50 protein-coding genes (1 of these 50 cut by a window edge) are annotated in these 57,136 nt (G+C 62.8%); 34 read left to right on the top strand and 16 right to left on the bottom strand.

Annotated elements, in window-relative coordinates:
* The 10 genes from tssC to C1O66_RS03665 form a co-directional block, all read left to right on the top strand.
* Positions 1-765 carry the 3' portion of a type VI secretion system contractile sheath large subunit gene (tssC, locus tag C1O66_RS03710; protein WP_102766658.1) on the top strand. 726 nt of this gene lie to the left of the window's left edge, so 765 of the gene's 1,491 nt are visible here — the last part of the coding sequence; the start codon falls outside the window, past its left edge; it ends in the stop codon at positions 763-765.
* A 104-nt stretch (positions 766-869) separates the two neighbouring features.
* Positions 870-1,349 (top strand): Hcp family type VI secretion system effector, encoded by a 480-nt coding sequence (locus C1O66_RS03705; RefSeq protein WP_102766657.1) that lies wholly within the window; start codon positions 870-872, stop codon positions 1,347-1,349.
* 295 nt (positions 1,350-1,644) lie between these two features.
* The gene (locus tag C1O66_RS03700; protein ID WP_102766656.1) at positions 1,645-2,487 is read left to right on the top strand and encodes a type VI secretion system accessory protein TagJ; all 843 of its coding nucleotides are present in this window, start codon (positions 1,645-1,647) and stop codon (positions 2,485-2,487) included.
* A gap of 23 nt (positions 2,488-2,510) precedes the next feature.
* Positions 2,511-3,017, top strand: coding sequence for a type VI secretion system baseplate subunit TssE (tssE, locus tag C1O66_RS03695; RefSeq protein WP_102766655.1), 507 nt, complete (start codon positions 2,511-2,513; stop codon positions 3,015-3,017).
* 12 nt (positions 3,018-3,029) lie between these two features.
* The gene (gene tssF / locus C1O66_RS03690) at positions 3,030-4,919 is read left to right on the top strand and encodes a type VI secretion system baseplate subunit TssF (protein ID WP_102766654.1); all 1,890 of its coding nucleotides are present in this window, start codon (positions 3,030-3,032) and stop codon (positions 4,917-4,919) included.
* Between the two features lie 8 nt (positions 4,920-4,927).
* Entirely contained in the window at positions 4,928-5,977 is a 1,050-nt protein-coding gene (gene tssG / locus C1O66_RS03685; RefSeq protein ID WP_102766653.1) for a type VI secretion system baseplate subunit TssG, read from the top strand.
* Between the two features lie 70 nt (positions 5,978-6,047).
* On the top strand, positions 6,048-8,777 hold the full coding sequence (tssH, locus tag C1O66_RS03680; RefSeq protein ID WP_102766652.1) for a type VI secretion system ATPase TssH: 2,730 nt from the start codon (positions 6,048-6,050) through the stop codon (positions 8,775-8,777).
* 63 nt (positions 8,778-8,840) lie between these two features.
* Positions 8,841-9,968, top strand: coding sequence for a PI-PLC domain-containing protein (locus tag C1O66_RS03675; RefSeq protein WP_133155090.1), 1,128 nt, complete (start codon positions 8,841-8,843; stop codon positions 9,966-9,968).
* Between the two features lie 118 nt (positions 9,969-10,086).
* Positions 10,087-10,587, top strand: coding sequence for a carboxypeptidase regulatory-like domain-containing protein (locus C1O66_RS03670; protein ID WP_207795896.1), 501 nt, complete (start codon positions 10,087-10,089; stop codon positions 10,585-10,587).
* Between the two features lie 39 nt (positions 10,588-10,626).
* Positions 10,627-11,826 carry a lipase family protein gene (locus C1O66_RS03665; protein WP_102766650.1) on the top strand — a complete coding sequence of 400 codons (1,200 nt, stop codon included), beginning with the start codon at positions 10,627-10,629 and terminating at the stop codon, positions 11,824-11,826.
* Between the two features lie 43 nt (positions 11,827-11,869).
* On the opposite strand, the gene C1O66_RS03660 is transcribed toward C1O66_RS03665, so the two are convergent.
* The 3 genes from C1O66_RS03660 to C1O66_RS03650 all read right to left on the bottom strand — a co-directional run bounded on the left by C1O66_RS03660 (position 11,870) and on the right by C1O66_RS03650 (position 15,507).
* On the bottom strand, positions 11,870-13,273 hold the full coding sequence (locus tag C1O66_RS03660) for a type VI secretion system contractile sheath domain-containing protein (RefSeq protein ID WP_165794456.1): 1,404 nt from the start codon (positions 13,271-13,273) through the stop codon (positions 11,870-11,872).
* 134 nt (positions 13,274-13,407) lie between these two features.
* On the bottom strand, positions 13,408-14,754 hold the full coding sequence (locus C1O66_RS03655) for a tetratricopeptide repeat protein (protein WP_102766648.1): 1,347 nt from the start codon (positions 14,752-14,754) through the stop codon (positions 13,408-13,410).
* Between the two features lie 126 nt (positions 14,755-14,880).
* Positions 14,881-15,507 (bottom strand): OmpA family protein, encoded by a 627-nt coding sequence (locus C1O66_RS03650; RefSeq protein WP_102766647.1) that lies wholly within the window; start codon positions 15,505-15,507, stop codon positions 14,881-14,883.
* Positions 15,508-15,835: 328 nt separating this feature from the next.
* Between C1O66_RS03650 and C1O66_RS03645 the strand changes: the two genes are divergently transcribed.
* From C1O66_RS03645 to C1O66_RS03635, 3 genes are all read left to right on the top strand, one after another.
* Positions 15,836-17,575, top strand: coding sequence for a ShlB/FhaC/HecB family hemolysin secretion/activation protein (locus tag C1O66_RS03645; protein ID WP_102766646.1), 1,740 nt, complete (start codon positions 15,836-15,838; stop codon positions 17,573-17,575).
* A gap of 78 nt (positions 17,576-17,653) precedes the next feature.
* Positions 17,654-30,511 (top strand): filamentous hemagglutinin N-terminal domain-containing protein, encoded by a 12,858-nt coding sequence (locus tag C1O66_RS03640; RefSeq protein WP_102766645.1) that lies wholly within the window; start codon positions 17,654-17,656, stop codon positions 30,509-30,511.
* A gap of 165 nt (positions 30,512-30,676) precedes the next feature.
* A complete protein-coding gene (locus tag C1O66_RS03635; protein WP_102766644.1) occupies positions 30,677-32,152 on the top strand; it encodes a caspase family protein in 1,476 nt (491 codons plus the stop codon).
* 26 nt (positions 32,153-32,178) lie between these two features.
* Here C1O66_RS03635 and C1O66_RS03630 read toward each other — a convergent pair whose 3' ends face one another.
* From C1O66_RS03630 to C1O66_RS03620, 3 genes are all read right to left on the bottom strand, one after another.
* Positions 32,179-32,388, bottom strand: a complete 210-nt coding sequence (locus C1O66_RS03630) for a YgaP family membrane protein (RefSeq protein WP_102766643.1) — start codon at positions 32,386-32,388, stop codon at positions 32,179-32,181.
* A gap of 74 nt (positions 32,389-32,462) precedes the next feature.
* Complete coding sequence (locus C1O66_RS03625; protein WP_102769443.1) at positions 32,463-35,729, bottom strand: efflux RND transporter permease subunit; 3,267 nt, start codon at positions 35,727-35,729, stop codon at positions 32,463-32,465.
* A gap of 56 nt (positions 35,730-35,785) precedes the next feature.
* Entirely contained in the window at positions 35,786-36,895 is a 1,110-nt protein-coding gene (locus tag C1O66_RS03620; RefSeq protein ID WP_102766642.1) for an efflux RND transporter periplasmic adaptor subunit, read from the bottom strand.
* Positions 36,896-37,039: 144 nt separating this feature from the next.
* Here C1O66_RS03620 and C1O66_RS03615 point away from each other — a divergent pair, with 144 nt between their 5' ends.
* Positions 37,040-37,444: an ArsR/SmtB family transcription factor gene (locus tag C1O66_RS03615; RefSeq protein ID WP_102766641.1), complete on the top strand. Its 405-nt coding sequence runs from the start codon at positions 37,040-37,042 to the stop codon at positions 37,442-37,444.
* Complete coding sequence (locus C1O66_RS03610; protein ID WP_102766640.1) at positions 37,422-37,838, top strand: rhodanese-like domain-containing protein; 417 nt, start codon at positions 37,422-37,424, stop codon at positions 37,836-37,838. Before C1O66_RS03615 ends, C1O66_RS03610 begins: the two co-directional genes overlap by 23 nt.
* Before the next feature lie 440 nt (positions 37,839-38,278).
* On the opposite strand, the gene C1O66_RS03605 is transcribed toward C1O66_RS03610, so the two are convergent.
* Entirely contained in the window at positions 38,279-38,755 is a 477-nt protein-coding gene (locus tag C1O66_RS03605) for a DUF2726 domain-containing protein (protein ID WP_243392696.1), read from the bottom strand.
* 24 nt (positions 38,756-38,779) lie between these two features.
* Between C1O66_RS03605 and C1O66_RS03600 the strand changes: the two genes are divergently transcribed.
* From C1O66_RS03600 to C1O66_RS03570, 7 genes are all read left to right on the top strand, one after another.
* Positions 38,780-39,073: a single-stranded DNA-binding protein gene (locus tag C1O66_RS03600; RefSeq protein ID WP_102766634.1), complete on the top strand. Its 294-nt coding sequence runs from the start codon at positions 38,780-38,782 to the stop codon at positions 39,071-39,073.
* 11 nt (positions 39,074-39,084) lie between these two features.
* Positions 39,085-39,291: a hypothetical protein gene (locus C1O66_RS03595; RefSeq protein WP_102766635.1), complete on the top strand. Its 207-nt coding sequence runs from the start codon at positions 39,085-39,087 to the stop codon at positions 39,289-39,291.
* Positions 39,292-39,305: 14 nt separating this feature from the next.
* The gene (locus tag C1O66_RS03590) at positions 39,306-40,331 is read left to right on the top strand and encodes a rolling circle replication-associated protein (RefSeq protein ID WP_133155088.1); all 1,026 of its coding nucleotides are present in this window, start codon (positions 39,306-39,308) and stop codon (positions 40,329-40,331) included.
* A gap of 381 nt (positions 40,332-40,712) precedes the next feature.
* Positions 40,713-40,937 (top strand): major capsid protein, encoded by a 225-nt coding sequence (locus tag C1O66_RS03585; RefSeq protein WP_102766639.1) that lies wholly within the window; start codon positions 40,713-40,715, stop codon positions 40,935-40,937.
* 105 nt (positions 40,938-41,042) lie between these two features.
* Positions 41,043-42,368 (top strand): virulence factor TspB C-terminal domain-related protein, encoded by a 1,326-nt coding sequence (locus C1O66_RS23555; RefSeq protein WP_133155089.1) that lies wholly within the window; start codon positions 41,043-41,045, stop codon positions 42,366-42,368.
* Between the two features lie 2 nt (positions 42,369-42,370).
* Positions 42,371-42,700 carry a DUF2523 domain-containing protein gene (locus C1O66_RS03575; RefSeq protein WP_207795895.1) on the top strand — a complete coding sequence of 110 codons (330 nt, stop codon included), beginning with the start codon at positions 42,371-42,373 and terminating at the stop codon, positions 42,698-42,700.
* Positions 42,701-43,753, top strand: coding sequence for a zonular occludens toxin domain-containing protein (locus C1O66_RS03570; protein WP_102766637.1), 1,053 nt, complete (start codon positions 42,701-42,703; stop codon positions 43,751-43,753).
* Positions 43,754-43,845: 92 nt separating this feature from the next.
* Here the strand turns inward: C1O66_RS03570 and C1O66_RS23415 are convergent, their stop codons facing one another.
* The 3 genes from C1O66_RS23415 to C1O66_RS03565 form a co-directional block, all read right to left on the bottom strand.
* On the bottom strand, positions 43,846-44,169 hold the full coding sequence (locus C1O66_RS23415) for a helix-turn-helix domain-containing protein (protein ID WP_165794455.1): 324 nt from the start codon (positions 44,167-44,169) through the stop codon (positions 43,846-43,848).
* A gap of 25 nt (positions 44,170-44,194) precedes the next feature.
* Positions 44,195-44,638, bottom strand: a complete 444-nt coding sequence (locus C1O66_RS23550) for a helix-turn-helix domain-containing protein (RefSeq protein ID WP_165794454.1) — start codon at positions 44,636-44,638, stop codon at positions 44,195-44,197.
* Positions 44,639-44,714: 76 nt separating this feature from the next.
* Positions 44,715-45,191 carry a DUF2726 domain-containing protein gene (locus tag C1O66_RS03565; protein WP_243392696.1) on the bottom strand — a complete coding sequence of 159 codons (477 nt, stop codon included), beginning with the start codon at positions 45,189-45,191 and terminating at the stop codon, positions 44,715-44,717.
* A gap of 24 nt (positions 45,192-45,215) precedes the next feature.
* Here C1O66_RS03565 and C1O66_RS03560 point away from each other — a divergent pair, with 24 nt between their 5' ends.
* The 7 genes from C1O66_RS03560 (at position 45,216) to C1O66_RS03530 (ending at position 50,189) form a co-directional block, all read left to right on the top strand.
* Entirely contained in the window at positions 45,216-45,509 is a 294-nt protein-coding gene (locus C1O66_RS03560; protein ID WP_102766634.1) for a single-stranded DNA-binding protein, read from the top strand.
* Positions 45,510-45,520: 11 nt separating this feature from the next.
* Entirely contained in the window at positions 45,521-45,727 is a 207-nt protein-coding gene (locus C1O66_RS03555; RefSeq protein WP_102766635.1) for a hypothetical protein, read from the top strand.
* Positions 45,728-45,741: 14 nt separating this feature from the next.
* Complete coding sequence (locus C1O66_RS03550; protein ID WP_133155088.1) at positions 45,742-46,767, top strand: rolling circle replication-associated protein; 1,026 nt, start codon at positions 45,742-45,744, stop codon at positions 46,765-46,767.
* Positions 46,768-47,148: 381 nt separating this feature from the next.
* A complete protein-coding gene (locus tag C1O66_RS03545) occupies positions 47,149-47,373 on the top strand; it encodes a major capsid protein (protein ID WP_102766639.1) in 225 nt (74 codons plus the stop codon).
* A gap of 105 nt (positions 47,374-47,478) precedes the next feature.
* Entirely contained in the window at positions 47,479-48,804 is a 1,326-nt protein-coding gene (locus tag C1O66_RS23545; RefSeq protein WP_133155089.1) for a virulence factor TspB C-terminal domain-related protein, read from the top strand.
* Between the two features lie 2 nt (positions 48,805-48,806).
* A complete protein-coding gene (locus C1O66_RS03535) occupies positions 48,807-49,136 on the top strand; it encodes a DUF2523 domain-containing protein (RefSeq protein WP_207795895.1) in 330 nt (109 codons plus the stop codon).
* The gene (locus tag C1O66_RS03530) at positions 49,137-50,189 is read left to right on the top strand and encodes a zonular occludens toxin domain-containing protein (protein WP_102766637.1); all 1,053 of its coding nucleotides are present in this window, start codon (positions 49,137-49,139) and stop codon (positions 50,187-50,189) included.
* 92 nt (positions 50,190-50,281) lie between these two features.
* Here the strand turns inward: C1O66_RS03530 and C1O66_RS23410 are convergent, their stop codons facing one another.
* From C1O66_RS23410 to C1O66_RS03525, 3 genes are all read right to left on the bottom strand, one after another.
* Complete coding sequence (locus C1O66_RS23410; protein ID WP_165794455.1) at positions 50,282-50,605, bottom strand: helix-turn-helix domain-containing protein; 324 nt, start codon at positions 50,603-50,605, stop codon at positions 50,282-50,284.
* 25 nt (positions 50,606-50,630) lie between these two features.
* Entirely contained in the window at positions 50,631-51,074 is a 444-nt protein-coding gene (locus C1O66_RS23540) for a helix-turn-helix domain-containing protein (RefSeq protein WP_165794454.1), read from the bottom strand.
* A gap of 76 nt (positions 51,075-51,150) precedes the next feature.
* Positions 51,151-51,627 carry a DUF2726 domain-containing protein gene (locus C1O66_RS03525; RefSeq protein WP_243392696.1) on the bottom strand — a complete coding sequence of 159 codons (477 nt, stop codon included), beginning with the start codon at positions 51,625-51,627 and terminating at the stop codon, positions 51,151-51,153.
* Positions 51,628-51,651: 24 nt separating this feature from the next.
* On the opposite strand from C1O66_RS03525, the gene C1O66_RS03520 reads away from it, so the two are divergent.
* Genes C1O66_RS03520 through C1O66_RS03510 form a run of 3 tightly spaced genes read left to right on the top strand, consistent with a single transcriptional unit; the run spans position 51,652 to position 53,203 of the window.
* A complete protein-coding gene (locus C1O66_RS03520; protein ID WP_102766634.1) occupies positions 51,652-51,945 on the top strand; it encodes a single-stranded DNA-binding protein in 294 nt (97 codons plus the stop codon).
* A gap of 11 nt (positions 51,946-51,956) precedes the next feature.
* Positions 51,957-52,163 (top strand): hypothetical protein, encoded by a 207-nt coding sequence (locus C1O66_RS03515; protein ID WP_102766635.1) that lies wholly within the window; start codon positions 51,957-51,959, stop codon positions 52,161-52,163.
* A 14-nt stretch (positions 52,164-52,177) separates the two neighbouring features.
* Entirely contained in the window at positions 52,178-53,203 is a 1,026-nt protein-coding gene (locus tag C1O66_RS03510; protein ID WP_133155088.1) for a rolling circle replication-associated protein, read from the top strand.
* 412 nt (positions 53,204-53,615) lie between these two features.
* Here the strand turns inward: C1O66_RS03510 and C1O66_RS03505 are convergent, their stop codons facing one another.
* The 3 genes from C1O66_RS03505 to C1O66_RS03495 are packed head-to-tail and all read right to left on the bottom strand — an operon-like array spanning position 53,616 to position 55,167.
* Complete coding sequence (locus tag C1O66_RS03505) at positions 53,616-54,641, bottom strand: rolling circle replication-associated protein (protein ID WP_133155088.1); 1,026 nt, start codon at positions 54,639-54,641, stop codon at positions 53,616-53,618.
* A 14-nt stretch (positions 54,642-54,655) separates the two neighbouring features.
* Positions 54,656-54,862, bottom strand: coding sequence for a hypothetical protein (locus tag C1O66_RS03500; RefSeq protein WP_102766635.1), 207 nt, complete (start codon positions 54,860-54,862; stop codon positions 54,656-54,658).
* Positions 54,863-54,873: 11 nt separating this feature from the next.
* Complete coding sequence (locus C1O66_RS03495; RefSeq protein WP_102766634.1) at positions 54,874-55,167, bottom strand: single-stranded DNA-binding protein; 294 nt, start codon at positions 55,165-55,167, stop codon at positions 54,874-54,876.
* 24 nt (positions 55,168-55,191) lie between these two features.
* On the opposite strand from C1O66_RS03495, the gene C1O66_RS03490 reads away from it, so the two are divergent.
* Positions 55,192-55,668: a DUF2726 domain-containing protein gene (locus C1O66_RS03490; RefSeq protein WP_243392696.1), complete on the top strand. Its 477-nt coding sequence runs from the start codon at positions 55,192-55,194 to the stop codon at positions 55,666-55,668.
* 75 nt (positions 55,669-55,743) lie between these two features.
* Positions 55,744-56,187 (top strand): helix-turn-helix domain-containing protein, encoded by a 444-nt coding sequence (locus tag C1O66_RS23535; protein ID WP_165794454.1) that lies wholly within the window; start codon positions 55,744-55,746, stop codon positions 56,185-56,187.
* Positions 56,188-57,136: the final 949 nt, after the last annotated feature.

Below are 57,136 nucleotides of genomic sequence, written 5' to 3'. Positions count from 1 at the left end.
CCGCGCTTCCTCTCGCGCCTGCCTTACGGTGCCAAGACCAACCCGGTCGAAGCCTTCGATTTCGAGGAAGACACCGGTTCGGCCGACCACGGCAAGTACACCTGGGCCAACGCCGCCTACGCCATGGCCACCAACATCAACCGCTCCTTCAAGGAAAGCGGCTGGTGCACACGCATCCGCGGCATTGAATCGGGCGGCGCCGTGCAGAACCTGCCCACCCACACCTTCCCGACCGATGACGGTGGTGTGGACATGAAGTGCCCGACCGAGATCGCGATCGAAGACCGCCGCGAGGCCGAGCTGGCCAAGAACGGCTTCATGCCCCTGGTGCACCGCAAGAACAGCGACTTCGCCGCCTTCATCGGCGCCCAGTCTCTGCACAAGCCGGCCGAGTACGACGACCCGGACGCCACCGCCAACGCCAACCTGGCTGCGCGCCTGCCTTACCTCTTTGCCACCTGCCGTTTCGCGCACTACCTGAAGTGCATCGTGCGCGACAAGATCGGCTCCTTCAAGGAACGCGAAGAAGTGCAGCGCTGGCTGTCGCAGTGGATCACCCAGTACGTCGACGGCGATCCGGCCCGTTCCTCGGAAGAGTACAAGGCCAGCCATCCGCTGTCGGCCGCCGAGGTGGTGGTGGAAGAAGACCCGAGCAACCCGGGCTATTACAGCTCGAAGTTCTATCTGCGTCCGCACTACCAGCTCGAAGGCCTGACCGTGTCGCTGCGGCTGGTGTCCAAGCTGCCTTCGGCCAAGGCCGGTTGAGCGGCTTGATCCATTGCCCGGCTCGGCGTCGGCGCTGAGCCTTCACTTCATCACTGGGTCACCCAGTTTTTAACCGCCCCCGAACGGGCACAAAGGAGATTCCCATGGCTGTTGACATGTTTCTGGTTCTTGACGGTATCAAGGGCGAGTCGAGGGACAAGAAGTATGCAGGTGAGATCGACATCCTGGCTTGGAGCTGGGGCGTTTCGAACAGCGGCACCGCCCACCAGGGTGGCGGCGCTGGCGCGGGCAAGGCCAACTTCCAGGACATCTCGATCACCAAGTACATCGACAAGGCTTCGCACGCCCTGCTCGATGGCTGCGCAACCGGCAAGCACATCAAGAAGGCCAAGTTGGTCGTTCGCAAGGCTGGCGACAAGCCGCTTGAGTACCTCATCATCGAGCTGGAAGAAATCCTGGTGACCTCGGTCAGCACCGGTGGTTCGGGCGGCGAGGACCGACTGACGGAGAACATCTCCCTGAACTTCGCCAAGGTGAAGTTCTCCTACGTCCCGCAGAAGGCGGACGGCACCGGCGACACACCGCTGCCCTTCACCTACAACATCGCCGAAAACTCCAAGTAATTGGAGCTCGCAGGGCCGGCGCCGCTGCACAGCAAGCGTCGGCCCGCTTCCCTCTCGGGTGGTGCGGCGCCAAGCGAGGGCTTTGTGCCTGGCAGGTGCAGGCATAAGCGCACAGCGAGCCGCGCCAGATTTCACCCGAAGGACACCCGACCCAGGCCCCGCGCCGCCGTGCTGAGGCGGTGTGCTGATCTCTCCCGAATGTTTGATTGCTGAGCCGTCGTCTCTGCATTGCTCGGCTCCAAATCTGACCCGAATTCCCCGCGCTGTCCTGCTCCAAGGCGAACGGAAACCTCATATGGCTCACCCATCTCCCGCCGAACAAGCCCTCAAAGACGGCGATGCCCTGGCGGCTCTCAAGCTATTGAGCGAGCAGATTCGCAGCCAGCCGCAAGACGCCAAGCTGCGTGTGTTTCTGTTCCAGCTCCTGTGTGTGAGCGGGCAGTGGCAGCGCGCCCTGAACCAGCTCAATGTGGCGCTGGAGCTGGATGCCGGCATGTTGCCCATGGTGCAGACCTACCGCGAGGCCATCGCCTGCGAGGCACTGCGCATGAAGGTGTTTGCCGGCGAAAAAGTGCCCATGCTCTTTGGTGAGCCGGAAACCTGGGTGGCTTTGCTGATCGAGGCCTTGCTGCGTGAAGGGCAGGGCGACGTGGCCGCCGGACAAGCACTGCGCGCTCAGGCCCTGGAGCAGGCTCCGGCCAGCGCTGGCAGCATCAATGAGCAGCCCTTCAGCTGGATCGCCGATGGCGACAGCCGCCTCGGCCCGGTGATCGAAGCCATCATCAACGGCAAGTACTACTGGCTGCCCTGGAACCGGCTGGCGCGTGTGGAGATCGATCCACCACAGGACTTGCGCGATGCCATCTGGATGCCCGCGCACTTCATGTTCACCAACGGCGGCGAAGTCGTGGGCCTGATCCCCACGCGCTACCCCGATACCGACCTGGCGGCCGGCGATGCCCTGGCCTTGTCGCGGGCCACGGAATGGCGCGAGCGAGGCCCGGACAGCTATATCGGCCTGGGTCAGCGACTCTGGTCCACCGACGGCGAAGAGTTCGCGCTGATGGATGTGCGGACCGTGGTCGTGCACGAATCCGCGGACGACAGCGCAGCGCCTCCGGCGCCGGCCAGCGCCTGACACACGCACACGAGCTTGTTGCCATGGCCCAGTTGCGCGCCCGAGACCGGCTCCAGCCCGCACTGCTGGACCGCCTGACTGACGACGAACCGCTGTCGCAGGTGGAAAGCTCTGAGTCGCGCGTGATCGGTCGCAGCCAGCTGCGCGAGATGGTCTTGCGTGACCTGGCCTGGTTGTTCAATGCAAGCTCACCCAGCGCGCACATCGACTGGCTGGGCGCCGAGCAAGCGCGCAAATCGGTGCTCAGTTTTGGCCTTCCGCCGCTCTCGGGCAGCAGCGTCTCCAATGTCGACCTGCTCCAGCTGCAGCAGAACGTGCGCCAGGCCATCCTTGACCATGAGCCGCGCATCCTGCCCGAGACCCTGGTCGTCGAAGCCGTGGTCTCGGCCCAGCAGCTGGACCACCACAACCAGATCGGCTTTCGCATCGCCGGCCAGCTCTGGGCTCAACCCGTGCCCCTGGAGCTGCTGCTGAAGACCGACATCGATCTCGAAACCGGCCGGGTCGCCGTGCGCGAACTGGACCGCTGAAGAAGCCTGGCCATGGATCCCCGCCTGCTCCGCTACTACAACGAAGAACTGCGCCATCTGCGCGAGATGGGCGGCGAGTTTGCCCAGCAGTTTCCCAAGATCGCCGCCCGCCTGGGCCTGGAAGGCCTGGAGGTCACCGACCCCTATGTCGAGCGACTGCTGGAGGGCTTCGCCTTCCTGGCCGGCCGCATCCAGCTCAAGCTCGACGCCGAGTTCCCGCGTTTCACCCAGGCCCTGCTGGAAATCATCTACCCGCAGTTCCTGGCGCCGACGCCGTCCATGCTGATCGCCAAGCTGACGCCCGACCTCAAGGACCCCAGCCTGGCCACCGGTCTGCGCCTGGAGCGCGGCAGCGTGATGCAAAGCCAGCCGGGCAAAAGCGGCCTCACGGCCTGCGAGTTCCGCACCGCCCATGCGCTGACGATGTGGCCGCTGGAGATCGGTCAGGTCGAGTATTTTCAGCAGGCGGCGGACTTGCCCCTGGCGTCTGTGCCCGAATGGCGCAAATACCGTTCGGGCTTGCGCATCCGTCTGCGCTGCACGGCAGAGACCGATTTTTCCAAGCTGAGCCTCGACAACCTGCGCCTGCATTGCGCAGGGCTGGATGACACGGCATTTCGCCTGCACGAGCTGATTTGCGGCCATGCGCTGGGCGTGTTTGTGCTGCCAACGCAGCGCTCCGCCGCCTGGTTCGAAACCCTGGATGCGGAGTGCCTGAGCCCGGCGGGCTTCGAGGACGACGAGGCCTTGCTGCCCCAGACCTTGCAAGGTTTCCAGGGCTACCGTTTGCTGCAGGAGTACTTTGCTCTGCCGCAGCGCTTCCTGTTCTTTGACATTCACGAGCTCGGCGATGCCTTGCGCTCGCACAGCGAGCAGGAGGTGGACATCGTCATCCTGTTCTCGCGCGCTGACAATGCCCTGCTGCAGTCCGTCGATGCCGAGAGTCTGGCCTTGCACTGCGTGCCGGCCGTCAATTTGCTGGAGCGCCGCTGCGATCGCATCCAGGCACAAGCCGGCGAGTTCGAGTACCACGTGGTGCCCGATCGAACCCGGCCGATGGACTACGAGGTGCATTCGATTCTCGAGGTCAATGGCTACGGCGAGAGCGGTGTGTCCAAAGGGGGCGCCTCGGACTGGCAGTTCCTGCCGCTTTACAACGCCTTCCACACCGAAAGCCGCAAGCACCCCGCCTACTACTCGGTGCAACGCCAGCCGCGCCTGCTCTCGCAGCACCAGACCCGCGAAGGCCCGCGCACAAGCTACATCGGCAGCGAGGTCTACATCTCGGTGGTGGACCCCAAGGAGGCGCCGTTTCCGGCCGAGCTGCGTCAGCTTTCAGTGCGGGCGCTTTGCACCAACCGCGATCTGCCCATCCTCATGCCCACCGGCCAGGCCAAGGGAGACCTGACCCTGCATCAGACCGCGCCGGTCAAGATGATCCAGGTGATCAAGGGGCCGTCGCGGCCACAGACCGCCATGCGTGAAGGCAATGTGGCCTGGAAGCTGATCAACCAGCTCTCGCTGAACCACCTGTCGCTGACCGACACCGATGCCCAGCAAGGCGCCGCCGCGCTGCGCCAGATCCTGCATCTGTATGCGGCCAGCGGCGATGCCGCCGCGCAGCGGCAGATCGAGGGCGTGCGCTCGGTGAGCTTGTCGTCCGTGGTGCGTCGTCTGCCCATGGCCGGCCCCATCACCTTCGGCCGCGGTGTCGATGTGAAGGTGGAGATCGACGACCACGCGTTCGAAGGCGGCAGCGCTTTCCTGCTGGGCCTGGTGTTGGAGCGTTATGTGGCGCGCCATGTCTCGCTCAACGGCTTCACCCAGCTGCGCCTGCACTCGCCGGCGCGCGGCGACATCTTGCAAGGCCGCCCCCGCGTGGGCGCCCGGGCCATTCTCTGAAGCCCGCCATGAACGCGCCACAAGCCCATCGCCGTGCCGACCCGATTGCGGACATTGCGGCGGCACCGCATCGCTATGACTTCTTCCAGGCGCTGCGCCTGATCGATGCCTACCATCAAGACCTGCCGGGTTTGGGCACAGCCAAGCGCCCCGTGGACGAGCCGCTGCGTCTCGGACAGAACACCAGCCTGGCGTTCTCGCCCAGCAGCCTTCATGCACTGAATTTGCAGGACCGCAGCGGCCGCCCGCGCCTGGAGGTGAACTTCTTTGGACTCTTCGGCCCCAACGGCCCCTTGCCCCTGCACCTGACGGCCTATGCGCATGAGCGCAAGCTGCACAAGGGCGACGAAACCTTCGCGCGCTTCGCCGATCTCTTCCATCACCGCCTGCTGCTGCTGTTCTACCGCGCCTGGGCCCAGGGCAAGCCCACCGTCAACCTCGATCGCCCCAAGGACGATCGTTTTGCCGGCTTTGTCGGCGCCTTGATGGGCGTGGGTGGCGAAGCCTGGCAGGGGCGCGACGCGGCGCCCGACCATGCCCGCCTGGCCCATGCCCAGGTGCAGGCGCGCCAGGCCCGCAATGCCGACGGCCTGAGCCAGCTGCTCAGTGCCTATCTGGGCATGCAGGCGCGCGTCGAGCAGTTCGTGGGGCGCTGGATGCCGCTGCAGGCGCAGGAGCGCACCCGCCTGCAACGCCAAAGCCGCAAGGGCGCCTCGCGCCGCCATTCGACCCACCAGCTTGGCGTCAGTGCCGTGCTGGGCCGCGCGGTGTATGACCGCCAGCATCATTTCCGCATCCACATCGGCCCGCTGGATCTGCCGGCCTTCGAGGCCTTGCTGCCTGTGGGATCGGCCCTGCCGGCGCTGCAGGCCCTGGTGCACCAGTACATCGGCCTGGAGTACGCCTGGGACCTGGCCCTGACCCTCAAGCCTGAGCAGGTGCCCGCATGCCGGTTGGGCCGCAACAGCCGGCTGGGCTGGACCAGTTGGTTGGGGCGCCCACTGGCGCGCGCCGAGCCGGCCGTGCTTCGTCTTCAACCCAGGTCGAGCCCGCTGTAGCGGCGCTGCTCGACTTGATTCATCCGACCACGTTTCGTCTTCTTCTTTCCTACCAGTCAAAGGATTCACCATGGCGGACATCAACCGCGTGACCCTCTTCGGCAAGTTGAACAGCACCGCCTACAAAGCGGTTGAGGGCGCCACCGTCTTCTGCAAGCTGCGCGGCAACCCCTATGTCGAGCTGGAGCACTGGATTGCGCAGATCCTGCAGCTCGCCGACTCGGACTGGCACCGCATCATCAAGTTCGGTGAGCTCGACACCGCCGCCCTGGCCAAAGACTTGACGGCCGCGCTCGACCGCCTGCCGCGTGGCGCCACCAGCATCTCGGACATTGCCGAAAACATCGCGGATTCCATCGAGCGCGGCTGGGTCTACGGCACCCTGCTGTACGGCGACAACACCGTGCGAACCGGCTATGTGCTGGTGGGCATGCTCAAGACCAAGACCCTGCGCAATGCGCTGATCGCCATCAGCCGCCAGTTCGAGAAGCTCAAGGTGGAAGACCTGAGCGACCGCCTGGCCCAGGTGCTGGCCGGTTCGCCCGAGGAAGGGCAGGGCGCCACCGACGGCTCCTCCGCCGCAGGCAGCAGCCCCGGCGAGGAGAGCGGTGCCATGGCGCCGGCGGCCATGGGCAAGCAGGAAGCCTTGAAGAAGTTCACCGTCGACCTGACCGAGCAAGCGCGCAACGGCAAGATGGACCCCATCGTCGGCCGCGATGACGAAATCCGCCAGGTGGTGGACATCCTGATGCGCCGCCGCCAGAACAACCCCATCCTGGTCGGCGAGGCCGGCGTGGGCAAGACGGCCGTGGTCGAAGGCTTTGCCCAGCGCATTGCCCGTGGCGATGTGCCGCCCAGCCTCAAGGAGGTGGAGCTGCGCGCGCTCGACGTGGGCCTGCTGCAGGCCGGCGCCAGCATGAAGGGCGAGTTCGAGCAGCGACTGCGCTCCGTCATCGACGAGGTGCAAGCCAGCCCCAAGCCCATCATCCTGTTCATCGACGAAACCCACACCCTGGTCGGCGCCGGCGGCGCGGCCGGCACGGGCGACGCGGCCAATCTGCTGAAGCCGGCCCTGGCGCGCGGCACCCTGCGCACCATCGGCGCCACCACCTTTGCCGAGTACAAAAAGCACATCGAAAAAGACCCGGCCCTGACCCGCCGCTTCCAGACCGTGCAGGTGGACGAACCCGACGAACCCAAGGCCATCCTGATGATGCGCGGCGTGGCCAGCACCATGGAAAAGCACCACCAGGTGCAGATCCTCGATGAAGCGCTGGAAGCCGCCGTCAAGCTCAGCCACCGCTACATCCCGGCCCGCCAGCTGCCCGACAAGAGCGTCAGCCTGCTGGACACCGCCTGCGCACGCGTGGCCGTGAGCTTGCATGCCACGCCCGCCGAGGTGGACGACAGCCGCAAGCGCATCGAAGCGCTGGAAGTGGAGCTGGGCATCATCGCCCGCGAGAAGGCCATTGGCATCGCCATCGGCAAGCGCGAGGAAGAGGCGTCGCTCGCCCTGGCCGAAGAGCGCGCTCGCCTGGCCGCGCTGGACCTGCGCTGGGGCGAAGAAAAAGCCCTGGTCGACCAGCTGCTGGATCTGCGCGCCAAGCTGCGCGCCGGCATCCGCCCGGTCGAGGGCACGGGCAGCAAGCTGGAGGCCGATGCCGCCGCGGAAGCCGCAGCCGAAGGCCTGACCGACAGCGACCGCGAAGCCGAGCGCCAAGGCCTGTTGACACAGCTAAACGCCGTGCAGGAAAAGCTGGCCGCGCTGCAAGGCGAGAACCCGCTGATCCTGCCCACGGTGGACTACCAGGCCGTGGCCGCGGTGGTGGGCGACTGGACCGGCATCCCGGTTGGCCGCATGGCCCGCAACGAGATCGAGACAATTCTCAAGGTGGCCGAGCATCTGGGCCAGCGCGTGATCGGCCAGGACCACGCGATGGAGATGATCGCCAAGCGCATCCAGACCAGCCGCGCCGGCCTGGACAACCCAAGCAAGCCGATTGGCGTCTTCATGCTGGCCGGCACCTCGGGCGTGGGCAAGACCGAGACGGCCCTGGCCTTGGCCGAAGCGCTCTACGGCGGTGAGCAAAACCTCATCACCATCAATATGAGCGAGTACCAGGAAGCCCACACGGTCAGCACGCTCAAGGGAGCGCCCCCGGGATACGTGGGCTATGGCGAAGGCGGCGTGCTGACAGAAGCCGTGCGCCGCAAGCCCTACAGCGTGGTGCTGCTCGACGAGGTGGAAAAAGCCCACCCAGACGTGCATGAGATGTTCTTCCAGGTCTTCGACAAAGGCTTTATGGAAGACGGTGAAGGCCGCTTCATCGACTTCAAGAACACGCTGATCCTGCTGACCACCAACGCCGGCACCGACCTGATCGCCGGGCTGTGCAAAGACCCGGACCTGATGCCCGATCCCGAGGGCATGGCCAAGGCTTTGCGCGAGCCGCTGCTGAAGATCTTCCCGCCCGCGCTGCTGGGACGGCTGGTTGCGATTCCCTATTACCCGCTGTCCGACGAAATGCTGGGGCAGATCGTTCGCCTGCAGCTGAACCGCATCAAAAAGCGGGTGGAGGCGCGCTACAAGATTCCGTTCGAGTATTCCGACGAGGTGGTGAAACTGGTGGTTTCGCGTTGCACGGAATCTGAATCTGGTGGGCGGATGATTGATGCGATTCTGACCAACACCATGCTGCCGGATATTTCGCGACAGTTTCTGACTCAAATGATGGAGGGGCACCCAATTCTCGGCGTGAAGGTCGGAGTGGATGCCGGTCAGTTCCGCTACGAGTTCTAGTTCTATTCACACACGGCGCCAGTCGCCTCAGTGAATCCCACGCACAATTCGAGAAAGTCAGTCATGACCTACCGTTACGTTTCTTCTCTGGGTGAAGACAAACGCATCAGCGAAATTGTCTTTGCAGGCAGCCATGATGCGTCCATCACCAGTGGATCCTCAAATGCCCAGACCCAATCTTTGGATATTGCCATGCAGGCCAAGGCTGGCGTGCGCTTGTTTGACTTGCGAATCGCTGCAAAGCGACACAGTGATGGGTCAGCGTCGCTTGTTGGCTATCACGGATCCACATTCAGCGACAAAACCAAAACCCTGACCAGCAAGATCAGCGGCCAAACCCACAGCCTTGAAACCAGCAAGCGCATCATGGGCGAGTATGGTTTGAAGCTTTCGGACATGCTGCGGGATGCTCGTCGGTTTGTGGAAACCACGGGCGAATTCTTGATTTTCAAGTTCGACAAGTGCAGCAACTACAAACTTATTGCAGAGTACTGCATCAACATCCTCGAGGACAATATCTTCAAAGCAAGCGATGGGCAGGAATTCGCAAAACTGCAGTTGAGCGACCTTTCCAAAAAAGTGGTATGCGTATTCAATGACAAGGCGTTGGCGGAAGCCAGCCCCTATACGCATCGCGACGGCATACTCGGATTCCGCAGCCTTCGTGGCGAGAAGAATAGTGTGGGCCAATACGACGCGAATTACACGGGCTTGCAGTATTACGGCAAAGGTGGGACCAAGGCCTGGAAGATCTGGAAATCGAACGAGAAGAAGATCCAGGAAAACGAAAGCACTCAGCGAAAGATGCTGCTGGCCATGGCACGACAGGCGGATGACTGGGCCGGAGATGTCCTGGGAATGATGTATTGGACCTCAACCGGTTCGGTCACCAGCATCGCCGATCGCAACAAGGAGATGTGGGGTACGACAGGTGTCAGGCGGATGCACGAGCTGTGGTATGAAGGCCTGGAAGCCTCCATTTCGACGCAAATGGAGCGTGACCGTATCAGGGCCCTGGAGTTTGGCGGAGTTCGCCGTGTCAAAGCGTACTTTCCAAACATCATCATGATCGACTTCGCCGATGCCGGAAAATGCGAATCCATCATCGAGTTGAATACGGTGGTGGACTACCGTTTGGCAAAAGCCTATGACAAGTATGTATCCGGCAAACCCAACCGTTCATTCTTCTAACCGAGGAATCTTCTGTGATCAGAATCTACATTCTTCTAGAGCGAATGCAAAGCTAGGCCATTCTGACAATGAGTTCTATTTATTCATAAAGACAAACTGACAAGCCGGAGCCTAGGCCATGAAGAATAGCGCTGCAGACGCGAGCAACAGTTGCTTTGCAGGTCCGGTGAAAATGGCCCGTAGCCTTTTTGTTATGGTCTGTCTGTTTACTCAAGGAATCGCCATGGCGAACAGCTCCCCACTAGTCATCTTTTCGCAGGTCAAGGGCACCGTCCTGGAGCAAGGGCGGGCCGTGGTGGGGGCCGTGATCGAGCGCCAGGTTGAATGGAATGACGAGAAATCGACCGACCGTGCCAAAACTGCGGCGGATGGCAGCTTCGTGCTGCCCGCCTTGACCCGCAAGGCCTCGCTTCTGGATCGTTTGCTTCCTAGCGAACCCATGGTCAAGCAGACCATCCTGATCCTCCACGAGGGCAAGAGCTACAAGGCCTGGTACTTCTTCAAGCGCAATTACAAGGACAACGGCGAACTGGATGGCCGCCCGATCCAAATGGTGTGCAGGTTAGAGCGAGAACCCGCGAAACACGGTGAGGTGTTTGGCATCTGCGAGTTGCAGTGATTTGACGGCTTGTTCGAGCGAGTCTTTCGGAGGGGCGACATGACACAGACACTCTCACCGCAGCAAGCGGCGGCCATCGCCAGTGGGGTTTACAAGCTGCAGCACACCACGCTGGAGGAACTGGCGGCGAATCAGCAGGATCTCGGCTGCGAGGGCTTTTTCCAGACTCGCGGCGCTGGCTATTTGAAGGGTTATTCCGGAGCCCTGCGCTGGAAGCAGTTGTCCGGATTTGGCTACGTCGCCGAAGGAGAACCTGGCACGCCGTTCGAAGCCCATGTGCTGGTCGCAACGCGCGGAACTTTGGGCGCCAAGACGGGGCCAGACTGGATCAGCAACTACAACATCGGCATTCAGCTCGGACCCAGCGGCTTGCCGGTGCATGCCGGCTTCCACGAGATCTGGAAAACCTTCTCGAGAAAGCTGCTGGAGTTTCTCGATGGGCGACGCCCTCGGCATGTGCATTGCGTGGGGCACAGTCTTGGCGGTGCCCTGGCTTCGCTCAACGCGGACAGTTTGACCGACAGGCATGTGGCACCGGTGTCGCTCTACACCTTTGGCGCCCCGCGGGTCGGCGACGGCGTTTTCGCACGCTCGCTGACGCGCAGACTGCAGGCGGACAGTGCACCCCGTGTCTACCGCGTCTATCACGCATCGGACCCGGTTCCGATGATTCCCTTGTTCCCCTTTTGGCACATGCCTTTTGGCCGCGCCGGCCTGCAGATCAGCAATTCCATCAGCGGGCTGATCAATGCAGACGCCCACAGCATGGCCGACAGCTACATCAAAGGCGTGGGTGCAAACAAGAGCTGGGCAGATCTGGAAGGCGACGCGATGGCGTATGGCTCAGAGGCTGCTCAAGTCAAGAGCTGGCTGGAAACCGCGGCTCAAGGCAAGGGCAGCTTTTTGATGGGTTCGGCCCATCTGCTCACCATGATCAGCCGCGCGCTGGTTTGGCTGATGAAACAGGCAGGCAAGCTCATGCTGCATGCCGTGGGCGGTGCTCTGGTGGCGGGGGCCACGGTGCTGGACCAACTCGCCTGGGGCTTGTCGCAGGGTGCTGCGCTGTCCAAGGAACTGGGCGTGCACATCAAGGCCCTGATCAGCGCCATCTGGGCTTTTCTCGGACGCAAAGCCATGCAAATGGCCGAGTTGACGGTGGCCTTTTTGCGCTGGGTGTTGGGCCTGCTTTACAGCTCGGTTCGCGCCGTCGCGCAGCGGGCCATGGCATTCCTAGAGTAAGAGAGTAATCAAGCAAGGGTTGCTTGCGAGCCCAATGGCGAAGTCAAACCGGAGTCGAGTCTGAATCCAACCCAGCCAACCCGCCGGCCGGCTCTGCGATCGACTGAAACCGCATCACCGTCACCGCATGCTGGTTTCGGTGGCTCAGCAACGGCATCAAACCCGCGTCCAAGATCACTTGAGCCGCTCTCTCGCTGAGATAGGTTTCGGCGCAGGCTTGCAGCTCCTTTTCGCCATCGCGCTCGTAGGTGAAGCTCGGCAGATCAGCCAGTTCGCTTTCATCGCCGGGCTCGAAGTCCCAGCCCTGTTGACGGAAGGCTCGGGCCATGAGCAGGGCGGTCACCAAGGAGGAGGGCCCCCAGAGCAGGTGCTCATGCTCGGGCACTCCGGCCGGGAGTTCCTCAAAAGCAAAGGCCGTGATGGGGTCGCTGCGGCGGCCGTAGGGTGCGCGCAAGAGCAGGCGAGGGGCCGAGAGGCCGATCCAGGGTGCCAGTTCAGCGCTGCGGCGCAAGCGCTGCCAGCCCGTCAAGGCAGAGGGTTCGGCCAGTGCCAAGTCCATGTCGGCCGCGGCCAGGAATGGGCCGTCGGCCTTGGAGGCGAGCACGCCCAGCGCGGCCAGCAGGCCGATGTCGGTGTCCGAGGGGCCAAAACTGAAAAGCCCGACGAGCAGGCTCCAGGCCTGCGCATCCGGCGCGCCGTGGTTTCGCTCGACGAGGGCGCGAAACAGGCCGGTGCGCGGGACATCGCCCTGCGCCGCGACCAGATCGGCGAGCATCTCTTCGCGGCTGACATCAAAGAGATGCAGCTGCAGTTGTTCATCCAGTTCGAGCTGGGACAGCAGCAAGTGCAGACCGCGCCAGGCGGACTCGATGGCTTGGAATTCAGGCGCATGCAGCAGCTGACGCATCTGCTCGGCAATCGCCAGATCGACCGACGCCAGCAGCGCCGCTTGCTGCGCCCCATGGTCAGGCACGACATGGGGTGCGACGATCTGGCGGATGAAGGCATCGATGCCGGCGGGCGCTGCTTGAGCGGCAGCCGGCGTTCCTGTGTGACGAGCGGCGCCCCCCGGCCGGCCGCCCAGCAGGCCGGACAGCAGATCGCCAGCAGCCTCTGCTGGCACGGCGCCTGCCCGCGAATCAGCCTTTGCTGAGTTCATCCCCAGCTCTGCCGCGGCTTGCGCAAACTGCGCCGGGTCCTGCAAACGCCGGCGCAGCTCGCGCAGGGAAGCGAAAACAGGCACCCGCGCGAACAAGCTGTCGGGATGGAAGTCGTCGATGTCCTGGGCCTCGAAAGCGGTGGCACCGACCCGCACGCTGGGCGCCAGGCGGCGCATCAGTTCAGGCAGGGTGTCCACGTCCACCCGATGGGTCGGCCGTGTCGCCAGACTGGCAGCAGCCGCTACACCTTGGCGCCCGCTGAAGTTGCCGATCAGGAGGATGCGCATGGGCTGCGCCTGCGCAGCGCCTCGCCCTGCGGGGCCGGAGCCAGTGGGTCTGATCGCGAAGTTGAATTCCATTGATCCCGCCATGAAACATGCTCCCTGAGAACTGCCGTGCTCAATCCGTACTCAGTCCACGCTCAAGCCACGCGCTGAGCCGCGAAGAGCAAGCCCACCACGGGCTGATGACTTTCGGTGCGCAGCGTGACCCGCCGGGTGGCCTTGATGCTCAGGCCTGCGTCCTCAAGCATGCGTCGGACGTAGCTTTCGCTGTGGCTGTAGCGCCCGTGCAGTTGCAAGCGGTAGCCCGGCTCACAGTCGTCCTCGCCGGCTTCAAGCGTGAACACCAAATGCCCGGACGGGCGCAGCGCTGCGGCTGCGGCCTCCAAGACCTGCTGCAAGACACCGAAATAAATCAGGGTGTCGGTGGAGACGATGAGGTCAAAGGCCGCAGGATGTTCGGCGAGATAAGCGCTCAGCTCGGCCTGTTCGAGGTGATCGTAGGCCTGGCGCTGCGCAGCCTTGTCCAGCATGCCTTGGGACAGGTCCATGCCAAGCAAGTGGCGCGCATAGGGCTTGAGGTAGGGCGCGCACAAGCCCGTGCCGCAACCGGCATCCAGCACCTGCAGTTCGGCCCGGGGTTGGCCCAGCAACTCTGCAATCAGCTCGCCGGCATATGCCGGGGCGCGGTAGCCAAGGCCCGCCAGGACGGTGTCGAAACTCTCGGAGAAGCGGTCGAAAACGTCTTGGACATAGCCGTCAGAGGCGCGCGTGTGCCTGGCTTCGCCACCGCAAGCGGCGATCAGGTGTTCAATCACGGGGTTGTCGGGTTCGATCGCTTGCCACTGGCGATAGACGGCCAGCGCTTCATTGGCACGCTGGCTGGCGGCCAGGGCATTGCCCAGATCCTCATAGGCGCTGGGCGTGTAGGGCGCCAATTCAATGGCACGCCGGAAGGCGGTCAGCGCCTCCTCCAGCCTGCCGCATTTGCTCAGCATATTGCCCAGGTTGTGCCAGGCATCGGCAAAGTCGGGCTTGAGATCGATGGCCTTCTGGTAGCTGGCGCGCGCTTCCTCGTGGCGTTTGAGCTTGGCCAGCACCACGCCCAAATTGCTGTGCGCCATCACGAACTCGGGGCGGAGGTCCAGGGCCGCCCGGTAGCTGGCCTCTGCCGCTTCAAACTGGCCCAGCTCCTTGTAGACGTTGCCGAGGTTGTTGTGGGCATCGACATAGGCCGGCACGAGCTCGACGGCCCGCCGAATCATGCGCACCGCCTCCTGCGGGTGGCCGAGCTGGTGCTCGGCCACACCGAGGTAATGCAAGGCGTCCGGCATGTCTGGCGCGAACTGGAGCAAGACCCGGTAGTGATCCGCGGCCGCCTGGATCTGTCCCTGCTGGTGCTTGCTCATGGCGGCCTTGAGGCCCTGCTGCAGCTGGGAGGCCGCAGCCGCATTCTTGCTGGACAGCTTTTGTTTGCGAGAGTTCATCGGGCGCTACCGTGCGAGCGCAGCGCATTCGCTCGACCGAGCGAACAGGGACGCAGACGCCAAAAAGAAAAGGCCGGCTGCTGACGCTGTCACACGCCAACACCGGCCATCAGCCCAGACCAGGGCTCAGCGGCCCAAGGTGACGCGACGGTTTTCCGCTGCGGTCGGGGCCTCGGGGCGCAGCAGGTCCTTGGAACCGACGCCCGTCACTTCCAGCATGCCCGCGTCTGCGCCCTTGTTGACCAGATAACGCTTCACCTCCTCGGCGCGGCGCTGCGACAGCTGCAGATTGCCGGCTTCGTTGCCGCTGCTGTCGGCATGGCCGACGATGCGGATCTTCTGTGCGGCGCCGCGCTTGGCTTTCAAGACCTCGGCAAACACGTCCAGCTGTTGCTTCAGCGAATCCGGCAACACGGCCGAGCCCAGGGCAAAGGCCACGGCGCTCAGCGAGAAGGTGGTGGCGGGCTTGAAGCCCATGCACTTGAAGCCGTTCTTGATCAGCTCCTCGCACATGTCCTCGGGGAACAGGCCTTCCTTGACGGCGGTCAGGTCCGGCACCTTGCTGCCCAGGTCCAGCACGGCAGGCGCTGCGGCCGACGCTGCTGAGGCGGGCGCCGTGGCCGCGCCCGGTGCTGCCTGAACAGCCGTCCCCGCCACCGCGCCAGCCGCCAGCAGGGCGAACGCACTCAGGCTTCGGGTCGCGGCGCGCCACAGGATGGTGCTTGAGGGGGCGAAGGTGAATGCGGTGGACATGATGTGTGGTTCCTCGTGCTGAATCGTCCACAGGCCGGTCAGGAAGGCCGTGCCGAAACCGGCTGTGAATCAGGGTTTCCCTGAGCGATGGGCGGATTATTGTCCGCATCCTGCCGGGCCGGAATGGCCGGGTCGTGCTTTGCGACAAATTCACGAAGCAGCAGCAAGCCGCTGAATCAAGGGTAAACCAGAAGAATCACAAACCGCAGCCGCGAAAATCTGGCCATGCGGGTGTACCGCGGGAATATGCACACAGCCCAAAACCCTCATATATCCAACCCTAGAATTTGCGGTCGATTCTTGAAATCGGGTTTCCTACAGGGTTTTCGTGAAAACAAAGGTTCAAGCCGCACTGCTGCTGACGCTGCTGAAGCTGGCCCTCCTGCCGCCGCTGGCTCAGGCTCAGGGCGTCAGCACGCCGGCGCTGGTGCCACGAGCGTCCGATCTGGGCCCCAAGCCCGCGCCGCTGGACAGCGACCCGCGCCTGCTGCCGCAACGTGCGGTGCCGCGCGAACTGCAAAAACCCGAGGACGAAGTCCTGCTCGATGTCGCAGGCTATGCGGTGCCGGACGATGCCCCCGAAGCCCTGAAACAGGCGCTGGCCCGGCTGACCGCCCCCTATGTGGGCAAGAACAAGAGCTGGGAAGACCTCGTCAATGCCAAGGATGCGGTGACGCGTTTTCTGCAGAGCCAGCTCGGCTACTACCTGGGTTATGCCTTCATTCCGGAGCAGACACCGGACAAGAACATCATTCAGCTGGCGGTGCTGGAAGGCCGCCTGGATCAGGTGCGTCTGCTGTGGGATGAGGAGCCCTGGCTGGTGGACAAGGCCGTGGTCGAGTCCTATCTGGCGCAGTTGGAGCCCGGCAGCATCCTGACCGTCAGCCAGGTCGAGCGCATTGTTTTCCTGCTCAACGACCTGCGCGGCATCGTGGCCAGCTTCGAGATCGAGCCGGGGCGTCGACCCGGCACGGCGACCTTGGTCGTGCGGCCGCAACGGGAACGCCGCCTGGCGTACAAGCTCGATGCCGACCTCAATGGTTCGCGCTTCATCGGTTTGGGCCGCGTTGGCGCCCAGATGACTGTGGCCAGCCCCTTCGGCCGGGGCGACAGCGCTTCGCTCAGTGGCCTGAGTTCGGTCAACGCGGGCATGAAGTTTCTGCTCGGCAGCTACAGCAGCCCGGTGGGCGCACGCGGCTTGCGCGCGGGCGGCGCCGTGACCCTGGTTCGCTACGCCCTGGACAAAAAAGAGTTTCCCATCGGCAGGAATGGCAGTGCGGTCAACCTCAATGCCTTCGGCCTGTATCCGGTGGTTCGCTCGCGCAATTTGAACTGGTTTGCCCTGCTGGCCTTCGACGCCAAACACTACGACGACCGGGAAGAAGCGTCTGCCTCGCAAACCAAGAAACAGGTTCAGAGTATCAGCGTGGCCAGCAATGGAGATATTCGTGACAGTTTATTGACGGGCGGCGTGAATAGTTATGACCTGAATATTTCTGCCGGCCAGGTCAAATACATCACCAATCGTCCCTCGGGTTTGACCGACGCGGATCGATATACCAAAGTGAATGCCTCGGTGTCGCGGCTGCAAAACCTCTGGACCGGTCGTTTGCTGGCCTACCTCAGCGTGCGCGGCCAATACAGCCTGGACAACCTTGACACCACCGAACAGTTCCGACTCGGCGGCCCCGATGGCGTGCGCGCCTTTGCCAATGGCGAGGGCACGGGAGATTCCGGCCTGCTGGCCAGCTTGGAACTGCGCTCGCCGCTGAGTGCCTTGTTCTCCAGCCAATGGGCGCAGGAATCGGTGCTGGCTTTCTTTGCCGACTATGGCCAGGTGACCTTCCGCCGCCATCCGGCCAGCCAACTGCCCACCGGCGGCGCAGCCGGGGCCGGCAGTGCGAGCAATTCGGCCGCCTACTCGGGCGTTGGCTTGGGCCTGGCATGGTCGCGGCCCGGGCTCTATGCCTTGCGTCTGAGTGTGGCCAAGCCGCTCAAGGGCACGCCCACCGGTGACACCGTGAAACGGGACCCCCGCTTGTATGCCCAGTTCAGCGCCTTCTTCTGAGCCCGCAGGCCCGCTGAACTGCTCACCGCCTGATTCGAACCGCTTGACCTTCACCGCCTGACCCACCCGAGCTACACCATGCCCGCCCCAAAGTCGAACCTGTCCTGCCGCGCCTTGTCCATCGAGGCCGAGGCGCTGCGACTGAGCCCTGTGTGCCTGGCCGTGTGGGTGGCGAGTGGTCTGGCCGTTGGGGCCGGCGAAGCGGCAGCAACGCCGCAGAACGGGGTGGTCACCTCCGGCACAGCCAGCATCCTGACGCCCAAACCCGGCCAGATGGAGATCCGGCAGGGCAGCGACACCGCCAGCATCGACTGGCGCAGTTTTTCCATTGGCAGCCAGGAATCGCTGCGTGTGGTTCAGCCGTCCAGCCAATCGGTGCTGGTCAATCGCGTGATTGGCGACGACCCGAGCCAGATCCTGGGCCGACTTGATGCCAATGGCCGTGTCTTCCTCAGCAATCCGCGCGGCATTGTGTTCGGGCGCGACGCCAGGGTCGATGTGGGCGGGCTGCTCGCCACCACCCTGGCCATCAGCGGCAGCGGCTCCCAGTACAGCCTCAGCGGCAGCAGCGATGCGCCAGGCAGCATCGTGGTTGAGGGCCAGCTACGCGCACCGGGCGGACTGCTCGCTTTCGCCGGGCCGCAGATCACCCTCGGCGGCCAACTGGAAGCGCAGCGCGTGGCCGCCGCCGCGGTCAATGCGGTGCACATCGACATCGATGGCGATGGCTTGGTGTTCTTCAAGCCACGCAACGATGAGCAGCTCGATGCCAAGCTCAAGGTCTTGGGCTCCATCAAAGCCGACGGTGGTGTCGTTGACTTGCGCGCAGCGGCGCGTGCGGGCTTGGCCGACACGGTCTTGAACATGGATGGCCTGGTGCAGGCGCGCTCCATTGGCACGCGCAACGGCCAGGTTTTCATCAACGGCGGAGCGGTCGGTGATACGGTGGTCACGAGCAAGATCGACGTCAGCGGTAGCGGCACGGGCGAGCGCGGCGGCGACGTGCGTGTGCTGGGTCAGCGGGTGGGCTTGTTTGGCGCGGCCCAGATCGACGCCTCGGGTGCCGCGGGCGGCGGACTGGTGCATGTGGGCGGCGGCTTCCAGGGGCAGGGCGAGCCGCTGAATGCCAGCATGACGGTGGTGGGCACCCAAGCCAGCATCCAGGCCAGCGCAACGGACAAAGGCGATGGCGGGCAGGTGGTGGTCTGGGCCGATGGCCACACCACTTTCGCCGGCAGCATTGAAGCACGGGGCGGTGTCGACGGAGGCCATGGCGGCCGGGTCGAGACCTCGGGCAAGCAAACCCTGAATTTCAAGGGACGGGTCAATACCCTGGCGCCGAATGGCAAGACCGGCACCTTGCTCCTGGATCCCAGCGACATCACCATCTCCACGGGTGCGAATGATGCGGACGATGATGGCATCGGTGGATTTACCGGATCCGCCGATTCGTCCGTGCTGAACACCACGACGCTACAGAACGCGCTTGTCTCCAACAACGTCACCGTCGATGCCACCGCCGGTGGGGCTGGCGGCAGTGGCTCGATCACGGTCGCGAACTCGGTATCCTGGTCCAGCGTCAAGAGCCTGACCCTCAAAGCCTCCAGCACCATCACCGTCGACACCGGTGCCGCCATCGCGAACACCAACACCGGCGGCCTCAATCTGTTCACAGACGGCAATGTGGTTGTCAGATCGCCCATCAATCTGGTCGGCGGCGCTTTCACCGTGAGGGGAACGAACGGCGTGACCTCGGCCTCATCGTTCCTTGCGAATTCGGGGGGCGCGATCACCACAAGCGGTGGAGCCAATGGGGCGGGCGGCGCCATCGACATCAAGACCAGCGGCAACTTGACCACCCTGGCCCTGACCGCCAACGGCGGAGCTGCCACCGGCAACAACAACGGTGGCGCGGCAGGCGCAGTGATCCTGAACAGCGGCCAAGCTCTGGCGCTGGGCGGCGCCATCAGCAGTGCCGGTGGTGCGGGCAGTGGCAGCGGTACGGTGGGCAACGGGGGGCAGGTCACCCTGAGCGCCGGAGGGCTCCTATCGCAGAGCGGCGCGATCACGGCGAGCAGCTTGAGTGTGAGCAACACCTCTGCAGCGACCAATCTTTCGAGCTCGGTCAATCAAGTCGGGACCCTGGCCGCGATCAACGCGGCCGGTCAGAGCTTCAGTTTCCGGAACGGTCTGGCCATCACTCAGAGCGGTCCGATTCAAGCCGCCGCAGGCACCTTCAGCGCGGGCAATAACCCGATCACCCTGACCCACGGCAGCAACAACTTCACCGGCGCGGTGAGCTTGACCAACACCGGTGCGAACCACGTCCAGGTCACCGACACCAACGCCTTGACGCTTGGGACGCTGAGCGTTGCCGCAGGCAACTTGACCGTGACCTCAACAGGCGCGCTGAACCTGGGCACAGGCACGGTCGGCGGCAATCTGGTCGCGGCCTCCAATGGCGGCGCTATCACGCAGACTGCAGGCGGCTTGACGGTGGGCGGCAGCAGCAGCCTGCAAGCCGGTGCGGCAGCGATCACGCTGACCGAGAGCGGCAACGACTTCAGCGGCGCGGTGAGCCTGAGCAACACCGGTGCGAACCACGTACAACTGACCGACACCAACACCTTGACGTTCGGGACGCTGAATGTGGCCTCGGGCAACCTGACCGCGACCTCAACGGGCGCGCTGAATCTGGGCACCGGCACGGTGGGGGGCAACCTGGTCGCGGCCTCCAACGGCGGCGCCATCACGCAGACTGCAGGCGGCTTGACGGTGGGCGGCAGCAGCAGCCTGCAAGCCGGCACGGCAGCGATCACACTGACCGAGAGCAGCAACAACTTCAGCGGCACGGTGAGCCTCAGCAACACCGGGTCGAACCACGTTCAGATCACCGACACCAACGCCCTTACGCTCGGGACGCTGAATGTGGCCTCGGGCAACCTGACCGTGAACTCAACAGGCGCGCTGAATCTGGGCACGGGCACGGTGGGCGGCAATCTGGTCGCGGCGTCCAATGGCGGCGCCATCACGCAGACTGCAGGCGGCATGACGGTGGGCGGCGGCAGCAGCCTGCAAGCCGGTGCGGCAGCGATCACGCTGACCGAGAGCAGCAACAACTTCAGCGGCGCGGTGAACCTCAGCAACACTGGGGCGAACCACATCCAGGTCACCGACACCAGCGCCTTGACGCTCGGGACGCTGAATGTGGCCGCGGGCAACCTGACAGTGAGTTCGACCGGTGCGCTGAACCTGGGCACGGGCACGGTAGGCGGCAATCTGGTCGCGGCCTCCAACGGCGGCGCCATCACGCAGACTGCAGGCGGCTTGACGGTGGGCGGCAGCAGCAGCCTGCAAGCCGGCACGGCAGCGATCACACTGACCGAGAGCGGCAACAACTTCAGCGGCGCAGTGAGCCTCAGCAATACCGGGGCGAACCACGTCCAGGTCACCGACACCAGCGCCTTGACGCTCGGGACGCTGAATGTGGCCGCGGGCAACCTGACCGTGAGTTCGAGCGGTGCGCTGAACCTGGGCACGGGCACCGTGGGCGGCAACCTGGTCGCAGCCTCCAACGGTGGCGCCATCACGCAGACTGCAGGTGGCTTGGCGGTGGGCGGCAGCAGCAACCTGCAAGCCGGTGCGGCAGCGATCACGCTGACCGAGAGCAGCAACAACTTCAGCGGCGCGGTGAACCTCAGCAACACTGGGGCGAACCACATCCAGGTCACCGACACCAGCGCCTTGACGCTTGGGACGCTGAATGTAGCCGCGGGCAACCTGACTGTGAGTTCGACCGGTGCGCTGAACCTGGGCACGGGCACGGTGGGCGGCAATCTGGTCGCGGCCTCCAACGGCGGCGCCATCACGCAGACTGCAGGCGGCTTGACGGTGGGCGGCAGCAGCACCTTCCAAGCCGGTGCTGCAACGATCACACTGACGGAGAACGCCAACAGCTTTGCGGGAGCGGTCTCTCTGAACACCAGTGGGTCCGCGGCCGCTGCGATCAAAAGCAGCAGCTTGAACCTGGCCACGAGCACGGTCGGTGGGGCGCTGGAGGCAATCGCAACAACGGGCGGCATCACACAAAGTGGCGTCATCACGCTCGGCGCCGACGGCAACAGCTTCAGCGCCACCGCGGCAAACCAGTCCATCACGCTCAACGCGGCCAACGTCTTCGGCAGCAACACGGTCGCGCTCAACAGCGGCGCCGACGCCAGCATCACCGCCGACACGCTCAAGTTCGCCGCCAGTAGCATCGGTGGCAAGCTCGTCGCCACGGCCAGCACCGGCAGCATCACCCAGACCGACGCGCTGAACCTCGGCGCCGATGGCAACAGCTTCACCACCAGCACGGCCAACCAGGCGATCACGCTGACGGCGGCCAATCAGTTCAACGGCAAGACCGTGGCGCTGAACACCAGTGGCGGCAGCGGTCATGCCAGCCTGAGCGGCCAGGCCCTGAAGTTCGCCACCAGCACGATCGGCGGCACGCTGACAGCCAACGCCAGCAACGGTGGCATCAGCCAGAGCGGCGCGATCAGCACCGGCGCTGCCGGCAGCAGCTTCAGCGTGTCTGCCGGCCAATCGATCGACCTGTCCACGCAGGCCAACAGCCTGGCCGGGCTGATCAACGGCAGCGATGTGTTCAACACGCAGGGCGATCTGGGCCTGAGAAACCTGGCCGGCATCCAGCTCGGCAGCACCACGGTCAGCGGCAAACTGGTCCTCAGCTCCGACACGGGCGCCATCAGCCAGACCGGCGCCTTCAACGTGGGCGCCGACGGCAGCAGCTTCACCGCCAGCTCGGCCGGCCAGGCCGTCACCCTCTCGTCGGCCAATGTCTTCAACGGCAAGACGATTGCGATCCACAGCGGGGCGGACGCCAGCATCACCGCCGATGCACTCAAGTTCGCCAGCAGCACCATCGCAGGCAAGCTCATCGCCACGGCCACCAGCGGCAGCATCACGCAGACCGGCGCGCTGAGCCTGGGCGCCAATGGCAACAGCTTCAGCACCTCCGGCGCGAGCCAGTCCATCACGCTCAACGCCGCCAACCTCTTCGGCAGCAACACGGTCGCGTTCAACAGCAGCGCCGACACCAGCATCACGGCCGACACGCTCAAGTTCGCCACCAGCAGCATCGCAGGCAAGCTGGTCGCCACCGCCACCAGCGGCAGCATCACCCAGACCGGCGCGCTGACCCTCGGCGCCGACGGCAACAGCTTCACCACGTCCGGAACCAGCCAGGCCATCACGCTCAACGCCGCCAACCTCTTCGGCAGCAACACGGTCGCACTCAACAGCAGCGCCGACGCCAGCATCACCGCCGACACGCTCAAGTTCGCCGCCAGCAGCATCAGCGGCAAGCTGGTCGCCACGGCGAGCACCGGCAGCATCAGCCAAACCGGGGCCTTGAACCTCGGTGCCGATGGCAACAGTTTCTCGACCGCCGCCGGCCAGACCATCACGCTGGGCAGCGCCAATCAGCTCAACAACAAGACCGTCGCGCTCAACAGCGGCGGCGATGCCGCCATCAGCGCCGACGCACTCAAGTTCGCGGCCAGCACGATCGGCGGCAAGATCGTCGCCACCAGCAATTCGGGCAGCATCACCCAGACCGGCGTGCTGAACCTGGGCGCCGACGGCAACAGCTTCAGCTCGGCCCAGGCCATCACGCTGGGCAGCGCCAACGTCCTGAACGGCAAGACCGTGGCGCTCACCAGCAGCGCGGACGCCAGCATCAGCGCCGATGCGCTCAAGTTCGCCGCCAGTAGCATCGGTGGCAAGCTCGTCGCCACGGCCAGCACCGGCAGCATCACCCAGACCGGCGCGCTGAACCTCGGCGCCGATGGCAACAGCTTCACCACCAGCACGGCCAACCAGGCGATCACGCTGACGGCGGCCAATCAGTTCAACGGCAAGACCGTGGCGCTGAACACCAGTGGCGGCAGCGGTCATGCCAGCCTGAGCGGCCAGGCCCTGAAGTTCGCCACCAGCACGATCGGCGGCACGCTGACAGCCAACGCCAGCAACGGTGGCATCAGCCAGAGCGGCGCGATCAGCACCGGCGCTGCCGGCAGCAGCTTCAGCGTGTCTGCCGGCCAATCGATCGACCTGTCCACGCAGGCCAACAGCCTGGCCGGACTGGTCAACGGCAGCGATGTGTTCAACACGCAGGGCGATCTGGGCCTGAGAAACCTGGCCGGCATCCAGCTCGGCAGCACCACGGTCAGCGGCAAACTGGTCCTCAGCTCCGACACGGGCGCCATCAGCCAGACCGGCGCCTTCAACGTGGGCGCCGACGGCAGCAGCTTCACCGCCAGCTCGGCCGGCCAGGCCGTCACCCTCTCGTCGGCCAATGTCTTCAACGGCAAGACGGTCGCGATCCACAGCGGCGCCGATGCCAGCATCACCGCCGATGCACTCAAGTTCGCCAGCAGCACCATCGCAGGCAAGCTCATCGCCACGGCCACCAGCGGCAGCATCACGCAGACCGGCGCGCTGAGCCTGGGCGCCAATGGCAACAGCTTCAGCACCTCCGGCGCGAGCCAGTCCATCACGCTCAACGCCGCCAACCTCTTCGGCAGCAACACGGTCGCGTTCAACAGCAGCGCCGACACCAGCATCACGGCCGACACGCTCAAGTTCGCCACCAGCAGCATCGCAGGCAAGCTGGTCGCCACCGCCACCAGCGGCAGCATCACCCAGACCGGCGCGCTGACCCTCGGCGCCGACGGCAACAGCTTCACCACGTCCGGAACCAGCCAGGCCATCACGCTCAACGCCGCCAACCTCTTCGGCAGCAACACGGTCGCACTCAACAGCAGCGCCGACGCCAGCATCACCGCCGACACGCTCAAGTTCGCCGCCAGCACCATCAGCGGCAAGCTGGTCGCCACGGCGAGCACCGGCAGCATCAGCCAAACCGGGGCCTTGAACCTCGGTGCCGATGGCAACAGTTTCTCGACCGCCGCCGGCCAGACCATCACGCTGGGCAGCGCCAATCAGCTCAACAACAAGACCGTCGCGCTCAACAGCGGCGGCGATGCCGCCATCAGCGCCGACGCACTCAAGTTCGCGGCCAGCACGATCGGCGGCAAGATCGTCGCCACCAGCAATTCGGGCAGCATCACCCAGACCGGCGTGCTGAACCTGGGCGCCGACGGCAACAGCTTCAGCTCGGCCCAGGCCATCACGCTGGGCAGCGCCAACGTCCTGAACGGCAAGACCGTGGCGCTCACCAGCAGCGCCGACGCCAGCATCAGCGCCGACACGCTCAAGTTCGCCGCCAGCAGCATCGGTGGCAAGCTCATCGCCACGGCCAGCACCGGCAGCATCACCCAGACCGGCGCGCTGAACCTCGGCGCCGATGGCAACAGCTTCTCAACCGCCGCCGGCCAGGCCATCACGCTGAACAGCGCCAATGTCTTCAACGGCAAGACAGTGGCGCTCAGCAGCGGCGCCGACTCCAGCATCACCGCCGATGCGCTCAGGTTCGCCGCCAGCACTGTGAGCGGCAAGCTGCTCGCCACCAGCAGCAGCGGCGGCATCAGCCAGACCGGTGCCCTGAACCTCGGTGCCGACGGTAGCGTTTTCCACGCCGCTCAAGGCGTCACGTTGGCCAGCGCCAATCTTTTCAATGGCAAGACCGTCGCGCTCATCAGTGGCAGCGATGCCAGCATCACCGCCGATGCGCTGACGTTCGCCAGCAGCACCATCGGCGGCAAGCTGCTCGCCACAGCCAGCGCGGGCGCGATCACCCAAACCGGTGCATTGAACCTGGGCGCCGACGGCAATAGCTTCACCAGCTCGGCGGGCCAGGCGATCAGCTTGACCGGCGCCAACGTGCTCAACGGCAAGACGGTGGCCATCCTCAGCGGTGCTGGCGCCAGCATCAGCGCCGACGCTCTGAAGTTCGCCGCCAGCACGGTCAGCGGCGATTTCACAGCCACCGCCACCAGCGGCGCCATCAGCCAAAGTGGTGCACTCAGCATCGCGGGCACCACCCACTTGAACGCGGGCAGCAACGCCATCAACTTGACCCAGGCCAATGATTTCCAGGGCCTGGTGCACCTGGCCGGCGGCGACAGCCAGGTTCGCGACATCAACAACCTCGCACTCGCAACGGCCCAGATCGGCAATCTGACGCTCAACAGCCAGGGTGCACTGAATCTGGGAACCACAACAGCCAGCCAGCTGACGGCCACCAGCCAAGGTGGCGCCATCACGCAGACCGGCGTTTTGACCGTCGCCGGCGACAGCAGCCTGGATGCCGGCAGCGGCACCATCGTCCTGACACAGGCCAATGCACTGGCCGGCCGCGTGTCGCTGACCGGTGGCAGCGCCGAGCTGAACAATCAACAGGCTTTGAGCCTGGGCAGCTTGAGCGTGGGCGCGCTCGTCGTGAACAGCCAGGGGCCGCTCAACCTGGGCAGTGGCCAGGCCGGCAGCCTGGTGGCCAACAGCCATGGCGGGGCCATCACGCAGAGCGGCGCCTTGCAAATCGCCGGAAGCAGCCAGCTGAACGCCGGTGCTGCGGACATCACCCTGGATCAAGCGGGCAATGACTTCCAATCCACCCTGTCGCTGACCGGCGGGCGGGTGCAGCTGCGCGACCAGAATGCCCTGAGCCTGGGCACGCTGCAGACCGGTGCGCTGACCCTGCGCAGCCAGGGCGCGCTGCTGCTGGGCGCCGGGGACCTGGCCAGCCTGGACGCGCGCAGCGAGGGCGGCGCCATCACGCAAAGCGGTGTGTTGCGAGTGCTCGGCGATGCCTCGCTGAATGCGGGAAGCGGGGCCCTGCAGCTCACCCAAGCCAATGAGTGGCGCGGCGCCGTGCGCGTGGACGCCGCGGCGGTGAACCTGAACAGCGCCACGGCCCTGAACCTGAGCCTGGCCAGCGGCGGGGCCGCCGTGCTGCGCACGGCCGGCGACTTGCAGCTGTCCGGGCAGTCTCAGTCATTGGACGCAGCCAGCGGTGCTGCCATCACCTTGGGCACGACGCAAGTCGATCAACAGCTCCTCTTGAGCAGCCAGCAAGGCCTGCGCCAGTCGGCGGGAAGCGCCTTGCAGGTGGGCGGTGGCAGCCAGATCCTGGCGGCAGGCCAAACGGTGGATCTCCGTGGCACGCAGGGCGGGCCCAGCAACCGCTTCGGTGGCGAGATTGACATTCAAGCCGCAAGCCTGCACCTGCAGGCCCAGGGGCCGTTGCGCGCCGCGCTGCAAACCAGCGGGGGAGCCGATCTCGATGGCCTGAATGATGCCGTCCAGCTGCGCGGCCATGTGGGCGGCGATCTGATCAGCCACAGTGCGGCAGACACGACGATCGCCGGCTTGCAGGTCGATGGTGGGGCGCAGATCACGGCCGGCACCAGCCTCGGCCAGCGTGCGGCCCTGAACGTGGCGGGCGCCAGCCGCATCAGCAGCGGCACCGGCAGCCTGAACCTGGAGCAGAACGACAACCGATTCGGCGCCACGGTTCAGCTGCAAGCCGGAGGCGCCGCCCGCCTGCGCGCCGCCAGCGCGCTGGATGTGGTGATCAACAGCGGCCCGGGCGACAGCCGGGTCGAAAGCCTGGGCAATCAACTGACGGTGACAGGTCAAACGGCCGGTGCGCTGCAGCTGGAGAGCGCCGGCAGCCTGAATCTGGGGGCGCTGCAAACCACGGCAGGTCTGCAAGCCCGGGCCGAGCAGGGCGTGAGCCAAAGCGCTGCACTGAACCTTGGCGCCTCAAGCCGCATCGAGTCGAGGCGCGCCGCCTTGCTTCTGGACCATGCGGACAACCGCTTCCAGGGCACGCTGCAGCTCCAGTCCGGCAGCAGCCTGGATCTGAACAGCGCCGGCGATCTCGACCTGAACCTGGTGAGCGGGCAGGGCGCCCGCATCAACAGCCAGGGCAGCTTGAGTGTGGCAGGGCAGAGCGCAGGGGCTTTGCGCAGCCGCAGCACGGCCACCACGGCATTCGCGGGCTTGCAGGTGGCGGACAGCCTGGACAGCGAGGCCTCGGCCTTCAGCCAGAGCGGCGCCCTCATCGTGGGCCGCGACGCGCAGCTTCGCGCCACCGCCGGCGGTGCCCGGCTGGATCAGGCAGGCAATCGCTTTGGCGGTGCGCTGAGCCTCTCGGCCTCGGGCGGGGCCAGCCTGAGCAGCAGCCAGGACCTGGTCTTGACCCTGCAGACCGAGGAGCAGGCCTCCATCCAGCTCGGCCAGGGCCAGCTGACGCTGTCAGCCCAGGCACGAAAAGGCTTGAGCGTGGAAAGCGGTGGTGGCGTCCAGCTGGCCGCCAGCCAGGTGGACGGCGTCTTGAGCATCCAGGCGCAAGGCCCGGTGACGCAAAACGCCGCGCTGCGCAGCCAGGGCTTGCTGCTGACCGGCCCCGGCGCGGTGCAGCTGACCCATGCCGACAACCAGATCGGCAGCCTGGCGGTGCGCAGCGCGGGCGCCGCCGAGGGCGCCATCGCCGTGCGCAGCGCCAGCGCGCTTCGCGTGGCGACGCTGCAGGGCGTTGGGGGCGAGAGCGGCGCAGGCATTCAGCGCCAAGGTGACGTCAGCCTGCAGACTGGCAGCGCCGGCCTGTCGCTGGAGGCGGGCATCGCGACCGGCTCGAACACGCTGAGGCTCGAATCCAGCGGAGCGGTCAGCCAGAACGAGGCCGCCACCATCCAGGCTGCGCGCCTGGCCGTGCTGGGCGCCGGCAGCTTCCAGCTGCAGTCCGCCGGCAATCGCATCGATGCCGTGGCCATGAGCGGCACGCCGGCAGGTGCGGGCCCCAGCGCTGCGCGCGACGGCAGTGTCAGCTTGCGCACGGCGGGGGCGCTGCAGGTCGACACGGTGCAGGGCCTGCAAGGCATTCAGCGCCAAGGCGATGTCAGCCTGCGCAGCGACAGCGGTGACCTGCGATTGAACCAGGCGGTGCAAGCCCAAGGCAGCCTGTTGGTCTTGCAGGCTGTGGGCAACGTGAGCCAGGCCATCGGCGCCACGGTGCAGGCCACCGGCCTGGAGCTGCGCGGTGCAGGCGCGGTGCAGCTGGATCAGGCGGGCAATCGGGTCGAACGCCTGGCGGCCCTCGGGGGCGGCGGGGCCGCGGGCAGCGACGGCGCCCTGCGCTTCCTCAACAGCGGGGCGCTGGAGTTGGGCACGGTGCTGTCCAGCGGCGTGCAGCGCCAGGGCGATGTCAGCGTGCGCAGCAGCAGCGGCGATCTGCTGCTCAGCCAGCCCATCCAGCTGGGCGGTGCCACCCTGCGCCTGGACAGCGCGCAAGGCCGCATTCAGCAAAGCGGCGGCCGCATCGAGGCGGGCAGCTTGGGCCTGCGCGCGGCCGAGGGCATTGCATTGGGGCAGGACAACGCCTGGTCGGGCCGCGTGGCGGCGCGCAGCGAGCGCGGCGACCTGCTTCTGCGCAACAGCCAGGGCTACACCGTGGCCGAGCTTGCCGGGGATGGCGATTTGTTCGCAGGCACACGCGGCCTCGCAGCGCCCGCGGCCGGTGCGGCCGTGGCTCTGAACACGGGCAGCGGCCTGGTGCAGCAGGCCCCGGGCGCCGGCATTCTGGCGGAAGGGCTGGAGCTGCAAGGTGTTGCCGCCTACAGCCTCAAGGACGCCAGCAACCAGGTGCAGCGCTTCGCCGCCGTGCAAGGTGGCGCCAACGATGGCGCGATCGACTACGTCGACCAGGACGGTTTCGAGGTCTCCAGCGTCAAGGCCAGCGGCATCCAGCGCTCCGGTCGCGTGCAACTGAGCAACCCGGCGGGGCAGTTGACGCTGGAGCCGCAAGCGGCCTCCCTGGTGAGCCTGCAGGGCGGCACCGTCAGGGTGGCCAGCCCGCAGCTGGTGGACGGGCAGCTCAGCCTGCCGGTCTTCACCTTGTCCGGCGCCATCGCCCTGGACAAAGGCCAGCTCAGCCTCAAGGCCTTGCAAGGCGCCAAGGTCGATGCCGAGCGCCTGGGCCGTTACCAGGCCGAGCTGGGCCTGGCCAAGGAGGTCATCCTCGTCGACGCAGCCGGCCGGCCCGTCAAGATCCTGGCCGATGTGTTCGTGCAGAACTCGGGCGCCATCCGCGTGGCCGAGGGCGCGCATCTCCATCTGCAGGCGGAGCAGGGCGCTTCGGCCAGCCTGCTGCAGACCGGCAATGATTTCAGCGGTGGCTTCAGCGCCAGCCTGGGCAAGGCCAATGCGGCAGGCAGCACGGAAGACCGCGGGCCTCGTTCCCTGCTGCAGCTGGCGGGCCAGACCATCCAGCTGAAGAACGAAGGGGTGGCGGCCGATCTGCTGCATTTCACGGCCGACCGCATGAGCACCGTGGATCAGGCCCAGATCACGGCGCGCATGAGCTTCAACAACACCCTGGGCACCCTGACCCAGATGCCGGCACTGGTCTTCAACTTCGGCAGCCAGGCGACCACACCCAGCAACCCCAACCCTTTCGGTGTACAGCCCTCGGGCAGCTTGAAAGTGCAGGTGGGCACCGACGGCCTGGCGGCGCAAGGCGGCGCCGAGGCAGGCTATGTCAGCCTGCGGCCCAACACCCGCTTGGACCCCACACGCACCCAGAGCCTGATCGCCAACCGCGCAGCGATCTATCTCTCGGGTCGGGAAACCGGTGTGGCGGGTTACCTCTTTTTCTACGACGGCGCCGGCGTGCAAACCGAGATCCCGATCTACTACAACGGCTATGCGCCGAGCTCGCCGCAGGTGGAAGGTGCGCTGTCCTCGATTGCATCCGTGTCGGAATCCGCGCGGCGCGACCGCTTCGAGGAAGCCGTGCGCACCGAAAACGTGGCCTCGCGCCTGCGTGGCGGCGTGATCACCGAGGTGGGTCCGGGCAGCCCGGCCACCAAGGGCAGCTCGGGTGCAGCCTCGCCGGCCGGCTGCAATGTGGCTGGCGGGGATGGCAGCAGTGGCCAGAGCCCTTTGAGCTGTGCCGCCGGCAGTTGAGTCCTCGCCTCAATTCGGCTGCAATAAGCCCCTCAGCCAGGCTGCCCAGCGCGCGCCAGTTGTAGAAAATCACGGCGACCAGCCCAAGGCAGGCGGGTCGCAGCCAGCGATGTCACGAACTGCGGCTTGCCAAGGCAACCCGCATTCCATCTCCCGGAGAAACACATGAGCAACACACCCGCCAACCGTCCCCGTCGCTTTGCCCTCAAGGCCGGCGGAGCCATGGGTCTGGCGCCCTTGTTGATCGGCAGCGGGCCCGCGACGGCACAGTACGGCAGCAGCTACGGTCGCGCCCCAGCACCGACACCAGCGCCGGCCCCCGTTCCTGCCGCCCCTCCCTCGACAGCGCTTGCCGCCGCGCCCGGTGCGCCGACCGGCCCTGTGGATGAGGTACGCCTGGCCTTGCTTCTGGGCAATAACGAATACCCCGCGCAGCAGGACCTGCCGCCGATCCCAAAGAACATCCGTGACCTCAAGGCCTCGCTGGAAGCCAAGGGTTTCGCGGTCACCGACGCCCTGAACCTGGACTTGCCGCGCTCACGCGCCGCCATCGACGCGTTCTCGCGCACCGTGGCCGCATCGCCGCCGAATGCGACCATTTTTTTCTATTTCGCCGGCCACGGTGTGCAAGACCAGGCTCGCAATCTGCTGATTTCGGCCGGGGTCAACCCCAGTGTGCTCGGTGATGTGCAGAACGGCAGCCTGGAGCTCAATCTCGATGTGGTGGGGCCGCTGGCGCCGCGCACCACGGGCGCCACCTATGCCGTGATCGACTCCTGCCGCGTGTCGCTGCGCAGCGCGCTGCGTGACCGCGACGGCCTGAACCAGGTCGAGGCCCCGGTCGGCTGCCTGATTGCCTTCTCCACGGCGGCGGGCAAGCCGGCCATCTCCTCGGCTTTGCCCACCGAGAACACCTTCTACACCGCCTCCCTGGTCAAGGTGCTCAACGCCAGCAGCGAGGACACCAGCTTTGTCGACCTCTTCAAGATGGTTCGGCGAGATGTACGGGACACCATGCTGAACCATCCGATCAAGGAGATCCGCATGGTGGCGCAAGACCCCTTCATTGCCGACAACACCCGGGTCAATGTGCCTTTGCATCGCCGCAGCGCAGCCCAGATCGCCCAGGCACAGGCTGCGACCCAGGCAGAAGAGGAATCGCTGTGGCGGGAGATCCAGGCCGGCCTCTGGCCCGCCGACATCGTGCGCCTGTGCAGCAAGTACATCGAGCAGTTCCCCCAGGGACGGCGCCGCCAGTCGGTGGAGGTGGCCTTGGAAGGCGCACAAGACTCCGCCAAGATTCTTCAGCGCAACGACGTCAAGCTCTACAAGAGCTCGTTCCACAACACAGCGGCCCAGAATCCCACCCTGCAACAGGACATTGCCCGCGCCGCTCGCGGCGACAAGGACGCGGCCAAGCGCATCGGCGTGATCTACAAGGACGGCAGCACGGGGCAGGAGCTGGGCCGCTATGAAGGCTGGCTGCAATACGCCGCCTGGCTGGGCAATGGCATTGCCAGCTACGACCTCGCCCTGCTGTACCGAAAGCTCGACCAGCCCGACCTGGCTGCGCGTTATGAGTCGCGTGCACGCGAACTCGGTTTCACGCCGCCGCCATCGCTCAGGTCCGGCTTGAAGTGATCCATTGAGGGGAAGTTCTGAACAGCTCAATCACCTCGCTTCACCCCCAGCTTGGCCAGGATGGATTCCATCAGGCACCAGCGGGTGAAACCACTTTGCAGCAGATTGGCGCCCACGAATGCGGTGAAGGCCAGCCACCAGCTAGAGACGAATACGGGGCTGCCAGGCAGGCCCAGGGCGAGGGACAGCAAGATGAAACTGCCGGCGACGATGCGGACGATTTGCCAGGTGCTCATGAGGGATGCTCCTTGTGAAGAATGGGTTTGAAGACGTAAAAGAACAGGGTGGAAGAGGGCGGTGGCACCCGGGGTCAGGGCGCCAGTAGCAGATGCTGGCGGTGGCGGTAGGCCGCGTAGTACAGCGTCGGGATCACCACCAGGGTCAGCAGGGTGGAGACAAAGATGCCGAAGATCAGCGAGATGGCCAGGCCGTTGAAGATGGGGTCATCGAGGATGAAGAAGGCCCCCATCATGGCCGCCAGGCCGGTCAGCATGATGGGCTGGGCACGGGTGATGGCAGCGCTGACGATGGCGCGCTCAAACGGCAGGCCTTCGCGCAGCTGCAGATTGATGAAGTCCACCAGCAGAATGGAGTTGCGCACGATGATGCCGGCCAGCGCGATCATTCCGATCATGCTGGTGGCCGTGTACTGCGCGCCCAGCAGGGCGTGGCCCGGCATCACGCCGATGATGGTCAGCGGAATGGGCGCCATGATGATCAAGGGCGTCAAGTAGGAGCCGAACTGCGCCACCACCAGCAGATAGATCAACACCAGGCCCACGGCGTAGGCCGCGCCCATATCGCGGAAGGTCTCGTAGGTGATCTGCCACTCGCCGTCCCATTTGATGGCATAGCCGCGGTAGGCATCCTGGGGTTGGCTGATGAAGTACTCCGTCAGGCCCGCGCCATCGGGGGCCTGGATCTTAGCGATGGCCGAGCGCATGCTGAACATGCCATAGAGCGGGCTGTCGATGGCGCCGGCCATATCGGCCACCACCAGGTTCAGGGGCAGCAGATCCTTGTGATACACCGGCTGTTCGCGCACTGTGTCGCTGACCGTCACCAGTTCGCGGATAGGCACCAGGCCGCCGCTTGCCGAGCGCACGGCGAGCGAGAGCAGGGCGTTCAAATCCCCTTGTGACTCCGGCGGCAGTTGCAGCAGGGCCGCGGCTGGGTACTTGCTTTGCTGATCGTGCAGCCAGCTCACGGCTTCACCCGCCTGCGCCGCATGCAAGGTCGAAACAATGGCCTGCTGGGGAATGCCAAGCAGGGCGGCCTTGCGGCGGTCCACCAGCAGCAGCTTGCGCGGCGCGGCAGCGATGCTGCTGTCGTCCACATCGACCAGGCCCTGTTGCTGCGCAAACACGGCGCGCACCGCCTGGGCCACCTGGCGGCGGCCCTCGGCCTCGGGGCCGTAGATCTCAGCCACGATGGGCGAAAGCACCGGCGGGCCCGGCGGCACCTCCACCACCTTGACGTTGGCGCCAAAGCGGCGGCCGATGGCTTGCAGGGCCGGCCGCACGCGGGTGGCGATGGCATGGCTTTGGGCCTTGCGCTCATGCTTGTCGACCAGGTTCACCTGAATGTCGCCTTGCTCGCTGCCGGCGCGTAGATCGTACTGGCGCACCAGGCCGTTGAAGTTGATGGGCGCTGCCGTGCCGGCATAGGCCTGGTAGTCGCTCAGCTCGGGCATGGTGGCCAGATGAGCGCCAAGCTCGCGTAACACGGCCGCGGTCTGCTCCAGCGGGGTGCCGGCCGGCATGTCCACCACGACCTGGAACTCCGACTTGTTGTCGAAGGGCAGCATCTTGAGCAGCACCAGCCCCGCTACCGGCAGCGCCAGGGACAGCGCAATCAGGCCAGCAATGCCCAGGCCCAGCCAGCGGCGATTGCGGCCACCGGCCCGGGCATCGAGCAAAGGCTTGAAGACCCGCTCGAACAGCGGGGCGAGTTTGGCGGAGAGGCCATGCAAGGCATGGGGGTCGGTCGGGGTGTCGGCCGGCAGGGCCTTCATCCACAGGCGCGCCAGCCAGGGCGTGACCATGAAGGCAATGGCCAGCGACAAGAGCATGCCCATGCTGGCGTTGATGGGGATGGGGCTCATGTACGGGCCCATGAGACCGGACACGAAAGCCATGGGCAACAGGGCGGCGATCACCGTCAGCGTGGCCAGGATGGTGGGGCCGCCGACTTCATCGACCGCGCCCGGGATGATGTCCTTGAGGCTGCGCCCCGGGAACAGCTGCTGGTGGCGGTGGATGTTCTCCACCACCACGATGGCATCGTCCACCAGAATGCCGATGGAGAAGATCAGCGCGAACAGCGAAACGCGGTTGAGTGTGAAGCCCCAAGCCCAGGAGGCGAACAGGGTGACGGTCAGTGTGAGGATGACGGCCGTGCCGACAATGGCGGCCTCGCGCCGGCCCAGGGCGATGAACACCAGTGCCACCACCGAGGCGGTGGCGAACAGCAGCTTCTGAATCAGCTTGCTGGCCTTGTCGTTGGCCGTAGCGCCATAGTTGCGCGTCTCGCTGACCGACACCTCGGCCGGAATGACGGTGTTTCGCAGCGCGTCGACACGTTGCATCACCGCTTCGGCCACATCGATGGCGTTCTCGCCGGCTTTCTTGGTGATGGCAATGGTCACCGCAGGGAACTCGCGGCCAGGGCTCGCATCGGGCGCGCTGCCCTGGGCCTTTTCGCCGTGCCAGACGTAACGACTCGGCCGCACGGGGCCGTCCTCGATGCGCGCCACATCGCGCAGGAACACCGGCTTGCCACCGTGCACACCGACGATCAGCTCCGACACTTCGGCCGCGCTGCTCAAGAAGGCGCCCGCTTCCAGCGCAATGGCGCGGTTGTTCTGCAGCAAATCGCCCAGCGGCAGGGCCAGATGCGCGCCCTGAAGGGCATGGCGCAGGTCGGCCACGGTCAGGCCGCTGGCGTTCAGCCGAGCCGGGTCGATCTGCACATTTACGGCACGGCCGGGCCCGCCGATGCTGCGCACCTCACGCACGCCGGGCACGCGCTTGAGCTCGATCTCCATGCTGTGCGCCACGCGCTCCAGATCGAAAGCGCCGATTTCACCCTGCTCGGCAAACAGGGTCAGGGTGACGATGGGCACATCGTCAATGCCCTTGGGCTTGATCAGTGGGGTCTGCACGCCGAGATTGGGCGGCAGCCAGTCGGCATGGCTGGCCACGGTGTCATGCAGACGCACCAGGGCCTCGGTGCGCGGCACACCGACCTTGAACTGCACCGTCACCACCGCCAGGCCCGGCCGCGAGACCGACATCACATGCTCGACCCCGGCCATTTGCGACAGCACCTGCTCGGCCGGCGTGGCCACCATCTGCTCCACATCGCGCACGCTGGCGCCAGGGAAGGGCAGCAGCACATTGGCCATGGTGACGTTGATCTGCGGCTCTTCCTCCCGCGGTGTCACCAGCACGGCAAACATGCCCAGCAACAGAGCCAGCAAGGCCAGGAGCGGGGTGATCTGCGCCGTTTGGAAAAACGCCGCGATGCGGCCCGAGGCGCCCAGCGGCGCGCTCTCACGAGGGTCTTGCGGTTTCATGCGAGACGGCTCCTTGCTGTTCTTGTTTGCTGGCTGCAGCTGTGGCGGCTGCTGGTTCAACGCTGGCGTGCCGCGACTTGCGGTTCCAGGGCTATGCGTTCGCCCGGATTCAGGCCCGACAAGACCTCGACCTGCCCTCCCTTGACCGCGCCCAGGCGCACTTGGCGAAGGAGGGGCTTGCCTTCGGCGTTGATGACGTAGACACCGCTCATCTCGGCACGGCTCAGCACGGCGCTCTGGGGCACCCGCAGCTGCGAAGCCGAGCTCAGGCTGGCCGGCAGTTGCACCCGCGCGAACATGCCGGGCACCAGGCCAGGCAGGGCGGGCAGATCGATGCGCAGCTCCATGGTGTGGGCGTTGGCGTCCACCGCCGGCAGCAACTGGTAGCCCTGCGGCACCACCGCCTGGCTCTGGCCAGGCAGCTCGACCCGCAAGCCACTTTGGTCCCGGAGCTGCGCCGCCAGGCTTTGCGCCAAATGGGCGCTGACGCGCAAGGCACGCGGGTCGTAGACCGTGAGCAAGGGGCGCCCCGGCATGGCCATATCGCCCAGGGTCACCGGCAGTTCGGAGATCACGCCGTCGTAGGGGCTGCGCACGATGTTGAGGTCGCCCTGGGTGTGGCTCAGGGCCAGCTGCGCAAGCTGCGCCTGGGTCTGGGCCTGCATGGCCTTGAACTGCGCCTCGGCCTGATCGAGCGCAGCCTGGCTGATGTAGTGCTGCTGGTGCAACTGCTTCTGGCGCTCGTACTCGCGGCTGGCCAGTTGCAAGCTGGCGCGGGCGGCCTGGGCCTGGGCTTCGCTGGCCTGGCTGGCCTGCTTGCTGGCGCGGGCGTCGATGCGCAGCAGCACCTGGCCTGCTCGAACCCGGTCACCGGCCTTCACCTCCAGCTGCACGATGGCCCCCGACACCTGGGCCGCGAGGGTGGTTTGGCGCACGGCCTCCACCCGACCTTCCGCCACGCTGCCCTGCAAACCCGTGGACGGGCCCACGACCAAGCTTCGAAGGGCCGGGGCTGTGCTGGCCTGCTCGGCGCTGCGGCCTCCTGCCGCGCCGCCTGCCGCCACGCCGGGAGTCTGCAGAAACGCCGCCATCAAAACCAACAGGCCGAGCGCAGGCCCGTGGCGACGCGGCAAGACGGTGGCAGGAACGGTGTCGGCGTGATTCATCTGAAACCTCGGCTGGCTGGACAGATCAAAGAAGTTGCCATATTATTTGCGCACAAATGCAAATAGTCAATTAATCAAGCAATCAGAGACTCATGTGTTCAGGGGATTTCGACCGCCTGGACCGCCAGCAAAGGGCCCAAGACCATGGAAGCCGCCAGCCCGTCTGAAAACGTCCGCCAATTCAGCCAGCCTCCACACATCGCGCAGGGCCTGACACAGGCCGAGGCAGGCAGCCTCGTTCCCTTGGCCGCGTACTTCAAGGCCCTGGGCGAACCCATGCGTCTCAGCATCCTGCGTTGCCTGTCGGCGCAGGAACGCCATGTCGGCGAAATTGCGCTTCAGTGCCAGGCCACGCCCGCCAACATCTCGCGCCATCTCAGCGTCTTGCAGCAGCAAGGCGTGCTGCTGCGCTACACCCGCGGTGCGCGTGCCTTTTACCGGGTGCGAGATGACGCGGTCTTCGATCTCTGCACCCGCGCGCTCGGCTTGATGTCGCAGACCTCGGCGCTGCAGCCAGCCTCCGCACATGCTTCGCTCGATTCCAACTGAAGCCGCTGGCTTCAACACCGCGCGCCTTACTCGTCATCACAAGGAAGCCAACGCCATGACACAGGCCTTCGACCTCAATATTCACGCGCTGGACGCGCATCATTCGCTGCGGGCCGAAGCCGGCACCTGGCTGCTCGATGTGCGCGAGGCTCACGAGGTGGCACGCGTCGCCTACGACGTGGAGCGTTTTATCCATATGCCGCTCAGCGAGCTGCAGCAGCGCCACGGCGAGCTGCCACGCAACGGCAAGCTCATCGTGGCCTGTGCCGCTGGCGGACGCAGCCAGCAAGCCATGCAGTTCCTGCTGCATCGCGGCCACACCCAGGTGTGCAACCTGGCCGGCGGTATGTCGGCCTGGATGGCCCTTGGGCTCCCGGTTCGCACACCTCTTTGAAATTTCGACAATGTGTAGTCTGTCCGGTCAATGGGAATTGACCGTTATCACCGATGCCTGCTGCGTTTGCGGGGCTTGGAGTCGTGGACAAATTGACCACGAAAAAAAGGGCAAAGATGCTGCTTAGACCATGCTTGAAAGGGTTCCTGCGTGGCATGTTTGCCAGCTCTTGCAGTTCCCAAAGCTCAGCGGCCTCCATCTGAACGAGCGTTGCGAGCGCTTCTAGCTTTGCCTTTGGCAGCGGCTTTTTCCCTTGCTTCGCCAGGCTGATCCAGCCGGATGCAATGTCTAGCTCTCGTGCGAGTGCGTTTTGCCCTCCGCACTTTTCAGCGGCGTTGTCAATCACCCGTCCGAATGTTTCCACTTTTATCTCCGGCTGGTTAACCTCCGGTCGCTTACCTTTTTTTGGTAAGCGCTTCCCGGTTTTGGAAAGTAGCAGGTTAGCACGGGGGCATGGCGTCACTTTTCTCCGAAAGCGCTGCCAGCAGCTCGCCCTCGTCGGGAATGTTCTTGAAGCGCAAAACCTTGATTCCGGCTTTTGTTAGCAGCTGATCGCGTCTCTGGTCTAGGTGTTCTCGTCCTCTGTGGCTTTCGTCATCGAGTTCGATAACAGCGGCGACTTCGAAGGCTTTCGAGCAGATCACGAAGTCAGCGACTTTTCTGTCAAACGTCGCTCTGGTTGGTCTGTCTCGAGTGTCCAGCAGTGCAGAAAACGAAACCTGCGCTAACACAACCCGATCAGGTAATGCGTTTTTCAAGCGGAAGTACATCCCTTGTTCTCGTTTCGTAAGGGGTGTTCGTTTCCATAGCTTGCCTGTTGCTCTCGGTCGGCGCCGTGCTTTGACCAATAGAAAAACGGTCAGTACCACGGCAAGGGGCCATAGCACCTCCGCGATCTGGTGAAGCGTCATCTTCATTTTTCGTACTTATTGGAGCCAACCATGATTCAAATCACCATCGCTCAGACCACCGTCAAGGAGTTCAAGGGCAACAGCAAGACGACCGGCAAGCCGTATCACTTGCGCATGCAAACAGGCTATGCGCATACCGTCGACAAGGATGGTAACAAGCCGCCGTACCCCGAGAAATTTGACCTGATGCTGGACGGCGAACAGCAGCCGTACAGCCCCGGTGATTACCAGCTGCACCCGTCGAGCCTGTACGTGGACCGTGATGGCCGTCTTGCGGTGTCGGCGCGGTTGGCTCCCGTTGCCCGCAAGCCTGCCACGGCCTGACGGGTGCACCCATGGACGGCATGGAAACCGCGATTCACGCGGCACAGCTCGCCCTGCTGCGTATGTCGATGGCTGCGGCCTTGCGCTCTGCCATGGCTGATGACGATCAGATTTTGAGCATTACCGTTGCGGCTCGGCCAGGGCAGGGCGGCGATGTAGACATTGACGTTGAGCTGTGCGGCCAGGCTGGCTTTCCTGTCGGGGGTTACTCGCTGTGAGTCACTCCGCCCACGTGCAAGCCTACGCCGTCGCTAGTTCCTTGGAGCTGGCGGCGGTGCGCGTCCATGAGCTGGACATGATGGGGCGCGGTTTGGATCGCGGTGCCGCTCAAGTAATCGCACAGTCACGCAGCGAGCAAATGCGGCATTGGGCACAGGCCCGCCAGGGCCTCGACGGCGCGAAAGCGCCGGGGCTTGTCTCAGTTCCAACAAGTCCCGAAAGGGCGTCTGAAGAGGCTGTATCGGCCCGCGTAGCGGCAGAGCGCGACGAACTGGCCGACACCCTGGAGTGTTTTGCCATCGACAAAGCGAAGCGACGTTTAGCGCTCTTGCGTCGGTCGGTGGGCTTTGCGGCTCGTTGCCATGCGATCACCGAGAAGGGCCACCGCTCGGATGTGCCGTGGATGGTCACGCTCACCTATGCCCCTGGTCAGCTCTGGTCCTCGCGTCATGTCTCTGACGCGCTACGGGCTATGTATCACTGGTGCAAACGTAAGGGAATCCCGTTTCGTTACGTTTGGATCGCTGAAATCCAAGACGGCAAGCGCCGGGCCGATGGCAAGGGCCGCGACTGCATCCACTACCACATTGTTGTGTGGTTGCCGGTTGGCGTGCGGTGCCCTCATTTCGACCGGCGCGGGTGGTGGCCGTATGGCATGAGTCGCAGCGATGCGCCTCAGAAGGTGGGTAACGCGGTGGGCTATCTGCTGCATTACCTGAAGAAAGACAAGAACTTGGCAGCAATGCCGAAAGGGGCGCGAGCTTATGGCGTCGGTGGCTTGGATCACGCTTCTAGGCGTGCTCGTCGTTGGCTTGGTCTGCCTGCGTTTGTGCAGGCGAATTCTGACATCAGCGACCAATGGCGCAGAGCGGAGGGCGGCGGCTGGATTAGCCCAAGCGGTCGCCACTATGCCTCCGAGTTTCGGCGCGTCGTGCTTGCGGGCGTTGAGGCATTGCAGCGCGTCTGCACCCATACAAGGGCCATTGCAGCCTCTGGCCCGTTCTGTTGGCTTTCGCGGGGGGGTGTGAGCCATGCCTAATGGCTATCAGCAGGGGGCTGTGTGTTTTCCCACGGTCAAGGACGCAGCGCAGGCGTATGTGAACACTTTGCCGCCTGTATCTGCCGTCACTCAGACTAACTGCCCGTTTATGGGGACTTACCTTGTGTCTGGCACTGCTGATCGTGCCTGGGTTCAGGTGTATTGGTCCAAGGTCACCGGTGGTACTTGCAACACGGTACTTCCTTCATCCTTTGAATATTACGCTGTTCCGTGCTCTATCGATTCATCTCCTTTTCACCTATCCCTAGAGGATGGGGCCTCGATTGCGGGTGCCGTCGCCGCAGTCTGGGTGAGTGCTTGGTGTCTTAAAGCTTTGGCCCGCGCTCTCAACACTGACGGCACACCTGAAAGGGAAATTTCATGAACAAGATGTTCGCTCGCGTTGTCGCAAACAAGAAGGCTCGCGCTGGCCTGGTTGCCGTTGGCTCGCTGGTTGGCTCCACCGCTTCCCATGCTGCGATCGACACCACCGCGGCTGTTGCCACCATCACCGAGGCCGGCGCTGCCGTGCTCGTCATCGGCTTGGCCGTGTTCGGAGTGGTGGTGGCGACCAAGGTTTTCAAGTGGATGGCTCGCGCCGCTTGATCTTCCGGGGCTTCGGCCCCTTTTTTAATGGTTTGCGTGCCAGGTCATTAATAAGGGGGGGTGTGAGATGGGCATATATGTAATTCTGGCTTTACTGGGTGGCCTGTGGATACTTTTAAACGATTGATTGTTTTATTCGGCCTGGTGCTTATGTGCGGCCAGGTCGCGGCATTTGGTCGGTCTATTCCCCAGGTCCAAGCTGGTTGGCAATGCGGCTCTGGTGCTGGTGCCAGTCCTTATGCTGCTTGTTCTCCAGCTTGGCAGGCTGAAACAAAGGGCAAAACGATTATTACGCCTTTGCAGTGTGGTTCTGGCGAGGGAACTAGCGGCGTTGCCAATTGCAGCGGCTCATATATGGAACCTGGGTATGGTTCTTATTCTTGGGTTCGCCAGGCTAAGCAGCAAAATGTTTCTATGTGCCCTGCGAATTCCACCGAGCTGCCTAATAAGCTCTGTGAATGCAATCAAGGTTTCAAGCCTTCGGGCGACGGCTTGAGCTGCAATCCATATTCGTGCCCTGTAAAGGGCTCGTATTCCGCTGTTACGCAGCCTGATCGCAAAATAGAAAACCCCGGCGAGCAATGCATGGATGGCTGCGGCGTTAATCCGGCATCTGTTAAGGCCGCTCCTGATGGTTCTCTCTATATGTCCTGGCCGTACAAATACACCGGCCAGGCCTGCGGCGGCAAAGTTGGCGGCGATGGTGCCAATACTGGCGAAACCACTTCTGAGGCTCCTAAGCAATGTCCCGCCGGTCAATGTCCCGGGACTATTAACGGTACTCAGGTCTGTGTGCCTTGTGCTTCTACTTCTATTCCTGGCGCTTCGACTTCTGCTTCTGGTGCTGCTGCTGGCAATACTACGCCTGGCGGCCCTAATTTGCCTGATGGGGGAACTGCCACCACAAACACAGTATGTAATCAATCAACTTGCACGACTACTACCACGGTCACTGATAAAAATGGGACTGTTGTGGGTACTGCCAGTCAGGAAAAACCGAAAGAAAATTTCTGTCAAGAAAACCCCGGGTTACAGATTTGTAAAGAGGGCCGGTGGGGTGGTAATTGTGGCGGCGGCTATACGTGTGACGGTGACGCTGTTCAGTGCGCCATGGCTCGCGAAATTCATCAACGCAATTGCCAGTTATACGACACGCCTAACGCGCTTTCAGAGGTTGGTGACGCTGCGATGAACAGCCAGGCCCAGCCAGATGGGCATCCCCTCAAGGGTTTGGAGTCGCAATCGTTCGGCAGCTTGTTCCGGCCTCAAGAGGGTGCGGCGTCTTGCCTGGCTGATAAGACAGTATCTGTCGCGGGTAAATCGGCTGTGATTCCTTTTTCTAAGCTGTGCGATCCGCTGCGCTGGATGGGGCACATGGCGTTTGCCTTTTCGCTGCTCCATGCTGGTTTCTTCGTATTTAGAAAGTTCTGATCATGCCTTTGCCTCTCGGTGTACCCCTGCTTATTGGTTCTATCATCGGCGGCATTACTGCTGCTGTCGGTACTCTCGTTGGTCGGGTATTGGTAAGTCTCGGCGTTGGTTTTGTTGCTTATCAGGGCGTCAATTTGACAGCTGAATGGATACGCGATCAGGCCTCGCAAAAGTTCGCGGCGCTGCCAGGCGATGTATATACGGTCATTCAGTTATTGCAGGTGCCCGCTGTCATCAATGTCTATTTCAGCGCCTGGATGGCTTCACTTGTCGTGAGTGGTTTGCAGAGTGGGACCATCGTTAAATCAATCCAGCGCTCGCCAGGTGGTTAAATGATTGAGCTACAGACGGGCTTGCCTGGTGCATGCAAGAGCCTTTACACAATCGACCGGCTGGAGGTTTTGCGCCAGCAAACGCAGCGGCCTATTTTCTATGTCCAGCGCGATCAGGGCGACGATTCCGCCCCGGGTATCGTTGAGCTGACATTGCCGTGGACGCCTATTAAGGTTGAGGAATGGCCCAGCTGCCCGCCTGGCAGTATTGTCGTCATCGATGAATGCCAGAAAGTGCCAGGCTTTCGGCCTCGGCCTACCAGCCAGGCCGCCCCAGTTTGGGCTGAGCCTGCGATGGAAACCCACCGGGGCAAGGGCATTGACCTGGTACTTATTTGCCAGCACCCTAGCCAATTGCATGTTGGTATTCGTCGCCTGGTCGGTCGCCATCTGCACGCTGTTCGCAAATTCGGTATGCAGGTATCGACGGTGCATGAATGGGGCGCAGTGAAAGATAACTGCGATAAAACCCGCACCGATTCGATCAAGCATCTATACAAATTCAATAAAAAGGCTTACGCCTACTACAAAAGCGCCGAGGCCCACACCCATAAGCGGAAAATCCCTTTCAAGGTTTGGGTATTGATTGCCCTTCTTATTGGTTCTCCCATTCTTGGCGTTGTAGGTTTGCGGATTGGCATGGGTTTAGGTAAAGCCGATGCATCTGGCCAAGCTGGTGTTTTTGCGCCTGGTGCAGCATCTGCGCCTATTGCCACTGTGGGCGGCCAGGCCCAGCAGGCGAGGGCATCCACGCCCGTCGAATACGCGCAGGCCTATCAGCCGCGCATTGAGGGCTTGCCTCATACGGCCCCGGCCTACGATGAGGTAACCAAGCCGACACAGGCCCCATACCCTGCGGCATGCATCGCCAGCAAAAAGCGCTGCGGCTGCTGGTCGCAGCAGGGCACGAAATTGGACACGCCGGAGAGCCTTTGTCGCTCCATCGCTGATGGCGGGTTTTTCATCGCGTGGGCTGGTGTCTCGGTGCCCGCGCATGCCGTCGCTGAGCCTGCCAAACAGCCAGCAGAGCCACCGGCTACGGTCAAGCAATAGCGGGGGCTGGGGCGTGCCCCAGTGAGCCCGTAGGGCGTTGCTTGGGTCTGTCCAGCAGAAAGGCCTGAGGCGTAGCCATTGCGGGCAATGGCCTAGCCGAGGGCCGTTCTGTCGTTCGCGGGGTGTGTTCGTCCAAGTGGCGCAGTCGTGTTCCGCGTCATCAATGCAATCTGCTCCCGCAGTTGCCTGACTTCTCGCCATAGCGCCTCGTTGGTCTGAATGGCCATTTGTGTTCGGGTGGCCATCTCGCAATCCCAAACGCTGTGGCCTTCGCGCGACAGCCACCACAAAGCCAGGCGGGCTATCCGTGGTGCTTTCTCGGTTCTCCAGCGGTCGGCGGTGCGTCGGGATACGCCTAGTTTTTTGGCGATTTCATGTGCTGATGGGTTGCCAATGTCGGCCAGTAGATCGGCCATTGAACCGGGGTCTTTGGGCAGTCGATTAAGCATGATTGCCTATCGGCTGCGGCCGCAAAATTCCTGAGGCAATAAGTCGCAGCTTTGTCAAGCCTCGGCGCAGCCAAAGGCGACAATGTGTAGTCTGTCCGGTCAATGGGAATTGACCGTTATCACCGATGCCTGCTGCGTTTGCGGGGCTTGGAGTCGTGGACAAATTGACCACGAAAAAAAGGGCAAAGATGCTGCTTAGACCATGCTTGAAAGGGTTCCTGCGTGGCATGTTTGCCAGCTCTTGCAGTTCCCAAAGCTCAGCGGCCTCCATCTGAACGAGCGTTGCGAGCGCTTCTAGCTTTGCCTTTGGCAGCGGCTTTTTCCCTTGCTTCGCCAGGCTGATCCAGCCGGATGCAATGTCTAGCTCTCGTGCGAGTGCGTTTTGCCCTCCGCACTTTTCAGCGGCGTTGTCAATCACCCGTCCGAATGTTTCCACTTTTATCTCCGGCTGGTTAACCTCCGGTCGCTTACCTTTTTTTGGTAAGCGCTTCCCGGTTTTGGAAAGTAGCAGGTTAGCACGGGGGCATGGCGTCACTTTTCTCCGAAAGCGCTGCCAGCAGCTCGCCCTCGTCGGGAATGTTCTTGAAGCGCAAAACCTTGATTCCGGCTTTTGTTAGCAGCTGATCGCGTCTCTGGTCTAGGTGTTCTCGTCCTCTGTGGCTTTCGTCATCGAGTTCGATAACAGCGGCGACTTCGAAGGCTTTCGAGCAGATCACGAAGTCAGCGACTTTTCTGTCAAACGTCGCTCTGGTTGGTCTGTCTCGAGTGTCCAGCAGTGCAGAAAACGAAACCTGCGCTAACACAACCCGATCAGGTAATGCGTTTTTCAAGCGGAAGTACATCCCTTGTTCTCGTTTCGTAAGGGGTGTTCGTTTCCATAGCTTGCCTGTTGCTCTCGGTCGGCGCCGTGCTTTGACCAATAGAAAAACGGTCAGTACCACGGCAAGGGGCCATAGCACCTCCGCGATCTGGTGAAGCGTCATCTTCATTTTTCGTACTTATTGGAGCCAACCATGATTCAAATCACCATCGCTCAGACCACCGTCAAGGAGTTCAAGGGCAACAGCAAGACGACCGGCAAGCCGTATCACTTGCGCATGCAAACAGGCTATGCGCATACCGTCGACAAGGATGGTAACAAGCCGCCGTACCCCGAGAAATTTGACCTGATGCTGGACGGCGAACAGCAGCCGTACAGCCCCGGTGATTACCAGCTGCACCCGTCGAGCCTGTACGTGGACCGTGATGGCCGTCTTGCGGTGTCGGCGCGGTTGGCTCCCGTTGCCCGCAAGCCTGCCACGGCCTGACGGGTGCACCCATGGACGGCATGGAAACCGCGATTCACGCGGCACAGCTCGCCCTGCTGCGTATGTCGATGGCTGCGGCCTTGCGCTCTGCCATGGCTGATGACGATCAGATTTTGAGCATTACCGTTGCGGCTCGGCCAGGGCAGGGCGGCGATGTAGACATTGACGTTGAGCTGTGCGGCCAGGCTGGCTTTCCTGTCGGGGGTTACTCGCTGTGAGTCACTCCGCCCACGTGCAAGCCTACGCCGTCGCTAGTTCCTTGGAGCTGGCGGCGGTGCGCGTCCATGAGCTGGACATGATGGGGCGCGGTTTGGATCGCGGTGCCGCTCAAGTAATCGCACAGTCACGCAGCGAGCAAATGCGGCATTGGGCACAGGCCCGCCAGGGCCTCGACGGCGCGAAAGCGCCGGGGCTTGTCTCAGTTCCAACAAGTCCCGAAAGGGCGTCTGAAGAGGCTGTATCGGCCCGCGTAGCGGCAGAGCGCGACGAACTGGCCGACACCCTGGAGTGTTTTGCCATCGACAAAGCGAAGCGACGTTTAGCGCTCTTGCGTCGGTCGGTGGGCTTTGCGGCTCGTTGCCATGCGATCACCGAGAAGGGCCACCGCTCGGATGTGCCGTGGATGGTCACGCTCACCTATGCCCCTGGTCAGCTCTGGTCCTCGCGTCATGTCTCTGACGCGCTACGGGCTATGTATCACTGGTGCAAACGTAAGGGAATCCCGTTTCGTTACGTTTGGATCGCTGAAATCCAAGACGGCAAGCGCCGGGCCGATGGCAAGGGCCGCGACTGCATCCACTACCACATTGTTGTGTGGTTGCCGGTTGGCGTGCGGTGCCCTCATTTCGACCGGCGCGGGTGGTGGCCGTATGGCATGAGTCGCAGCGATGCGCCTCAGAAGGTGGGTAACGCGGTGGGCTATCTGCTGCATTACCTGAAGAAAGACAAGAACTTGGCAGCAATGCCGAAAGGGGCGCGAGCTTATGGCGTCGGTGGCTTGGATCACGCTTCTAGGCGTGCTCGTCGTTGGCTTGGTCTGCCTGCGTTTGTGCAGGCGAATTCTGACATCAGCGACCAATGGCGCAGAGCGGAGGGCGGCGGCTGGATTAGCCCAAGCGGTCGCCACTATGCCTCCGAGTTTCGGCGCGTCGTGCTTGCGGGCGTTGAGGCATTGCAGCGCGTCTGCACCCATACAAGGGCCATTGCAGCCTCTGGCCCGTTCTGTTGGCTTTCGCGGGGGGGTGTGAGCCATGCCTAATGGCTATCAGCAGGGGGCTGTGTGTTTTCCCACGGTCAAGGACGCAGCGCAGGCGTATGTGAACACTTTGCCGCCTGTATCTGCCGTCACTCAGACTAACTGCCCGTTTATGGGGACTTACCTTGTGTCTGGCACTGCTGATCGTGCCTGGGTTCAGGTGTATTGGTCCAAGGTCACCGGTGGTACTTGCAACACGGTACTTCCTTCATCCTTTGAATATTACGCTGTTCCGTGCTCTATCGATTCATCTCCTTTTCACCTATCCCTAGAGGATGGGGCCTCGATTGCGGGTGCCGTCGCCGCAGTCTGGGTGAGTGCTTGGTGTCTTAAAGCTTTGGCCCGCGCTCTCAACACTGACGGCACACCTGAAAGGGAAATTTCATGAACAAGATGTTCGCTCGCGTTGTCGCAAACAAGAAGGCTCGCGCTGGCCTGGTTGCCGTTGGCTCGCTGGTTGGCTCCACCGCTTCCCATGCTGCGATCGACACCACCGCGGCTGTTGCCACCATCACCGAGGCCGGCGCTGCCGTGCTCGTCATCGGCTTGGCCGTGTTCGGAGTGGTGGTGGCGACCAAGGTTTTCAAGTGGATGGCTCGCGCCGCTTGATCTTCCGGGGCTTCGGCCCCTTTTTTAATGGTTTGCGTGCCAGGTCATTAATAAGGGGGGGTGTGAGATGGGCATATATGTAATTCTGGCTTTACTGGGTGGCCTGTGGATACTTTTAAACGATTGATTGTTTTATTCGGCCTGGTGCTTATGTGCGGCCAGGTCGCGGCATTTGGTCGGTCTATTCCCCAGGTCCAAGCTGGTTGGCAATGCGGCTCTGGTGCTGGTGCCAGTCCTTATGCTGCTTGTTCTCCAGCTTGGCAGGCTGAAACAAAGGGCAAAACGATTATTACGCCTTTGCAGTGTGGTTCTGGCGAGGGAACTAGCGGCGTTGCCAATTGCAGCGGCTCATATATGGAACCTGGGTATGGTTCTTATTCTTGGGTTCGCCAGGCTAAGCAGCAAAATGTTTCTATGTGCCCTGCGAATTCCACCGAGCTGCCTAATAAGCTCTGTGAATGCAATCAAGGTTTCAAGCCTTCGGGCGACGGCTTGAGCTGCAATCCATATTCGTGCCCTGTAAAGGGCTCGTATTCCGCTGTTACGCAGCCTGATCGCAAAATAGAAAACCCCGGCGAGCAATGCATGGATGGCTGCGGCGTTAATCCGGCATCTGTTAAGGCCGCTCCTGATGGTTCTCTCTATATGTCCTGGCCGTACAAATACACCGGCCAGGCCTGCGGCGGCAAAGTTGGCGGCGATGGTGCCAATACTGGCGAAACCACTTCTGAGGCTCCTAAGCAATGTCCCGCCGGTCAATGTCCCGGGACTATTAACGGTACTCAGGTCTGTGTGCCTTGTGCTTCTACTTCTATTCCTGGCGCTTCGACTTCTGCTTCTGGTGCTGCTGCTGGCAATACTACGCCTGGCGGCCCTAATTTGCCTGATGGGGGAACTGCCACCACAAACACAGTATGTAATCAATCAACTTGCACGACTACTACCACGGTCACTGATAAAAATGGGACTGTTGTGGGTACTGCCAGTCAGGAAAAACCGAAAGAAAATTTCTGTCAAGAAAACCCCGGGTTACAGATTTGTAAAGAGGGCCGGTGGGGTGGTAATTGTGGCGGCGGCTATACGTGTGACGGTGACGCTGTTCAGTGCGCCATGGCTCGCGAAATTCATCAACGCAATTGCCAGTTATACGACACGCCTAACGCGCTTTCAGAGGTTGGTGACGCTGCGATGAACAGCCAGGCCCAGCCAGATGGGCATCCCCTCAAGGGTTTGGAGTCGCAATCGTTCGGCAGCTTGTTCCGGCCTCAAGAGGGTGCGGCGTCTTGCCTGGCTGATAAGACAGTATCTGTCGCGGGTAAATCGGCTGTGATTCCTTTTTCTAAGCTGTGCGATCCGCTGCGCTGGATGGGGCACATGGCGTTTGCCTTTTCGCTGCTCCATGCTGGTTTCTTCGTATTTAGAAAGTTCTGATCATGCCTTTGCCTCTCGGTGTACCCCTGCTTATTGGTTCTATCATCGGCGGCATTACTGCTGCTGTCGGTACTCTCGTTGGTCGGGTATTGGTAAGTCTCGGCGTTGGTTTTGTTGCTTATCAGGGCGTCAATTTGACAGCTGAATGGATACGCGATCAGGCCTCGCAAAAGTTCGCGGCGCTGCCAGGCGATGTATATACGGTCATTCAGTTATTGCAGGTGCCCGCTGTCATCAATGTCTATTTCAGCGCCTGGATGGCTTCACTTGTCGTGAGTGGTTTGCAGAGTGGGACCATCGTTAAATCAATCCAGCGCTCGCCAGGTGGTTAAATGATTGAGCTACAGACGGGCTTGCCTGGTGCATGCAAGAGCCTTTACACAATCGACCGGCTGGAGGTTTTGCGCCAGCAAACGCAGCGGCCTATTTTCTATGTCCAGCGCGATCAGGGCGACGATTCCGCCCCGGGTATCGTTGAGCTGACATTGCCGTGGACGCCTATTAAGGTTGAGGAATGGCCCAGCTGCCCGCCTGGCAGTATTGTCGTCATCGATGAATGCCAGAAAGTGCCAGGCTTTCGGCCTCGGCCTACCAGCCAGGCCGCCCCAGTTTGGGCTGAGCCTGCGATGGAAACCCACCGGGGCAAGGGCATTGACCTGGTACTTATTTGCCAGCACCCTAGCCAATTGCATGTTGGTATTCGTCGCCTGGTCGGTCGCCATCTGCACGCTGTTCGCAAATTCGGTATGCAGGTATCGACGGTGCATGAATGGGGCGCAGTGAAAGATAACTGCGATAAAACCCGCACCGATTCGATCAAGCATCTATACAAATTCAATAAAAAGGCTTACGCCTACTACAAAAGCGCCGAGGCCCACACCCATAAGCGGAAAATCCCTTTCAAGGTTTGGGTATTGATTGCCCTTCTTATTGGTTCTCCCATTCTTGGCGTTGTAGGTTTGCGGATTGGCATGGGTTTAGGTAAAGCCGATGCATCTGGCCAAGCTGGTGTTTTTGCGCCTGGTGCAGCATCTGCGCCTATTGCCACTGTGGGCGGCCAGGCCCAGCAGGCGAGGGCATCCACGCCCGTCGAATACGCGCAGGCCTATCAGCCGCGCATTGAGGGCTTGCCTCATACGGCCCCGGCCTACGATGAGGTAACCAAGCCGACACAGGCCCCATACCCTGCGGCATGCATCGCCAGCAAAAAGCGCTGCGGCTGCTGGTCGCAGCAGGGCACGAAATTGGACACGCCGGAGAGCCTTTGTCGCTCCATCGCTGATGGCGGGTTTTTCATCGCGTGGGCTGGTGTCTCGGTGCCCGCGCATGCCGTCGCTGAGCCTGCCAAACAGCCAGCAGAGCCACCGGCTACGGTCAAGCAATAGCGGGGGCTGGGGCGTGCCCCAGTGAGCCCGTAGGGCGTTGCTTGGGTCTGTCCAGCAGAAAGGCCTGAGGCGTAGCCATTGCGGGCAATGGCCTAGCCGAGGGCCGTTCTGTCGTTCGCGGGGTGTGTTCGTCCAAGTGGCGCAGTCGTGTTCCGCGTCATCAATGCAATCTGCTCCCGCAGTTGCCTGACTTCTCGCCATAGCGCCTCGTTGGTCTGAATGGCCATTTGTGTTCGGGTGGCCATCTCGCAATCCCAAACGCTGTGGCCTTCGCGCGACAGCCACCACAAAGCCAGGCGGGCTATCCGTGGTGCTTTCTCGGTTCTCCAGCGGTCGGCGGTGCGTCGGGATACGCCTAGTTTTTTGGCGATTTCATGTGCTGATGGGTTGCCAATGTCGGCCAGTAGATCGGCCATTGAACCGGGGTCTTTGGGCAGTCGATTAAGCATGATTGCCTATCGGCTGCGGCCGCAAAATTCCTGAGGCAATAAGTCGCAGCTTTGTCAAGCCTCGGCGCAGCCAAAGGCGACAATGTGTAGTCTGTCCGGTCAATGGGAATTGACCGTTATCACCGATGCCTGCTGCGTTTGCGGGGCTTGGAGTCGTGGACAAATTGACCACGAAAAAAAGGGCAAAGATGCTGCTTAGACCATGCTTGAAAGGGTTCCTGCGTGGCATGTTTGCCAGCTCTTGCAGTTCCCAAAGCTCAGCGGCCTCCATCTGAACGAGCGTTGCGAGCGCTTCTAGCTTTGCCTTTGGCAGCGGCTTTTTCCCTTGCTTCGCCAGGCTGATCCAGCCGGATGCAATGTCTAGCTCTCGTGCGAGTGCGTTTTGCCCTCCGCACTTTTCAGCGGCGTTGTCAATCACCCGTCCGAATGTTTCCACTTTTATCTCCGGCTGGTTAACCTCCGGTCGCTTACCTTTTTTTGGTAAGCGCTTCCCGGTTTTGGAAAGTAGCAGGTTAGCACGGGGGCATGGCGTCACTTTTCTCCGAAAGCGCTGCCAGCAGCTCGCCCTCGTCGGGAATGTTCTTGAAGCGCAAAACCTTGATTCCGGCTTTTGTTAGCAGCTGATCGCGTCTCTGGTCTAGGTGTTCTCGTCCTCTGTGGCTTTCGTCATCGAGTTCGATAACAGCGGCGACTTCGAAGGCTTTCGAGCAGATCACGAAGTCAGCGACTTTTCTGTCAAACGTCGCTCTGGTTGGTCTGTCTCGAGTGTCCAGCAGTGCAGAAAACGAAACCTGCGCTAACACAACCCGATCAGGTAATGCGTTTTTCAAGCGGAAGTACATCCCTTGTTCTCGTTTCGTAAGGGGTGTTCGTTTCCATAGCTTGCCTGTTGCTCTCGGTCGGCGCCGTGCTTTGACCAATAGAAAAACGGTCAGTACCACGGCAAGGGGCCATAGCACCTCCGCGATCTGGTGAAGCGTCATCTTCATTTTTCGTACTTATTGGAGCCAACCATGATTCAAATCACCATCGCTCAGACCACCGTCAAGGAGTTCAAGGGCAACAGCAAGACGACCGGCAAGCCGTATCACTTGCGCATGCAAACAGGCTATGCGCATACCGTCGACAAGGATGGTAACAAGCCGCCGTACCCCGAGAAATTTGACCTGATGCTGGACGGCGAACAGCAGCCGTACAGCCCCGGTGATTACCAGCTGCACCCGTCGAGCCTGTACGTGGACCGTGATGGCCGTCTTGCGGTGTCGGCGCGGTTGGCTCCCGTTGCCCGCAAGCCTGCCACGGCCTGACGGGTGCACCCATGGACGGCATGGAAACCGCGATTCACGCGGCACAGCTCGCCCTGCTGCGTATGTCGATGGCTGCGGCCTTGCGCTCTGCCATGGCTGATGACGATCAGATTTTGAGCATTACCGTTGCGGCTCGGCCAGGGCAGGGCGGCGATGTAGACATTGACGTTGAGCTGTGCGGCCAGGCTGGCTTTCCTGTCGGGGGTTACTCGCTGTGAGTCACTCCGCCCACGTGCAAGCCTACGCCGTCGCTAGTTCCTTGGAGCTGGCGGCGGTGCGCGTCCATGAGCTGGACATGATGGGGCGCGGTTTGGATCGCGGTGCCGCTCAAGTAATCGCACAGTCACGCAGCGAGCAAATGCGGCATTGGGCACAGGCCCGCCAGGGCCTCGACGGCGCGAAAGCGCCGGGGCTTGTCTCAGTTCCAACAAGTCCCGAAAGGGCGTCTGAAGAGGCTGTATCGGCCCGCGTAGCGGCAGAGCGCGACGAACTGGCCGACACCCTGGAGTGTTTTGCCATCGACAAAGCGAAGCGACGTTTAGCGCTCTTGCGTCGGTCGGTGGGCTTTGCGGCTCGTTGCCATGCGATCACCGAGAAGGGCCACCGCTCGGATGTGCCGTGGATGGTCACGCTCACCTATGCCCCTGGTCAGCTCTGGTCCTCGCGTCATGTCTCTGACGCGCTACGGGCTATGTATCACTGGTGCAAACGTAAGGGAATCCCGTTTCGTTACGTTTGGATCGCTGAAATCCAAGACGGCAAGCGCCGGGCCGATGGCAAGGGCCGCGACTGCATCCACTACCACATTGTTGTGTGGTTGCCGGTTGGCGTGCGGTGCCCTCATTTCGACCGGCGCGGGTGGTGGCCGTATGGCATGAGTCGCAGCGATGCGCCTCAGAAGGTGGGTAACGCGGTGGGCTATCTGCTGCATTACCTGAAGAAAGACAAGAACTTGGCAGCAATGCCGAAAGGGGCGCGAGCTTATGGCGTCGGTGGCTTGGATCACGCTTCTAGGCGTGCTCGTCGTTGGCTTGGTCTGCCTGCGTTTGTGCAGGCGAATTCTGACATCAGCGACCAATGGCGCAGAGCGGAGGGCGGCGGCTGGATTAGCCCAAGCGGTCGCCACTATGCCTCCGAGTTTCGGCGCGTCGTGCTTGCGGGCGTTGAGGCATTGCAGCGCGTCTGCACCCATACAAGGGCCATTGCAGCCTCTGGCCCGTTCTGTTGGCTTTCGCGGGGGGGTGTGAGCCATGCCTAATGGCTATCAGCAGGGGGCTGTGTGTTTTCCCACGGTCAAGGACGCAGCGCAGGCGTATGTGAACACTTTGCCGCCTGTATCTGCCGTCACTCAGACTAACTGCCCGTTTATGGGGACTTACCTTGTGTCTGGCACTGCTGATCGTGCCTGGGTTCAGGTGTATTGGTCCAAGGTCACCGGTGGTACTTGCAACACGGACCCTTATCCGATAAGGTCCGTGTTGCAAGTACCACCGGTGACCTTGGACCAATACACCTGAACCCAGGCACGATCAGCAGTGCCAGACACAAGGTAAGTCCCCATAAACGGGCAGTTAGTCTGAGTGACGGCAGATACAGGCGGCAAAGTGTTCACATACGCCTGCGCTGCGTCCTTGACCGTGGGAAAACACACAGCCCCCTGCTGATAGCCATTAGGCATGGCTCACACCCCCCCGCGAAAGCCAACAGAACGGGCCAGAGGCTGCAATGGCCCTTGTATGGGTGCAGACGCGCTGCAATGCCTCAACGCCCGCAAGCACGACGCGCCGAAACTCGGAGGCATAGTGGCGACCGCTTGGGCTAATCCAGCCGCCGCCCTCCGCTCTGCGCCATTGGTCGCTGATGTCAGAATTCGCCTGCACAAACGCAGGCAGACCAAGCCAACGACGAGCACGCCTAGAAGCGTGATCCAAGCCACCGACGCCATAAGCTCGCGCCCCTTTCGGCATTGCTGCCAAGTTCTTGTCTTTCTTCAGGTAATGCAGCAGATAGCCCACCGCGTTACCCACCTTCTGAGGCGCATCGCTGCGACTCATGCCATACGGCCACCACCCGCGCCGGTCGAAATGAGGGCACCGCACGCCAACCGGCAACCACACAACAATGTGGTAGTGGATGCAGTCGCGGCCCTTGCCATCGGCCCGGCGCTTGCCGTCTTGGATTTCAGCGATCCAAACGTAACGAAACGGGATTCCCTTACGTTTGCACCAGTGATACATAGCCCGTAGCGCGTCAGAGACATGACGCGAGGACCAGAGCTGACCAGGGGCATAGGTGAGCGTGACCATCCACGGCACATCCGAGCGGTGGCCCTTCTCGGTGATCGCATGGCAACGAGCCGCAAAGCCCACCGACCGACGCAAGAGCGCTAAACGTCGCTTCGCTTTGTCGATGGCAAAACACTCCAGGGTGTCGGCCAGTTCGTCGCGCTCTGCCGCTACGCGGGCCGATACAGCCTCTTCAGACGCCCTTTCGGGACTTGTTGGAACTGAGACAAGCCCCGGCGCTTTCGCGCCGTCGAGGCCCTGGCGGGCCTGTGCCCAATGCCGCATTTGCTCGCTGCGTGACTGTGCGATTACTTGAGCGGCACCGCGATCCAAACCGCGCCCCATCATGTCCAGCTCATGGACGCGCACCGCCGCCAGCTCCAAGGAACTAGCGACGGCGTAGGCTTGCACGTGGGCGGAGTGACTCACAGCGAGTAACCCCCGACAGGAAAGCCAGCCTGGCCGCACAGCTCAACGTCAATGTCTACATCGCCGCCCTGCCCTGGCCGAGCCGCAACGGTAATGCTCAAAATCTGATCGTCATCAGCCATGGCAGAGCGCAAGGCCGCAGCCATCGACATACGCAGCAGGGCGAGCTGTGCCGCGTGAATCGCGGTTTCCATGCCGTCCATGGGTGCACCCGTCAGGCCGTGGCAGGCTTGCGGGCAACGGGAGCCAACCGCGCCGACACCGCAAGACGGCCATCACGGTCCACGTACAGGCTCGACGGGTGCAGCTGGTAATCACCGGGGCTGTACGGCTGCTGTTCGCCGTCCAGCATCAGGTCAAATTTCTCGGGGTACGGCGGCTTGTTACCATCCTTGTCGACGGTATGCGCATAGCCTGTTTGCATGCGCAAGTGATACGGCTTGCCGGTCGTCTTGCTGTTGCCCTTGAACTCCTTGACGGTGGTCTGAGCGATGGTGATTTGAATCATGGTTGGCTCCAATAAGTACGAAAAATGAAGATGACGCTTCACCAGATCGCGGAGGTGCTATGGCCCCTTGCCGTGGTACTGACCGTTTTTCTATTGGTCAAAGCACGGCGCCGACCGAGAGCAACAGGCAAGCTATGGAAACGAACACCCCTTACGAAACGAGAACAAGGGATGTACTTCCGCTTGAAAAACGCATTACCTGATCGGGTTGTGTTAGCGCAGGTTTCGTTTTCTGCACTGCTGGACACTCGAGACAGACCAACCAGAGCGACGTTTGACAGAAAAGTCGCTGACTTCGTGATCTGCTCGAAAGCCTTCGAAGTCGCCGCTGTTATCGAACTCGATGACGAAAGCCACAGAGGACGAGAACACCTAGACCAGAGACGCGATCAGCTGCTAACAAAAGCCGGAATCAAGGTTTTGCGCTTCAAGAACATTCCCGACGAGGGCGAGCTGCTGGCAGCGCTTTCGGAGAAAAGTGACGCCATGCCCCCGTGCTAACCTGCTACTTTCCAAAACCGGGAAGCGCTTACCAAAAAAGGTAAGCGACCGGAGGTTAACCAGCCGGAGATAAAAGTGGAAACATTCGGACGGGTGATTGACAACGCCGCTGAAAAGTGCGGAGGGCAAAACGCACTCGCACGAGAGCTAGACATTGCATCCGGCTGGATCAGCCTGGCGAAGCAAGGGAAAAAGCCGCTGCCAAAGGCAAAGCTAGAAGCGCTCGCAACGCTCGTTCAGATGGAGGCCGCTGAGCTTTGGGAACTGCAAGAGCTGGCAAACATGCCACGCAGGAACCCTTTCAAGCATGGTCTAAGCAGCATCTTTGCCCTTTTTTTCGTGGTCAATTTGTCCACGACTCCAAGCCCCGCAAACGCAGCAGGCATCGGTGATAACGGTCAATTCCCATTGACCGGACAGACTACACATTGTCGCCTTTGGCTGCGCCGAGGCTTGACAAAGCTGCGACTTATTGCCTCAGGAATTTTGCGGCCGCAGCCGATAGGCAATCATGCTTAATCGACTGCCCAAGACCCCGGTTCAATGGCCGATCTACTGGCCGACATTGGAACCATCAGCACATGAAATCGCCAAAAAACTAGGCGTATCCCGACGCACCGCCGACCGCTGGAGAAGAGAAAGCACCACGGATAGCCCGCCTGGCTTTGTGGTGGCTGTCGCGCGAAGGCCACAGCGTTTGGGATTGCGAGATGGCCACCGAACACCAATGGCCATTCAGACCAACGAGGCCTATGGCGAGAGTCAGGCAACTGCGGGAGCAGATTGCATTGATGACGCGGAACACGACTGCGCCACTTGGACGAACACACCCCGCGAACGACAGAACGGCCCTCGGCTAGGCCATTGCCCGCAATGGCTACGCCTCAGGCCTTTCTGCTGGACAGACCCAAGCAACGCCCTACGGGCTCACTGGGGCACGCCCCAGCCCCGCTATTGCTTGACCGTAGCCGGTGGCTCTGCTGGCTGTTTGGCAGGCTCAGCGACGGCATGCGCGGGCACCGAGACACCAGCCCACGCGATGAAAAACCCGCCATCAGCGATGGAGCGACAAAGGCTCTCCGGCGTGTCCAATTTCGTGCCCTGCTGCGACCAGCAGCCGCAGCGCTTTTGCTGGCGATGCATGCCGCAGGGTATGGGGCCTGTGTCGGCTTGGTTACCTCATCGTAGGCCGGGGCCGTATGAGGCAAGCCCTCAATGCGCGGCTGATAGGCCTGCGCGTATTCGACGGGCGTGGATGCCCTCGCCTGCTGGGCCTGGCCGCCCACAGTGGCAATAGGCGCAGATGCTGCACCAGGCGCAAAAACACCAGCTTGGCCAGATGCATCGGCTTTACCTAAACCCATGCCAATCCGCAAACCTACAACGCCAAGAATGGGAGAACCAATAAGAAGGGCAATCAATACCCAAACCTTGAAAGGGATTTTCCGCTTATGGGTGTGGGCCTCGG

Source organism: Paucibacter aquatile (assembly GCF_002885975.1).
Taxonomy (GTDB): domain Bacteria; phylum Pseudomonadota; class Gammaproteobacteria; order Burkholderiales; family Burkholderiaceae_C; genus Paucibacter_A; species Paucibacter_A aquatilis.
The sequence above is the reverse complement of the archived record's forward strand: the minus strand, read 5'-3'. Positions and strand labels throughout refer to the sequence as shown.

What these genes read in the sequence shown, in the direction of transcription:
- C1O66_RS03705 (WP_102766657.1), top strand. Translation starts at nt 870, where the DNA reads ATGGCTGTTGACATGTTTCTGGTTCTTGACGGTATCAAGGGCGAGTCG.
- C1O66_RS03700 (WP_102766656.1), top strand. Translation starts at nt 1,645, where the DNA reads ATGGCTCACCCATCTCCCGCCGAACAAGCCCTCAAAGACGGCGATGCC.
- tssE (WP_102766655.1), top strand. Translation starts at nt 2,511, where the DNA reads ATGGCCCAGTTGCGCGCCCGAGACCGGCTCCAGCCCGCACTGCTGGAC.
- tssF (WP_102766654.1), top strand. Translation starts at nt 3,030, where the DNA reads ATGGATCCCCGCCTGCTCCGCTACTACAACGAAGAACTGCGCCATCTG.
- tssG (WP_102766653.1), top strand. Translation starts at nt 4,928, where the DNA reads ATGAACGCGCCACAAGCCCATCGCCGTGCCGACCCGATTGCGGACATT.
- tssH (WP_102766652.1), top strand. Translation starts at nt 6,048, where the DNA reads ATGGCGGACATCAACCGCGTGACCCTCTTCGGCAAGTTGAACAGCACC.
- C1O66_RS03675 (WP_133155090.1), top strand. Translation starts at nt 8,841, where the DNA reads ATGACCTACCGTTACGTTTCTTCTCTGGGTGAAGACAAACGCATCAGC.
- C1O66_RS03670 (WP_207795896.1), top strand. Translation starts at nt 10,087, where the DNA reads ATGAAGAATAGCGCTGCAGACGCGAGCAACAGTTGCTTTGCAGGTCCG.
- C1O66_RS03665 (WP_102766650.1), top strand. Translation starts at nt 10,627, where the DNA reads ATGACACAGACACTCTCACCGCAGCAAGCGGCGGCCATCGCCAGTGGG.
- C1O66_RS03660 (WP_165794456.1), bottom strand. Translation starts at nt 13,273, where the DNA reads ATGCGCATCCTCCTGATCGGCAACTTCAGCGGGCGCCAAGGTGTAGCG.
- C1O66_RS03655 (WP_102766648.1), bottom strand. Translation starts at nt 14,754, where the DNA reads ATGAACTCTCGCAAACAAAAGCTGTCCAGCAAGAATGCGGCTGCGGCC.
- C1O66_RS03650 (WP_102766647.1), bottom strand. Translation starts at nt 15,507, where the DNA reads ATGTCCACCGCATTCACCTTCGCCCCCTCAAGCACCATCCTGTGGCGC.
- C1O66_RS03640 (WP_102766645.1), top strand. Translation starts at nt 17,654, where the DNA reads ATGCCCGCCCCAAAGTCGAACCTGTCCTGCCGCGCCTTGTCCATCGAG.
- C1O66_RS03635 (WP_102766644.1), top strand. Translation starts at nt 30,677, where the DNA reads ATGAGCAACACACCCGCCAACCGTCCCCGTCGCTTTGCCCTCAAGGCC.
- C1O66_RS03630 (WP_102766643.1), bottom strand. Translation starts at nt 32,388, where the DNA reads ATGAGCACCTGGCAAATCGTCCGCATCGTCGCCGGCAGTTTCATCTTG.
- C1O66_RS03625 (WP_102769443.1), bottom strand. Translation starts at nt 35,729, where the DNA reads ATGAAACCGCAAGACCCTCGTGAGAGCGCGCCGCTGGGCGCCTCGGGC.
- C1O66_RS03620 (WP_102766642.1), bottom strand. Translation starts at nt 36,895, where the DNA reads ATGAATCACGCCGACACCGTTCCTGCCACCGTCTTGCCGCGTCGCCAC.
- C1O66_RS03615 (WP_102766641.1), top strand. Translation starts at nt 37,040, where the DNA reads ATGGAAGCCGCCAGCCCGTCTGAAAACGTCCGCCAATTCAGCCAGCCT.
- C1O66_RS03610 (WP_102766640.1), top strand. Translation starts at nt 37,422, where the DNA reads ATGCTTCGCTCGATTCCAACTGAAGCCGCTGGCTTCAACACCGCGCGC.
- C1O66_RS03605 (WP_243392696.1), bottom strand. Translation starts at nt 38,755, where the DNA reads ATGAAGATGACGCTTCACCAGATCGCGGAGGTGCTATGGCCCCTTGCC.
- C1O66_RS03600 (WP_102766634.1), top strand. Translation starts at nt 38,780, where the DNA reads ATGATTCAAATCACCATCGCTCAGACCACCGTCAAGGAGTTCAAGGGC.
- C1O66_RS03595 (WP_102766635.1), top strand. Translation starts at nt 39,085, where the DNA reads ATGGACGGCATGGAAACCGCGATTCACGCGGCACAGCTCGCCCTGCTG.
- C1O66_RS03585 (WP_102766639.1), top strand. Translation starts at nt 40,713, where the DNA reads ATGAACAAGATGTTCGCTCGCGTTGTCGCAAACAAGAAGGCTCGCGCT.
- C1O66_RS03575 (WP_207795895.1), top strand. Translation starts at nt 42,371, where the DNA reads ATGCCTTTGCCTCTCGGTGTACCCCTGCTTATTGGTTCTATCATCGGC.
- C1O66_RS03570 (WP_102766637.1), top strand. Translation starts at nt 42,701, where the DNA reads ATGATTGAGCTACAGACGGGCTTGCCTGGTGCATGCAAGAGCCTTTAC.
- C1O66_RS23415 (WP_165794455.1), bottom strand. Translation starts at nt 44,169, where the DNA reads ATGGCCGATCTACTGGCCGACATTGGCAACCCATCAGCACATGAAATC.
- C1O66_RS03565 (WP_243392696.1), bottom strand. Translation starts at nt 45,191, where the DNA reads ATGAAGATGACGCTTCACCAGATCGCGGAGGTGCTATGGCCCCTTGCC.
- C1O66_RS03560 (WP_102766634.1), top strand. Translation starts at nt 45,216, where the DNA reads ATGATTCAAATCACCATCGCTCAGACCACCGTCAAGGAGTTCAAGGGC.
- C1O66_RS03555 (WP_102766635.1), top strand. Translation starts at nt 45,521, where the DNA reads ATGGACGGCATGGAAACCGCGATTCACGCGGCACAGCTCGCCCTGCTG.
- C1O66_RS03545 (WP_102766639.1), top strand. Translation starts at nt 47,149, where the DNA reads ATGAACAAGATGTTCGCTCGCGTTGTCGCAAACAAGAAGGCTCGCGCT.
- C1O66_RS03535 (WP_207795895.1), top strand. Translation starts at nt 48,807, where the DNA reads ATGCCTTTGCCTCTCGGTGTACCCCTGCTTATTGGTTCTATCATCGGC.
- C1O66_RS03530 (WP_102766637.1), top strand. Translation starts at nt 49,137, where the DNA reads ATGATTGAGCTACAGACGGGCTTGCCTGGTGCATGCAAGAGCCTTTAC.
- C1O66_RS23410 (WP_165794455.1), bottom strand. Translation starts at nt 50,605, where the DNA reads ATGGCCGATCTACTGGCCGACATTGGCAACCCATCAGCACATGAAATC.
- C1O66_RS03525 (WP_243392696.1), bottom strand. Translation starts at nt 51,627, where the DNA reads ATGAAGATGACGCTTCACCAGATCGCGGAGGTGCTATGGCCCCTTGCC.
- C1O66_RS03520 (WP_102766634.1), top strand. Translation starts at nt 51,652, where the DNA reads ATGATTCAAATCACCATCGCTCAGACCACCGTCAAGGAGTTCAAGGGC.
- C1O66_RS03515 (WP_102766635.1), top strand. Translation starts at nt 51,957, where the DNA reads ATGGACGGCATGGAAACCGCGATTCACGCGGCACAGCTCGCCCTGCTG.
- C1O66_RS03500 (WP_102766635.1), bottom strand. Translation starts at nt 54,862, where the DNA reads ATGGACGGCATGGAAACCGCGATTCACGCGGCACAGCTCGCCCTGCTG.
- C1O66_RS03495 (WP_102766634.1), bottom strand. Translation starts at nt 55,167, where the DNA reads ATGATTCAAATCACCATCGCTCAGACCACCGTCAAGGAGTTCAAGGGC.
- C1O66_RS03490 (WP_243392696.1), top strand. Translation starts at nt 55,192, where the DNA reads ATGAAGATGACGCTTCACCAGATCGCGGAGGTGCTATGGCCCCTTGCC.